The organism is Rhizobium lentis (assembly GCF_017352135.1).
Lineage (GTDB): Bacteria > Pseudomonadota > Alphaproteobacteria > Rhizobiales > Rhizobiaceae > Rhizobium > Rhizobium lentis.
Genome location: NZ_CP071457.1, coordinates 115343 through 173013, shown reverse-complemented (window position 1 = coordinate 173013; position 57671 = coordinate 115343). Strand labels below are relative to the sequence as shown.

Sequence of the window (57671 nt, the reverse complement as noted above, 5' to 3'; positions counted from 1 at the left end):
CTCGATCCTGAAGCGGCTCGTCAAGTCGCGGACAAAACCGGTGAAAATCCGCTCGCCGTTGGCCGTCGCCTCTCCAACGTGCAGTTCCATGGGGAATTGTGAGCCGTCGGCCCGCTGTCCGGTTACCACGCGCCCGTAGCCGATAATGCGCTTCTCGCCAGTTTCGATATAATGGTCGATATAGCCGTCATGCGCCTCACGGTAGGGAGTCGGCATCAGGTTGCTGACGTTACGGCCGCAGATCTGATCCGCTGGCATTCCGAACAGCTTTTCGGCAGCCTTGCTGAACGACAGCACGGTTCCCTTGTGGTCGATCACCACCATAGCATCAGGTACCGTTTCGAGGATTGAACTAAGATGCGCCTCCCGCGACTTGACCGCCTCCTGAGCCCGCCTCAGGGCGCTGACATCGCTGTTTGTCTGTATGACGGTAAGCTCGCCGTCCGGCAGGCTGACCAGCACGCAGCGGGATGCGACATGGATCTCGTGCCCGCTCTTATGGCGATGAATGATTTCGCCCTGCCAGAAGCCGCGCGATTTCAGCTGGTCGCGGATGTTTTCCGCCGGGTCGGGAAACTTCGTCGCCAGAAGTTCGTGGACCTTCTCGCCGACGGCTTCCTCTCGTGCCCAACCATACATGTTCTCGCAGCCGATGGACCAGTGCGTGATCGTTCCGTCGAAACGATGAACCACGATATCTGCTCCGTCGAGCACGTGCACCATGGCATCCAGCTCCTGCGGCGATGCGGTTCTCGGTGACACGAGACGGTGAGGCATGAATGTTGACCCTGCGGCTTGTTGCATCAGTGCAGCTTGACCCTATGACAGGAATCCTCAGAAAAATCATCAGCGTCGCCGGATAGCTGCACCAGCCGGGCGAGATTGACGATCCGCAAGTCGTGCCTGCCCTCGGGGATGACGACGTTGCGCGACGCCAGTTTGGTGATCGTGCGGGACACGGTCTCGATGGTGAGGCCGAGATGATCCGCAATGTCCTGGCGGTTCATGGGAACGCGCACCAGGCCTTGGCGCGGCCGCAGGTTGCGGCGGGACGCAAGCTTGACGATGAAGCTGCAGAGGCGCTCCTCGGCATTCTTCTTCGACAACAGCACCATCTGTTCATGCGCGGCGGCCGCCTCCTGGCAAAGCAAGGAGATATAGGCCGGGACGAGCGCTTCGGAGCGGGCGACTTCTTCGTGAAAGCTCTTGCGCGACATGCGCCGGATCTTGCATTCGGTCACGGCCTCCGCCGTGAAAATGAAGTCGTTCTGCAACGAGGCGCCGATGAGATCGCCGGCGAAATGAAAGGCGGTGATGACCCGGCGGCCCTCGCCGATGATGCGATGCAGGCGAACGACGCCTTCTTCCACCTGGAAGAGATGTTTCGCCTGGTCGCCCTCCCAGCAAATCGCCTTGCCGGCTGCGACGGGCTCCGCCGCCGAGCTCAGGAAGAGCGAAGAAAGCGATTGGCCGGCAGCAATTGCTTCTACCGTTTTCTCGGCATTTTCGAACGCGTGGTTGTTCTGCATCAGCATCGTCGTGTCCCTCGTGGCAGTGGGCGCAGTAGAAAGCTGCTGCGTCACAGGGGGATGAGCGGACGGTGCCAAAGGGTGAAAGAATGTAACAGTGTGTAACAGCGACGGTTCATCCGCGCATGGGCGTCCCATGTTGATGTAGATCAAGGAGCTATCGCCCCCTTCGTGACAGTCCTGCCTCGAAGTAAGAAAAAGCTGGCCGCGTCGCGGTCGTCTTTGCACTGGGGACGACATCATGAATTACACGACAGAAACGATGATGCTCGCCGTCGCGGCGTTTCTAGCGCTGCTCGGAGCCGCATTCGCACACGATCATCTCTTTGCGGTCCATATGGGCATACTCAGCTTCTGCCTCGTCGCCGGGACCCTGCTCCTCGTCAGGCAGGTCGACTTCGCACCGGCGGACCAACGGCGGAAAGCCGACCTATCGGGCTATTTCGACGAGGTGATCCGTTACGGACTGATCGCCACGGTCTTCTGGGGCGTCGTCGGCTTCCTCGTCGGTGTGGTCATCGCGCTGCAGCTGGCCTTTCCCGACCTCAACATCGCGCCCTATCTCAATTTCGGGAGGTTGCGGCCCATCCACACCTCGGCGGTCATCTTTGCCTTCGGCGGCAACGCGCTCATCATGACGTCCTTTTACGTGGTGCAGCGCACCTGTCGCGCGCGGCTCTTCGGCGGTAGCCTCGCCTGGTTCGTCTTCTGGGGCTACCAACTCTTCATCGTCATGGCGGCGACGGGCTACGTGCTCGGCATCACCCAAGCCCGTGAATATGCCGAGCCCGAATGGTATGTCGACCTGTGGCTGACCATCGTCTGGGTCGCCTATCTCGCCGTCTATCTCGGAACGATCCTGAAGCGCAATGAACCGCATATCTACGTCGCGAATTGGTTCTATCTCGGCTTCATCGTCACCATCGCGATGCTGCACGTGGTCAACAACCTTGCGGTTCCGGCCTCGTTTCTCGGCTCCAAGAGCTATTCTCTCTTCTCGGGCGTCCAGGACGCGCTGACGCAATGGTGGTATGGCCACAACGCCGTCGGCTTTTTCCTCACCGCCGGCTTCCTCGGCATGATGTACTATTTCGTGCCGAAGCAGGCCAACCGGCCGGTCTATTCGTACCGGCTTTCGATCATCCATTTCTGGGCCCTGATTTTCATGTATATCTGGGCCGGTCCGCACCATCTGCATTACACGGCGCTGCCCGACTGGGCCCAGACGCTCGGCATGGTTTTCTCGGTCATGCTCTGGATGCCATCCTGGGGCGGCATGATCAACGGCCTGATGACCCTTTCGGGCGCCTGGGACAAGATCCGCACCGACCCAATCATCCGGATGATGATCGTCGCCATCGCCTTTTACGGCATGTCGACCTTCGAGGGCCCGATGATGTCGGTCAAGACCGTCAATTCGCTCAGCCATTATACCGAATGGACGATCGGCCACGTGCATTCCGGCGCGCTCGGCTGGGTCGGGATGATCACCTTCGGGGCGATTTATTACCTGACACCGAAACTGTGGGGACGCGAACGCCTCTACAGCCTGCGGATGGTCAACTGGCACTTCTGGCTAGCGACCCTCGGGATCGTGGTCTACGCCGCCGTGCTCTGGGTTGCCGGCATCCAGCAGGGTCTGATGTGGCGCGAATACAGTTCCCAGGGCTTCCTCGTCTACTCCTTCGCAGAGACGGTCGCGGCGATGATCCCCTACTACGTGCTGCGCGCTGTCGGCGGAACGCTTTATCTGGCGGGCGGCCTCGTCATGGCCTGGAACGTGTTCATGACGATCCGCGGCCGCCAGCGCGACGAAGCAGCAATCCCGACCACTTTCGTGCCCCAGGCACAGCCTGCCGAATGAGGTGAGACATGGCATCGATACTTGATAAACATAAGATCCTCGAGAAGAACGCGACGCTTCTTCTGGTCGGCTCGCTGCTCGTCGTCAGCGTCGGCGGCATCGTTGAAATCGCACCGCTGTTCTACCTGCAGAATACGATCGAAAAAGTGGAAGGAATGCGTCCTTACACGCCGCTGGAGCTCGCAGGACGCAACGTCTACATCCGTGAAGGCTGCTATCTCTGCCATAGCCAGATGATCAGGCCTTTCCGTGATGAAGTCGAACGCTACGGCCATTATTCACTGGCCGCAGAATCCATGTACGACCACCCCTTCCAGTGGGGATCCAAACGGACCGGGCCGGATCTCGCCCGTGTCGGCGGACGTTACTCGAACGAATGGCATGTCCAGCATCTCGCAAATCCGCGCGCCGTGGTGCCGGAATCGATCATGCCGGGCTACGCCTTCCTCAACGAGCGGGAAGTGACGGTCAAGGATGTCGGAATGGACCTCAAAGCCAACGAGGACGTCGGCGTGCCCTACAGCGACGACATGCTGGCGAATGCGGAGGCCGACATGAGGGCTCAGGCCGATCCGAATGCGGACACGACGGCCCTGCTCGAACGCTATCCGAAGGCGAAGGTAGGCGATTTCGACGGCGACCCGGCCAGGCTGACCGAAATGGACGCGCTCGTCTCCTACCTGCAGATGCTCGGAACGCTGGTCGATTTCTCGACCTATGACGACGCGGCCGGCTACCGTTGAGGTGATCCATGGAAACCTACACTGCAATGAGACACTTCGCCGACAGCTGGGGCCTCTTGGCAATGGCGGCATTCTTCGTCGGCGTGGTCGTGTTCACCCTTCGCCCAGGCAGCAAGCAGACGGCGAAAGAGGCCGCCGATATTCCCTTGAAGGACGATTGAGATGTCGGAAAAACATATCGATGAACTGAGCGGCGTCGAAACGACCGGACATGAATGGGACGGCATCCGTGAGCTCAACAATCCCATGCCCCGCTGGTGGGTGTGGACCTTCTACGCCACCATTCTCTGGGCGGTTGGCTATGCGATAGCATATCCCGCTATCCCGATGATCACTTCCGCCACAAAAGGCTATCTCGGTTACTCCACTCGCGCGGAGCTGCAGGAGGATCTGGATCATGCCAAAGCGGCCCAGACACAGTTTCATGACCTCATCGCTGCAAAGACAGTGCGGGAGATCGACGCCGATCCTACCCTTCGAGAATTTGCCATAGCCGGCGGTGCGTCGGCCTTCAAAGTCAATTGCGCGCCCTGTCATGGCTCGGGGGCGAGCGGCGGCCCGGGCTTTCCAAATCTCAACGATGACGACTGGCTGTGGGGCGGTGACCTGGACGCCATCCAGGCCACGATCGTCCACGGTATCCGCTTCGACTCGGATGTCGAAACGCACGCTTCCGAGATGCCTGCCTTTACCGATGTTCTGGAGCCTTTCCAGATGCGACAGGTCGCCGCTTACGTCTGGGGGCTGACCAATACACCCTCGGACCCCGCTCTCGCGGAGGCCGGAAAGCAGCTCTTCCTCGACAACTGCGCCGCATGTCACGGCGAGGATGCCAAAGGCAAGGCGGATATGGGTGCGCCGGATCTTGCCGACGCGATCTGGCTGAAGGCGCGCGGCGAAGAAGCCATCATTCGCCAGATTGCCTCCCCCAAGCATGGCGTCATGCCCGCCTGGGCAGAACGTCTGGGGGACACGACCGTCAAGGAGCTCACCATTTTCGTTCATTCGCTTGGCGGCGGAACTTAAGGAGAGATAGATGACATCCCACGACCACAATCCGATCCTTGGTCTCTACGGCACACCGCGCGCCGCCATCCGGTCGCGTGTTTCGGCACGCGCCACGGCGATGCCTCCGCCTGCCGAACAGGACGATCCTGCAAAGATCGGCAATTCGATTGTAAGCTTGATCTGCCTCAAGGATCACAAGCAGACAAGCCGGTAGTTTCAACTCCTGTCGAGGACGTTCCAGCGGCGTTTCTCCTCCGCTGTCCTCCGGCCACGCCCTTTACCCCAGGGCGTGGCCATTTTGTTTCGAGAAGGTCAATTTCTTGATCTGCATCAAGGAACGGATGCGCCGCGGGTGGGACAAGAGCGGGCGAACACCGGACAGGTCCCCATGAATCTCTACACCGCCCCGGAACCAAACGACATCGAGCGTGTCATCGTCGAGCCGGTCAACGCCCGGCGCAATCGGCAGCCTCTCTATGCGCCGCGCAAGAAGATTTTTCCAAAGCGCGCCGAGGGCCGATTCCGCCGGTTCAAATGGATGGTGATGCTGGTCACGCTCGGTATTTATTACCTGGCGCCATGGATCCGCTGGGATCGTGGTCCCTACGCGCCCGATCAGGCAATCCTCGTCGACCTCTCCTCGCGGCGCTTCTTCTTTTTCTTCATCGAAATCTGGCCTCAGGAATTCTACTATGTCGCGGGCCTGCTCGTCATGGCGGGCTTTGGCCTCTTCCTCGTCACCGCCGCGGTCGGCCGCGCCTGGTGCGGCTACGCCTGTCCGCAGACCGTCTGGGTCGATCTCTTCCTCGTCGTCGAACGCGCCATCGAAGGCGATCGAAACGCGCGAATGAAGCTCGACGCCGGCCCCTTCACCTTCGACAAGCTGAGGAAGCGGGTGATCAAGCATGCGATCTGGCTGCTGATCGGCGCCGCCACCGGCGGCGCATGGATCTTCTATTTTGCTGACGCACCGAGCCTGGCGGCGTCGCTATTTGCCGGCAGGGCTCCTGCAGCGGCCTATGCGACGATCGCCATCCTGACCGCCACGACCTATCTGCTTGGCGGCCTCATGCGCGAGCAGGTGTGCACCTATATGTGTCCATGGCCGCGCATTCAGGGCGCGATGCTGGATGAGAATTCCCTGGTTGTCACCTACAATGACTGGCGCGGTGAGCAGCGCTCGCGCCACGCCAAGAAGGCCCAGGCGAAGGGCCTGACGGTTGGCGATTGCGTGGATTGCAATGCCTGCGTCGCGGTCTGTCCGATGGGAATCGACATTCGCGACGGACAGCAGATGGAATGCATCACATGTGCTCTCTGCATCGATGCCTGTGACAGCGTCATGGATAAGCTCGGTAAACCGCGCGGCCTGATCGCCTATGCGACGCTCAGCGAATATTCGAGCAACATGTCGCTTGCGACGGAGGGAGGACGGAAGGCCATCCAGGCCTCGAATGTTCGAAACGAAGATGGCAGCTTCATTCCGGCGATCCGGCATTTCGACTGGCGCATCATCTTTCGTCCGAGAATCGTCTTCTACGCCGTCCTCTGGGCATTGATAGGCATCGCCATGGTCATCCATCTCGCCTTTCGCGAACGGCTCGAACTCAACGTCGTCCACGATCGCAACCCTCAACATGTCCTGGAAAGCGACGGCTCCATCCGCAACGGCTACACGCTTCGCGTCCTCAACATGGTGCCGATGCCGCGGGATGTGACCATCACGCTCGTCGGGCTCGAGGGCGGCACCATGCGCATTCCCGAGTTCGGCAGGCAGGATGGCCGCAGCTTCACGGTCCATGCTGAACCCGACGCGGCCACGACGCTCAAGGTCTTCGTCACCCGCAAGCCCGACGGGGCCGAGATCAATGAATTCCTCTTCGTCATCGAAGATACGGGCCATTCCGACCGTGCGACCTATCGCGCGGCATTCAACGCACCGGGAGACGTGAAATGAAGGCTTCCCATCGAGGTTTTACCGGCTTGCACATGCTGCTTGCCACCTCGGCATTCTTCGCCGTCGTGATCGCTGTCAACGTCACCATGGCCGTCTATGCCTCATCCAGCTGGAGCGGCCTGGTGGTCGAAAACACCTATGTGGCCAGCCAGGAATTCAACGGCAAGGCGGCGGCGATGAAGGCGATGGCCGCCTCCGGCGTTGAGGGCGCTCTCTCCGTCAAGGGCCGCGCGATCCGCTACGACATCCGTGATGGCAAGGGCGCGCCTGCGATCATCGACGATGTCACGCTGAGTTTCAAACGTCCGGTCGGCGATCACGAGGATTTCCAGCTGACGCTCCGGAAAACAGGCGAGGGCCGGTTCGAAGCCGACCACGAGGTCGCCGGCGGCGATTGGATCGTCGAGGCCATATCGACAAGGAGCGGCGTGGTCGTCATGCATGAGGCCAAGCGCATCGATACTGCGGAGTTCGGGCAATGACCTGCTGCTCCATGGATACGGAAAGCGTGCTCGCCATCAGCGCAACATCCGCCAGCGCCGACGAAGTCCGGCTGGCAAGCCACCCGCTGGGGGCCGGCTTGCGCCAGCTCGACCTCAGTGTGCCAGACGTCCATTGCGGCGGCTGCATATCCGCCATCGAAAAGGCACTGTCGGCGCTTCCGTTCGTCAGGAAAGCCCGGGTCAATCTGACCGCCCGAAGGGTCAGCTGCATCTATCAGGAGGAACTCGACGAGTGCGCTACCGATCCCTCCGAAATCCTCGCGGCCATCAACACGGCCGGATACCGCGCGCATCTCTTCACGCCAGCGGCGCCTGAAAATGACCGGCTCCGGAACCAGCTGCTGCTGGCGATCGGCTTTTCGGGTTTTGCAGCTGCCAACATCATGCTGCTCTCGGTGTCGGTCTGGTCTGGCGCCGATGCGGCGACGCGCGACATGTTTCACTGGATCTCGGCGATGATCGCCGCCCCTGCGCTGGTCTATGCAGGGCGCTTCTTCTTCAAATCGGCATGGAGCGCGCTGAAACGCGGGCGCACCAACATGGATGTTCCGATCTCGCTTGCCGTGACGCTGTCCTACGCCGTCTCCCTGTGGGAGACCGTGCATCACGGCGAACATGCTTGGTTCGACGCCTCAGTTTCGCTGCTGTTCTTCCTGCTGATCGGCAGAACCCTCGATCACGTGATGCGGGAAAAGGCGCGCGCGGCGATCAACGGGCTTGCAAGACTGGCCCCGCGCGGGGCGCTGCTGATGATGCCGGACGGATCGCGCCGCTATGTTCCGGTGGAAGAGATCGCGGTGGGGGACGACATCTCGATCGCGGCGGGCGAGCGCATCCCGGTCGACGGCACGATCGTCAGCGGCGAGAGCGACGTGGACCTCTCCATCGTCACCGGTGAAAGCAGCCCGGTCGCCGTCGCCAAAGGCAGCGCGGTGAATTCGGGGGCAATGAATCTGACGGGCTCGCTCATCCTTCGGGCGACGAAAGTGGCGAGGGATTCACTTCTATCGGAAATCATCGGTCTCATGGAAGCCGCCGAAGGCGGCAGGGCTCGTTATCGCCGGATCGCCGATCGGGCCGCAGCACTCTATTCGCCGGCCGTGCACCTGTTGGCGCTGGTCTCCTTTCTCGCCTGGTTATTTTTCGGCGGCGACTGGAAACAGGCCATGCTGGTCGCGGTCGCAGTGCTGATCATTACATGCCCTTGCGCGCTCGGCCTTGCCGTGCCCGTGGTCCAGGTGGTCGCGGCGGGCGAGCTTTTCCGCAAGGGCATCATGGTCAAGGACGGGTCGGCGCTCGAAAGACTGGCCGCGGTGGATATCGTCGCCTTCGACAAGACCGGCACGCTGACGATGGGGCGACCCCGCCTCGTCGGGGTCGAAGCGGGCGACGCGGCCAATACTGCAATCGCCTGCGCATTAGCCGCCCATTCACGGCATCCTCTTTCCCAGGCGCTGCTGCGGGACATGGAGCAGGCCTCTTTACTCTCCTTCGACAGGATCGCGGAAATCCCCGGCGGGGGGCTGGAGGCCAGTAACGGAACGGATCTCTATCGGCTGGGCAACCGGGCCTTTGCCTGCGGAACCGACCTTGCGCCCAGCGCGGGCGACAGTCCGTTTTCGGAAGTGGTCCTGTCGAAGAACGGTGCCTATCTGGCCCAGTTCCTGTTTGACGATACGCTTCGCCCGGGCGCTGCCGAGGCTGTCCGCGAGCTCACTGCCGGCGGCCTTGAAACATTGATGGTATCAGGCGACAGGCAAACCGTCGTCGACAGCACGGCACAGGCCCTGGGCATCCACACGGCTCTGGGCGTCTTGGCGCCGAAGCAGAAGGTCGAGGAATGCCAGAGACTGAACGGCGAAGGCCGCCGCGTGCTCATGGTCGGCGACGGGATTAACGACGCTCCGGCGCTTGCCGCCGCCCATGTCTCGATGGCGCCCGCCACCGCGTCCGACATCGGCAGGCAGGCCGCAGACCTAGTCTTTTTCAACGATCGGCTCGATGCCGTTCCCGAAGCGATCGCCGTTGCGCGAAGATCCGCCAGCTTGATCCGGCAGAACTTTGTTCTGGCCATCGGTTACAACCTGCTGGCGGTTCCGATCGCGATCGCCGGACTGGCGACACCGCTCATCGCTGCGGTCGCCATGTCGACGTCGTCAATCATCGTTGTAACCAATGCACTGCGGTTGAATGCCTTCGGCAAACATTACCCCATGCGGACCGAAGCGCGAGCCGACGGGGAGGTGAAAACCGCATGAACATGCTGATCTATCTGATCCCGATCGCGCTGCTGATGGGGGGAATGGGCCTCCTGGCATTCCTATGGTCGCTGAAGAGCGGTCAGTACGATGACCTCGAAGGTGCCGCCTGGCGAATTCTTGTCGACGACGAGACCGAGCGGAAAAGACCTTGAGCCGTGTCCAAACCAAGACGAGAGGAAGATCGATGCTTGCGAAAAATTCCATACTTTTGCGGTCTGACCTGTTCGTCGGCCTCGACGAGGCGACGGTACGAGAATTGGCCGCCACGGCTCAGGTGCAAACCTTCGCTCCGGACGAGCGGATCATCGCCGAAGGCCAGCCGGCGTCGTACGTCTTTTGCGTGACGAGCGGATTCGTCCGGCTTTCCAAAGCCGAATCCGCCGGGCGCGAGGCAGATGTCTGCGTCTGCGAGCCCGGCGACACCTTCGGCGAATATCTTCTGTCGGGCGGCGGCGCCTACGCCTACAGCGCGTGTTCCGCCGACGGGGCGGAGGTGGCCTTGTTCGAACTTGCGAACTTGCGGGCTCTCGCCGACCGGTATCCCGTCATTCATCGCAACGTCATGCGGATCATGACCCGACATCTGCTTGGCGCAATGGATTGCATCGCTGGAGACCGGCTGCACACGGCCGCGCAGCGCGTCGCGAACTACCTCGTCAGCCGCTGCCCTGCCGCAGCCTCACAGGCCACGTTTCGCCTGCCTTACCGGAAAAGGATTCTGGCCGGCAAACTGGGGCTCGCGCCCGAAGCCCTGTCCCGGGCATTCGCCGCGCTCGTTCCCGCAGGCGTCGAAGTCAAAGGCAAGGTCGTGCTGGTCGACAGTGTCGATCTGTTGCGGAAGGCATGCTGACGACGTGAACAAGCCGGCAAAGCACGCCGCAATTTGCCGAGCGTCAATGTGGCGGCGGGAGCCACAGGAGATACGAGATGACGCGCAAGCAGAAGCGCCTTGCGGTGATCGCGGGTGGGATGAGTTTCATCCTTGCGGCGGTGCTTTTGGTGATGTTCGCCTTCAGCCAGTCGGTGGCTTATTTCTACATGCCGGCGGATCTGGCCAGGACGCCGGTGGCGCCGGAGACCCGCATCCGGCTCGGCGGCCTGGTAGGGGCGGGCAGCGTCGTGCGCGGCGCCGGTTCGACAGTGGAGTTTTCCGTCACCGACGGCAGCGCGAATGCGGTGAAGGTCAGATATACCGGCATCCTGCCCGATCTGTTCCGCGAGGGCCAGGGTGTGGTCACCGAGGGCATGTTTGCCGCTGGCAGCAATATCTTTACCGCCGATACCGTGCTTGCCAAGCATGACGAGACCTATATGCCGAAGGAAGTGGCCGACAAGCTGAAACAGCAGGGGCTGTGGCAGGAAGGCCAGGGGCAGGGGCAGAGCCAAGACCCGGGGCAGGCGAAAGCCCTCGTCGCACCCATCTCCGCCACCGCCGTCAATCCGGACGAAGTTCTGGCTCATCCGGCGCTGGAGGGCGCGCGCCCGGAGCGAATGTGACGGCGGTCATGAGCAAATTGATGAAGATCAAAGCGTTATGGAAGCCCGGTCTCTAGCATATCTCGAAGGATAATCATGATCAGTGAGGCAGCGACCATGCAAGCAAGGGATATAATGACCACGAATGTGGTTTCGATCAGCCCGGTGGTGAGTGTGCGCCATGCGGTCGCGATGATGCTGCAAAATCATGTCAGCGGCCTTCCCGTCGTCGACGACCACGACCGCATCTGCGGCATGGTGACGGAGGGTGATCTGCTCCTACGCCGGGAGGTCCGCTTTTCTCCCCGTCCGGCGCGGGCGCCGGAGCTGATATCCGAGATCGACCTCGAACGTTACATTGGCAGCAACGGATGGTGTGTGGCGGATGTCATGTCCCAGGACGTCATCGTCGCCCGGCCCGACAGCGAAGTCTCCGATATTGCCGAAAGCTTGCAGGTGCACCGTATCAAGCGGCTGCCGATCGTCGAAGACGAACGTCTGGTCGGGATCGTGAGCCGACGGGATATTCTGCGTGTCATTGCCGAGGCACCGACAAACGTATTGCCGCGGGGGGACGAGGCCATCACGCTGGCGGCGCGAACCCGGCTGAGATCGGATCTCGGTCTGACGCCGCAAAAAGTCCAGGTTTCCGTCCGGAACGGGCAGGTGACGGTCGACGGCCACGTGGAATCCGAGCTCAAGCGCAGGGCGATCAAAGTTCTCATCGAAGGCCTTGGCGGCATTGCCGGCTATAAGGATTGCCTGCTCGTATCGCCAGTTCACAACCTGGATTGAAGATTCGGTCGCTTTGGCGCGCCGTCACGCCGAAGTGACGAGGAGGCTTGCTCGATCTGTCAATCGAGCAAGCCATCTGTCAACTTCCCTGGTTGACACGGGAGCTCCCGACTCGCCCCGTGACACTACACTAGCCACAGGCTTCCTCATTGATGTAACGCAATCACGGCGCCCCCCGCGAAAGCACGCGACTTGCGCCGAACTTGACGGAGATCAAATACCGCCCGGCTGCCCCGATGTATCGCTTGACCTCGCAAAAGGGAGCATCTGATGGATTTCGAAGCATTTTTCAAAAACGAGCTGGACGGGCTTCATGCCGAGGGCCGCTACCGCGTTTTTGCCGATCTCGAGCGTCACCGCGGCAACTTCCCGCGTGCGACGCGTCATACGGCCGATGGCGAGAAGGAAGTCACGGTCTGGTGCTCCAACGACTATCTCGGCATGGGCCAGAACCCGAAGGTGATCGAGGCGATGAAGACCGCCATCGACCACTGTGGCGCGGGTGCGGGAGGCACCCGGAATATTTCTGGCACCAACCATTATCACGTCCTGCTCGAGCGGGAGCTTGCCGACCTGCACGGCAAGGAAGCGGCGCTGATCTTCACCTCCGGCTATGTCTCCAACTGGGCCGCACTCGGCACGCTCGGCGCGAAGATCCCCGGCCTGATCATCTTCTCCGATGCGCTCAACCATGCCTCGATGATCGAGGGCATCCGCCATGCCAAGTGCGACAAGGTGATCTGGAAACACAATGACGTCGCCGATCTCGAAGCCAAGCTTGCCGCCGCCGATCCGAAGGCGCCGAAGCTGATCGCCTTCGAGAGCGTCTATTCGATGGATGGCGATATCGCCCCGATCAGGGAGATCTGCGATCTCGCCGACAAATACGGCGCCATGACCTATCTCGACGAGGTGCATGCGGTCGGCATGTACGGCCCGCGCGGCGGCGGCATTGCCGAGCGCGAGGGGCTGATGCACCGGCTGACGGTCATCGAGGGCACGCTCGGCAAGGCCTTCGGGGTGATGGGCGGCTATATCGCCGCCTCTGCGGCGCTGTGCGATTTCATCCGCTCGTTTGCCTCCGGCTTCATCTTCACCACCGCCCTGCCGCCGGCGCTCGCCGCCGGTGCGGTCGCCTCGATCCAGCACCTGAAGGTCAGCCAGTTCGAGCGCGCCCGCCACCAGGACCGGGTGCGCAAGCTCAGGTCGCTGCTCGACCAGCGCGGCATTCCGCATATGCACAATCCCAGCCATATCGTGCCGGTGCTGGTCGGCGATGCGGCCAAATGCAAGTGGATCTCCGACCTGCTGCTCGACAATTGCGGCGTCTACGTCCAGCCGATCAACTATCCCACCGTGCCGAAGAAGACCGAGCGGCTGCGCATCACGCCGACACCGCTGCATTCAGACGCCGATATCGCCCATCTCGTCGAGGCGCTGCATTCGCTCTGGTCGCGCTGCGCGCTGGCGCGGATGGTAGCCTGAGCAAGATGCGGCACGATGACGATCACGCGGCTCGCGGGCAGCAGACTTTCCATTTTTCGGTGCTATTCTTCCAGGAGGAGAGCTGTCGCGAGATAACCCATGCTGATGGTGCTCGCAAAGAGATAAATGAACAGGCCCTGCGCGAGATAATTCTCAAGCGTACCTGCCGCAGCAAAACCGTTCTGCCATACGAAGAGCCCCGCGGCGCATCCGATTGCAAAGCCCGTGGCCAGTCGGGTGAGCATGAACCTGATCATGCGGGGCATTTCCTACCTCTAACCTAATCGCAGCAAACGTCCGGGCGCTTGGAATGTTCCGGCGGCAAAATGACCTCTGTCAACGACGGGCGCGCGCGGCCATGCAAGAAGCGGAGGCAACCGGAGACCGTAACAGTGCATCTTCTGCCTTTCGCAGCCGGCGTTTTCACGCTTCTCATCCTGCCCGGGCCGACCAATGCCATTTTGGCGATGGCATCTCAGGGGCTGACCTTCAGACGCTCGATCGCGCTGCTCGCCACCGTCCTGTCCGCCTATCTCGCAATCGTCCTTCCGGCATCCGGTCTGGCCGGTTCCTTTCTCCGCGACCATCCACTGGTGTCGCAGGGCGTCAAACTTATTTCGGCGACCTGGGTACTGTATCTGGCACTCCGGCTCTGGGGCGTCGGATCGAGCCACATCGAGGCGGTAAGCGTGCGGCAGTTGGGCGTGACGACGCTCCTAAATCCCAAAGCGCTTATCATCGGGCTGACGATGGTCCCTCCCACGCGGGAAGTGCCTGCGGCAGCCGCCATTGCCACTCTCGCATCCGTGGTCCTGGTCGTCTCCTCGATCTGGTTGTCGATCGGCGCGCTCATCCTTGGACGTGAAAAACGCATCCCGGCACTTGCGCGGCGGTGCGGATCGGCAACCCTCGTCGCATTCTCCGCTGTGCTGACGTTCAGCGCCTTTGGCGGATGAAACCCGCGGCTATTGCCGTGGCGGATTCCCAGTGTGACGGTCTCACCGGCATGAGAAACGAAGCTCGTCCCCCGGGGTGGTCGTTGACGTGGGACGCATGTCGACCAGTGCTTCACAACAGCCAAACTCATTTCGCAAGCCTTTCAAATACTTGCGCTGATGCAGAGGATGAGATTTCCAGCCGATCGGGCTCGATATTCGCGTAGCCGCGGCGGGTTCCACAAACCGCTCCGCCATCGGCGAAAATCTCGACGATTCCGCGGTCATGAAACAGCCGAAGGTCCTTTCCGCCGCCAAGCTCCGCCACGTATCGGATCGAGCCATCGTCCTGGGCCAGCCGAATCGAAAGGATATCGCCGGCGACGCTCACCTCGAAGGCAAGTTCGCCACCCTCTGTCGCGACAAGCTTGCTACCCTGCAGCGGTCCGGAAAGCCGGATCTCGATCGGGGCGCTCGGCAGCGCGTAATCACCGCTTCGGTCCGGGGCGACTGGGATGGCGACATAGCGCTCGTCGACCTCGATCGCCGGCAGCATGCATATTTTGCTCTTGTCTTCATTGAGACTGAGGACACGGGGCAGGGACATTTCGCCGGAATAGGCTGAACCTTCCGGCTTGCGGTATTCCCAGTTGAAAAGCCATGCAAAGGCGATTTGACGCCCTTCTGCTTCGAAACTCTGCATCGCGTAATAGTCGGTCCCGAAATCCAGCAGTTGCAGCTCGGGTGCGTCGGGCACGAAGCGATCGCCTGCAAATTCGCCGATCAGGGCGTAGAGGAGATTGTGGCGCCCCGTTGTTGGTTCAATATGGCCGACAAAGCCCATGACCAAGACCCACTTATCCTCCAGCCGGAAAAAGTCGGGACATTCCACCGCACGGGCGCCTTCGGCGCGGAAACGGGCGGGCGCGCGGTAGAGCGGCCCCAGATATTGCCATTCCAGTCCATCGCCCGAGCCATAGAGCAACACCGCCGGATCGCCATCAATCGATGCGCCAAGGATCATCCGATAGGCGCGGGCTGCCCCGTCCCACCAGACTTTCGGATCTCGGAAATCATGTTCTACCCCTTCCGGACGGACCTCCAGCACGGTCGTGATCCGCTCGGGCTCGATGAGGTCGCGGCCGGGTTCGGCGATCTTCTGGATCTCGCGATAACCGGCAAAGAGATCATAGGCGGGCAAGCGCTCCGTGTAATAGAACTTTACCTTTCCGTCTCGACCCCGGAACGCGCTGCCCGAGAACGCGCCACCGGTCGCCCCGAGGCGGGCGAGGTTCTGTTCCGGATGCAAGAAGACCGGCATGTGAAGCCACTCACAAAGGTTGCGGCTGGTCGCATGCCCCCAATGCATAGGCCCCCAATCCGTGCCGGCCGGATGGAACTGGTAGAACAGATGCCAGACATCGCCAATCTTGCACAACCCGTTGGGATCATTCATCCAATGTTTCACCGGGGAGAAATGCAGGCGCGGCCGTTGTGGATCGGAAGCGCACCACGCATCAATTTCGGGTCCGGTGCGCTCGACCAGATGTTCCCCGAATTCCAGAACAGTGATTCCGGTCTTAGAGACGGACCGCGGATTGTAAGCATAGGCCCAGGTGAAGTCTGTTACGCCTTCATTCCATTCGAGCTCCACCTCGCACGCCTCGCGATGATGGTAGCTGTAAAATTCCGGAAACTCGGAGAAGCGCTTCACCGCCCACAGGACCTGCTTGCCCTGGTCCAGGATCCGGAACGGGAATTCGTCCGCTTTCTCGTCGATCGATCGCGCCCAAAACTCGATGCGAGTTCCCAGCTCAAGTTGCTTTTTTTGTCGACGCATCGAATACCTCTTAAGAGCTCACGCCATCGGTGGCCCCGGGCGGAAACGCGAAGTCCTTGTTCGTCATGGACAACTCTCCGAAAAGTCGCGAAATTCACGACAGACGATCCAGACCATCGGCCGATATTGAATCTCTGCGACTACTCCGCAGGAACTGGCGTGCCTCTGAAAGCATTTCTCGCTCTGTCCATCACAACCTCTTCGTCATTGCCCGAATCCAAGACGGTGTTCCGCATCGATCCGTCCTGTACCAGTACTGTCGTTACTTCGAGCGCCTTCAGATTACTGGTTGAAAGCAATGCGCCAACTTGCGTTGCAAAGCAGGCGCTGTTCGGTACGTCATTCATTTGCGAAGTTTCGGCTGTGGCCACAATATGATTATTGGCGATGTAGTTGCCGCTGCCGGAAACCACATTGATCATCACAGGTTTTGCCGCGGACGGCTTGATGTACCGGGTATCTATTGTCTCGGAAATGTGGTTCGCGATTACCGAATTGTTGCTGCCGTCAATCCGCAAAAGCCCGAACAGATCATCCAATCCGTTATCGTACTTCTGCATCGGCGCCCATGGCTCGCGATCCCGCAAGAAGTGATTTGAGGACACCAAATTCTCGCAACAATTGGCGGCAAAAACCAACATTCCGGGATAAAAGGAATGGAATCTGTTTCCGGTGACCGAGGAACGCACCACGCCGGAAAAATAGAGACTGCTCGCTCCTCGAGGGAATACGTTGTTTGCGGATACAAGTATGCCCCCATAATTTTCAGCGTAAATTGAATGTCCCTGATATCCGGCACCGACAAAGTTATTCGCTATTCTTGAGGCCTGCCCCATACCTTTCAATTCGATGCAGTTGCCGCACTCTGCAATGAAATTGTTATCTATCGCGAGCGCATCCGCGTCATGAACAGTAACTCCGTACTCCAGATAGATCAGCCCCATCCCCGTTATTCGAAATGAGTCATTGGCGCTGCCCACATAGATTCCCGTTTTGCCGTTCTTGTATGTATTTTCTGCCTCATTCGGCCCCGAACCGTCGTCAACGAAGTGCAGGCCATCGATGCAAAAGTCGGCAAACTCCACGGAACTTATACGAGGATTTCCGGTGCGCCTGACATGAAAGGCGGCTCCGGCAGCCTGACCGTCGGCGGTCACTGGCGAAACGTCCACAAGGATACGGCTTCCGCCTGGCCACAGTTCGTGCCAACGGGCCAGCTCGTTTGCGGGTGTGTTGAAACGGATGCTGGAAGACGTAAAACCGTGTCCAGAGCCCATAATTTTCAGGTAGCTCACGTCTATAACGACTTGAGTGACAAGACGATAATCGCCTGGCGGTATATAGATCACGGCTCCAGGTTTTCCGCCGTCATTGAGATCGGAAAGCGATTGCCTGCTTTTAATGTCCGCAATGATGCTATTGATGACCGCCCCGATATCCTCATAGGGATTCCCGACGGGATACGCCGTTACGTCGTAACAGTTTTCGCTGACCATTACTGGTTGCGACCGATTGGTGGCGACAGCTGAGCTCGTCATTCTTGTTTTTCTCCTGGCTATTTCATCACCAGATGCTGGTGCGGGTGTCCGGTTCAAAGAAGTGAAGTTCTTCGGCATCGACAGCGATGCGGGCTATGTCGCCTGGGCGAACTCTGCTTTTCGGCGAAAACCGGGCGACGGCCGCTTTTTCCTCGCCGATGTCGGCGACGGCGTCGGGGTCGCCGGCATCTACCCAAGGTGCATCGAAATTCAGGTGCACCATGGATTCAGAACCGAGCGCCTCAACAAGAGTGACTACGGCCGAGATCTCGGCCGAAGAAGGCCGGATAGCGGCGTCGTTCATATGTTCGGGCCGGATACCAACAATGAGCTGACGGTTTGACGCACCGTTGAGCGAGGGGCGGCATTCGAAAACCCGGTCAGGGATGTCGAAACTATTCCTGCCGAGGGTGAGCGTCCTTCCATTCAGAACGGCCTCGTACAAATTCATCGAGGGCGATCCGATGAAGGCGGCGACAAAGACATTGTCCGGGCGATTGTACAGATTTTGCGGTGTGTCGACCTGTTGCAGCACGCCGCCTTTCATCACTGCGACCCGGTCACCCATCGTCATCGCCTCGACCTGGTCATGGGTCACATAGATTGTGGTGACATTCAGTTTTCTTTGCAGGCTGGCAATCTCGGCGCGCATCTGCACGCGGAGTTTGGCGTCGAGGTTGGAGAGCGGTTCATCCATCAGGAAGGCCGCGGGCTTGCGGACGATCGCGCGGCCCATGGCGACGCGCTGGCGTTGTCCGCCGGAGAGGAGAGCCGGTTTGCGGTCTAGCAGTGCCGACAGTTCGAGAATGCGCGCCGCGTCGTTTACGCGACTGTCGATCTCGGTCTTCGGCAATCCCGCCATCAGCAAAGGGAAGGCAATGTTCTCGCGCACAGTCTTGTGCGGATAGAGCGCGTAGGACTGGAACACCATTGCAATGTCGCGGTCCTTGGGATCGACATGGTTCACGATCCGATCGCCGATCCTCAGTTCGCCGCTGGAAATGCTTTCCAGCCCGGCAATCATTCTGAGCGCCGTCGACTTCCCGCATCCCGACGGCCCGACAAACACCATGAACTCGCCATCCCTAATGTCGAAGTTCAGATCATGAAGGGCGTGGAAGCTGTTTCCGTAGATCTTGTTGAGATTGCGCAATTCTATGCCGGCCATACCTGCCTCCTCATCCCTTGACGGCGCCGAACGTCAGGCCGCCGACGATCTGTTTTTGAAGTGCGAGCGTTACGATGATGACGGGCAGCGAATAGAGTACGGCGGCCGCCGTCATCGCTCCCCAGGCAAGCCCATAGACGGAATTATATTCGGCAATGACGATCGGCGCCGTCTTGGTTGCTTCCGACGTCAGCAGCAGCGCATAGAGGAACTCGTTCCAGCTGGTAATGAAGGTAAAGAGCGCGGTCACCGCGATCCCGCCCGTCATCACCGGTAGGATGATCTTTCGAAAGGCTTGGAAGCGCGTGCAGCCATCCATGCGTGCAGCCTCCTCAAGCTCCTTCGGCACGCCTTCGAAGAAGGCGGACATGAGCAGCAGCGCCAGCGGCACCGCGGCCGAGCTGTGAGCGAGGACCAGCCCCGGAATGGTGTCGAGCAGGCCCATGGACTTCAAAAGCTGGAACAGCGGTACGCCCAGGGAGACGGACGGCACCATGCGGGTGACCAGGGCAAAGAGCAGAAAAAGCGTCGTGATCCGACGGCGATACTGCGTCGCAACGTAGGCAGCGGGCACGGCCACCAGCAGCGACAGCGCCGTCGTCAGAACCGCCACCGTTAGAGAACTGAGGAAGGCCTTCGGCAGAGCAGAGGATTGCAGGACTTCGCGAAAATTCTCGAACGATATGACGGCGGGAAAGAAGCTCGGCGGAATCTGCTGGACATCGGTCGCCGGCTTGATGGAGGTCATCAGCAGATAGACGTAAGGCAGGGCGTAGGACAGCACCAGCAGCAGGGCTGCCAGGTTGATCAGCACTCCGCTGGTGTGGAGGCGGCGAGTTCTATGCATGTACCGGCCTCCAGATTTTCCAATAGGCAACCGCTGCCAAGAGCATCATGACGATGAGAAAAAGGGTCCCGGACGCGGATGCCTCGCCGAGATCGCCGTAGCGAACCATCCGCTGATAGATGTTCATCGAGAACACTTCGGAGGCGTGGCGGGGGCCGCCCTGCGTTTGAATCCAGATCAGGTCGAAGGTCTTGGCGGCATCGACGCCACGCACGATCACCACGACCGCGATCACTGGGCGCATCAGCGGCAGCGTGACGTGCCAGAACCGCTTGAGCGCGTTCGCCCCGTCGATGCGCGCCGCTTCCAGCAGATCCTTCGGGATGTTCGTCAGCCCGGCATAGGAAACGAGTGCGACAAACGAGGTTGTCAGCCAAATGTCCGCAAACGAGACGGAATAGATGACGATGTCCTCGCTTGAAAGCCAGGCGATATCGCCGGGGTCGCTGATAAGCCCCAACCGGACGAGCCCATAGTTCAGAATACCGATATTGCCGACCAGGAGAAATCGCCACAACAGGCCGGCAACGATAGGCGGGACCATTAGCGGCAGGGCGAAGATCGTGCGATGCCACCGGGATTCGCCTGCCATGGCCGAAAAAAGCAGAGCCGCACAGAAGCCGAATGTGAACTCGAAGAACAGGGCAAAGATCGAATACTGAACGGTCCGCCACGCGCTTTCCGCAACGCGCGGCGACGTCAGGGCATTGATATAGTTCTGAAACCCGACCCATTCACGGATGTTGGGGGTGATCGTATCCACTTTGAAAAAGGAATCGAATACCAGGAGCCCCACCGGATAGGCGACCAAAAGGCCGAGTATCGCGACCGCGGGTGCAAGCATGCAGAGCACAAATCGGTCTTCATCCGACATGTCCATCTCCGAAAGCTGATGGCGCGGGCGGCATATGATCAACCCGCGATAATGAGGAATGTGCGAGCCTAGTTGAGAATGTCCTCGATCGTCTCCTTGGCTTCCTTGAGCACGTCACCGACATCGTCCTTGCAGGTCAGCGCCTGCTGGACCGCAGGCAGGACAGCTTCGTCGACGATTTCCTGATATTTCTCATTGATCGGCCGCCCTTGTGTAGCCGGCGCACCCAACGTCTCAAGAAGCGGTGGGAAATGCTCATATCCGGGCTTGCCGGTATAGCTGCGATAGGCGGAATTGGTCGCGGCCAGGCCGAGGGGCGCCTCAATGCCCAATGCATTGTTGGCGATGGCAAAGGCGATGAATTTTTTCGCCGCATCCTTGTGCTGCGACGTTGACGGGACGACATTGTACCAGGGACCGGGAATGGCTGCGATCCCCGCATCGCCCGCCAGCATCGGCGCGACGCCGACCTTGCCGCTGACCTTTGAATCCGCGGGCGTCATCTTGTAGGCGTGCGCCCAGAACTTCATCATCGCGGTCTTGCCCTGGTAGAACAGGTTCTGTGCCTCGCCCCAACCGATCTCGTTGACATTTTCCGGGACGGAATGATCGGCGCAGTGCGGGGCGATGTAGAACTCCAGCGCTTTCTCGTGCGCCTCATTGTCGATGATCACCTTGCCATCCTTATCGAGAATGACACCGGGCGAACCGGATTGCAGCACATGCGCCATCCATTCCTCCGCGTAGGTACCGATCGTGTCGGTACCCCAGAAGTCGACCTTGCCGTCGTCGTCGGTATCGCGGGTGAAGAATTTCGCCATGTCGCGCCATTGCTGCCAGGTCTTGGGAGGCGCAAGAGGATAGCCATACTTTGCCTGGAAAGCTTGCTTTTCCTCGGGCTTGTCGAACAGGTCCTTGCGGTAGAAGACAATCTCGGCATTCGCCCAAGCGGGCATGCCGATCATTTTCCCGCCGACCTTGGCATCGGCAAGAAGAGCGGGCGGCAGGTCTGCGTTAACCGCATCGGTGAAAAGAGGCGCGAGGTCTTCGACATGATCTGCGAACTTCGCGTTCCAGACGACGTCGACGGTTACGACATCGAATGCGGACGAGCCAGACGCTATCTCTGCGGAAAACTTGTCGAAGACGCCCTGATAGGGAACGACCGTGAAGTTCACCTTGATGCCGGTCTGAGCGGTGAACTTCTCCGCCACGGCCTTCTGCAGCATTTCGCCGCCACCTTCCACCAGGATATTGATGGTTTCGGCTCTGGCAGCGGCCGCCATGAGAACAAGCGCGAGGGCGCTGGCACTAAGCAGTTTTTTCATCGATTCCTCCCTTGCTTGCCGGGCGCTTGTGTTCGACGCGCCTTGCTGGGGTGAAACATAAGGGTCTTATGACGACGTTGTCAACGCGCATTGTCGACGTTGTCAGAAAAATATGTCGACGTTGTCATATAACTGGGTTAGAACAATGCCCACCAAGGAGATCGGCGCAACATGGTCAGCATTATCAGCGTCGCGAAAGCGGCCGGGGTTTCCAACAAAACAGTTTCACGGGTGATCAACGGTGAGCCTTATGTGACTGAGGAAACCCGGGAGAGGGTGGAAAAAGCCATCCGGGACCTCGGCTATGTTCCCAACATGGCGGCGCGCCTCATACGTTCGAGCCGTTCCAACACCTTCGGCATCATTACGGACTATGTGTCTACCACACCTTATTCGGTCGACATTGTGCGAGGAATACAGGATTGGGCAAATGCGAACGGGAAGACCATCCTGACCGCAAACACGGGCGGATCTCCCAATAGAGAGGCCGAAGTCTGGAAAATGTTCCAGTCCCATCGGATTGACGGGGTTCTTTATGTAACAATGTACCGTCGCACCGTTGACCCTGAGGCAGGCGATGTCCGGATTCCGACGGTGATGATCAACTGCAGGCCTCGGACGAACGAACTGTTGCCGTCGATCGAGCCTGATGACTACCAGGGCGCACGAGATCTTACCCGCTACCTGCTTGACAGGGGGCATCGAAAGATCGGCTATATCAGGCTCAATCCCATCTTGCTGGGTGCGCAACTGCGCCTCGATGCCTTCCGTAAAACCGCTGCAGAATTTGGCGTTGCCGAGAGCGACCTGAATATCCGTCTGGGCATGGAAGGACCGGTTGGAGCGGAGAAGAACTACGTTTTTGCCGTTGCGACAGAGATGCTGCAACAAAAGGATCGACCGACCGCCATCATGAGCGGCAATGACGAGATGACGATCCAAGTCTATATCGCGGCAATGGCACTGGGTCTGCGTATCCCTGAGGATATCAGCATTGTCGGATTTGACGATTTCCGCACGGTTTCCCTGGCGCTGAAGCCGGAACTGACCACTGCGGCCTTGCCCTATTACGATTTAGGTCGCGAAGGGGCGGAATTGTTGAACAGTGTGGTGGCGGGGAATACGGCTCGTCCGTACGGTCGCGTTGTGCCCTGTAACCTGGTCGAGCGAACGTCGGTGCGATCCTTGTAATCTGACAGCGATTAATTCTGCGATCGGTAGGGGCAAATCCTATTAGAACCTGGGGGCATTCGCCCTCCAGGGCCTTCAACCTCCCGACGACAAACGCCTCATGCGCATCGATGACCGCGGGCGCTGCCGTGAGCCTCAGAAGGGATAGTGTTGGGTGGAGTCCTCGACCGTGATCCAGCGCAGGTCGGTGAATTCGGCAATTGCGGCCTTGCCTCCGAAGCGGCCGTAGCCGCTGCCCTTGACGCCGCCGAATGGCATTTGTGCTTCGTCATTCAAGGTCGGGCCGTTGATGTGGCAAATGCCGGACTGGATGCGGCCGGCGACGGCAAGCGCCCGCTGTACGTCGCGGCTGAAGACGGCGGACGACAGGCCGTATTCCGTATCGTTGGCAACGCGCACCGCCTCGTCCTCGTTCGCGACACGGATAATCGGCTTCACCGGACCGAAGGATTCCTCCGTATAGACGCGCATGTCAGGCGAGACGAAATCGAGCAGTGTGGCTTCGACCACGGTGCCCTTCCGCTTGCCGCCGGCCACCAGCTTGGCGCCCTTGGCCTGGGCATCGGCGATGAGCTCTTCCATCTTCTTGGCTGCGTCCAGGCTGATCAGCGAGCCGAGGACAACATGGCCGCGCGGATCGCCGGCGGGCAGTGCGGCCGCACGCGCCGCAAGCTTGGTGACGAAACTATCCGCAATCGCCTGATGCACGATGATGCGCTCGGTCGACATGCAGATCTGGCCCTGATGCATGAAGGCGCCGAAGATCGCCGCGTTGACCGCGCCGTCGATATCCGCATCCTCAAGCACAACCAACGGCGCCTTGCCGCCGAGCTCCAGGAGAGCGGGCTTCAGATGCTTGCCGCTGAGTTCGGCGATGATCTTGCCGACCTTCGTCGAGCCGGTGAAATTGACGCGGCGAACGGCGGGATGGGCGATCAGTGCCTCGACGATAGCGGGCGCGTCTTCGGGTGCATTGGTAATCACGTTGATGACGCCGGCCGGCAGGCATGCCTCGGTTAGCGCAGTCGCAATCAGCCGCTGTGTGCCGGGGCATTGTTCGGACGCCTTGAGGATCACGGTATTGCCGCAGGCAATCGGCATGGCGATGGCGCGTGTCGCCAGGATTACGGGTGCATTCCAGGGTGCGATAGCAAGGCAAACGCCGGCCGCCTGACGCACGCCCATGGCCAGCGTGCCGGGCTTGTCGGACGGGATGATCTCGCCACCGATCTGCGTCGTCATGGCAGCGGCCTCGCGCAGGATATTGGCCGCGAGCATGACGTTGAAGCCGGCCCAGGGCGCCGTCGCCCCCGTCTCCTCCATCATCAGTTTCGTAAACTCGCCGACCATGGCATCCATGATATCGGCGGCCTTGGCCAAGATCGTCCGGCGCTGCCCGGGACCTGTGCTTGACCATGCGGAAAAGGCACTAGAGGCAGCCTCGATCGCGGCGGCGACATCTTCAGGCCCTGCTGCCGGAGCCGTGCTTGCCAGCTCTCCCGTGAAAGGATCGCGGCGGTCATAGGTGCGGCCGCTGGCCGCCGGCTTGTCGAGGCCGTTGATGAGAAGGGAAATGTTCATCTCTTGTCTCCTGATGACGATGGTATTTTAGAAACCGAACAGGTCGGCATTGATGGAGGCTTCCAGCCCGCCGTCGACCGGAAGGTCGGCACCGTTGATCCAGCGCGCGCCAAATAGAGCGAGAAGAGAACCGCCGTCGCGCCGAGACCGATCAGCTACCAGACCCCGGCTCCGCCGAAGACGGTTTCGATGACGAAGAAGAGGATGGCGCCGAGGATGGCGCCCTCAAACTTGCCGATGCCGCCGACCGGCACCATGAAGATCATGTAGGCGGTCCACTGCACACTGAAATAGGTCTTGGGCTGGAAGGTGACTGCCGTTGCCAGCCACAGCCCCCCGGCAACGGCTATGCCGAAGGCGGCAAGAACAAAAAGCAGCCGTTTCGTCGAACCCAGTCATGCAATTCCTCCCTCTTTGGCGGAGCCCTCTTAGCTCCGTGTTCCCTCGTGTCTTTCCGATCCGTGACAATTCAGATCGGATAGTTCCGCTTGCCCGAGGCAAGCGTGATCCAGCGCAATTCCGTGAACTCGTCGATCGCTGCCCTGCCGCCGAATCGGCCGTAGCCGCTCGACTTGACGCCGCCGAACGGCATTTGGGGCTCGTCCGCGACGGTTGCTTCGTTAATGTGGCAGATGCCCGCCTCGATGCGCCTGGCGACGTCGAGCGCCTGGTTGATGTCCCGGCTGAAGACAGCTGACGAGAGGCCATATTCATTGTCGTTGGCGACGGTCACGGCTTCGTCGATGCTGTCGACACGAATGATCGCGGCCAGCGGCCCGAAGCTTTCCTCGCGGTAGATGCGCATGGCCGGCGTGGCGTGATCGATGACCGTGGCATCGATCAGCGTGCCGCGCACATGACCGCCGCAAACGACGACCGCGCCCTTCTGCGCGGCATCCTCGATCAGAGCGCGGACGCGGCGTACGGCTTCGGCCGTAATCATCGTCCCGAGCGGCGTATTGCCGTCGCGCGGATTGCCGGCAACAAGTGTCTCGGCCTTGGCCCTGAACTTCTCGACGAATTCATCGGCGATCTCCTTCATGAGGATGATCCGCTCGGTCGACATGCAGATCTGCCCCTGGTTCATGAAGGCACCGAAGGCGGCTGCACGCACGGCCTCGTCAATATCGGCATCGGCAAGGACGATGAAGGGTGCCTTGCCGCCAAGCTCGAGCAGGCATCGCTTGAGATGGCGAGCCGACGCTTCGGCAATCAGGCGGCCGACGCGCGTCGATCCGGTGAAATTGATGCGCCGCACCGCCGGATGGGCGATCAGGGTGTCGACGACCGCGGCGGCATCGCTCGGTGCATTGGAAACGACGTTGACGACGCCGCGCGGAAAGCCGGCGTCACGCAGGACGTCACCGATCAGGCCATGTGTCTTCGGGCAGAGTTCGGATGCCTTGAGGACAACCGTATTGCCGCAGGCCAGAGGCATGGCGACAGCACGGGTACCAAGGATGATAGGTGCATTCCACGGGGCGATACCGACGCAGACGCCTGCCGGCTGGCGGACCGCCATGGCGAGGCTTCCCGGAATGCCTGACGGTACGAGTTCGCCCGAGATTTGCGTGGTCATCGCCGCTGCTTCCCGGAAGATATCGGCGCCGAGCGCGCAATTGATCGCTGCCCATTGCGTGGTGGCACCGGTTTCGCCGGTCATGGCTGCAATGAGCTCCGGGCTGCGGGCCTCCAGGAGAGCGGCGGCGGCGTTCAACAGCCTGCGCCGCTCGCCCGGGCCAGTTTGCGACCAGTCGGGAAACGCGGCCGCAGCCGCGTTGGCTGCTTTTGTCATGTCGGCGACCGACCCCGCTGAGGCGATCGTTGCGACATCGCCGGTCAGCGGATCGATCCGTTCGCAGGTCGCTCCAGAAGAAGCGTCCATCTCCTCGTTGTTGATCATAAGCTTTGCCGAAAACACCGATTCACCCACTCGCCAAGACTGGCGTCTGCGTTGTTGCCATGGGAGAACGGCGTGCGAAGGCACCAGCCCCAGGGCTGCCAGGCCACGTTCTGCATTTTTTGGAATGCCTCCTCCCAAAGGCTGATGACGACAAGGTTACGCTGATCAATTGCGAAAGGAATGCGATTTATTGGGCTAATGTTGTAATTTTCTGGGGATTCCCGCACTGTCGGGAGGCAAGGAGCGGAGGAGAGGTGGTTGGACGCAAGCATTCATCGCTATGCCAGGGGCGAGTGGCACGGACCGTCGCTGTCGCATCGGCGTATCCATTTTCAAAAAGGCCTCTATGCGGATTTCCACCATTTCCTTTTGCTCGGGGAGGGGAGGGCCGACTTTCACTTCAATAGCGGCGAGCAGCGGCTGCTGCAGGGGCCGCTCCTTGCCTTCCTGCCGCCGCAGGCACGCTGCGACCTGTTGATCGCTGCTGGAACCGCGGCGCATCTGGTCGGGGCCTCGCCGCAGGTGATGGTCGATGCGATCGGCGAGAAGGTGGAATCCTATTCGCTGCGCATCTTCACCGAGCAGCGCAAGCTGGTCGAGGCGTCGGATCCCCTGCTGGTGGCTGAAATTGCTCCCTTGATTTCCGGCTTCGTGCGTGAGATCGACGAGCCCTCCCGCGCCTCCTGGATGGCGGCATCGGCCTATATGCGGCTGATCCTGATGACGCTTTGGCGCGGCACCGATGGCGAAAGAAGCGAGCAGCGCGGACAGGGCGAGACCGGATCGATCCTGCAGCGATATCGCCAGCTCGTCGAGGCCGGTTTCCGCCAGCATCGGCCGATCAGCGACTACGCCGCAGAACTGGGCGTCACTGCCGACCGGCTTCATGCGGTCTGCCAGAGGTCGCTCGGGCGCTCACCCATCCAGCTCTTGCATGAGCGCGTGGTGCAGGAGGCAAAGCTGAGATTGGAGCGCTCGGCCCGCAATATCCAGGAAATCTCCGACAGTCTCGGCTTTCGCGATCCGACCTACTTCAGCCATTTCTTCAAACGCAAGACCGGTCTTTCTCCCGCCGGCTACCGCGAAATCGCCCGCGCTTCCGCCGGCTCGGAAAACAGAATGCTCTCGTCAGGCTATGCGGACTGGCCTTAGGTTCGAGCGCGTTGGATTGCCGGAACGCGGCAAGGGCAAAAGCAGGTTTCAGTTGCGCCTATATATTCGCTTCAGCGCCGCCGCTTTGGATATCGACGCCTTCATGTGCTGCTCAGGCGTGAGGGACACCTTGTGAACCACAAGCGGCTCTTCCGGCTCTATCGGGAAGAGAAGCTGACGGTGCGCAAGCGCGGCGGTCGGAAACGAGCGATAGGCACACGAGCACCGATGCTGATCCCGCTTGCCGCCAATGATCGCTGGTCACTGGACTTCGTGTCGGATCAGCTCACCGATGGTCGCAGGTTCCGGGTGCTTACGGTCGTCGACGATTGGACCAGGGAATGCCTGGGCCCCGTCGCCGAGACGTCCCTTTCCGGCCTGCGGGTTGCCCGTGAGCTGGACCGGATCATCGAGGGACGAGGCAAGCCGAAGATGATCGTCAGCGACAATGGCAGCGAGTTCACCAGCAACCCGATCCGGCAATGGACGGATCGGACCAAGGTGGAATGGCACTACATCGCACCGGGCAAACCGATTCAGAATGCCTTCATCGAAAGCTTCAATGGGCGGCTGCGACATGACATCAGTTCTTCGCTGTCGCCCACCACCGGCATGCGTTTGACGGGAGTTTCGACGAACGGGTCGGGGAAGCGTTGGTCATGCCTGTCAGGACCATGACGATCGCCTGCCCGATATGTCCGGCAACGCTCAACTCGTCACTAACTCCTGAAAATGGAAAGCGAGTTGCTGTTATGCTAAAGTAATCTCGTTATCTTGCCCTCGCCTGATTACCGAACTGACGAGTAACAACTGTGTCATTGAGCACCAGGCTGACAGAGTACTTTGGCATCAGACATCCTGTTCTGCTCGCGCCTATGGGTGTGGTGGCTGGCGGGCAACTCGCAGCTGCAGTCTCCGATGCCGGGGGCCTTGGTCTCATTGGCGGCGGCTACGGCGATGCCGCATGGCTCGAAAAACAATTTGACGCTGCCGGCGATGCACGGGTCGGATGCGGTTTCATCACTTGGTCGCTGGCAACAAAATCCGATCTGCTGGATTTCGTTCTGGCGCGTCGACCCGTGGCACTGATGTTTTCCTTTGGTTCGCCGGCACCTTTTGCGCCCCGGGTCAGGGAAGCGGGAATACCGGTCATTTGCCAAGTTCAATCGATGCTGAGTGCCCGTGAAGCACTCGACGTCGGGGCTAGCGTGATTGTGGCTCAGGGCAACGAGGCCGGAGGGCACAGTGGATTTCGCTCGACGTTCACACTTGTTCCCGAGATCGCCGACCTCGTTGCGAAGCAGGCGCCAGAGACGCTAGTCGTGGCGGCGGGGGGCGTGGGCGACGGCCGTTCACTAGCAGCGGCGCTGATGCTCGGTGCAGATGGTGTGTTGATCGGCACCAGGTTCATTGCGACTTTGGAGTCAGCTGCGCCAGCCGGCTTTCGCGAAGCAATCGTAGCTGCTGATGGCGACCGAACGATAAAAACGAGGACAGTAGATATCGCCCGTAACTATCACTGGCCCACTGAGTGCATCGCCCGGGTTCTGAACAACCGCTTCGTCTCCACTTGGCACGGTCGCGAAGAAGAGTTGGCGTCGGAGCCTGCACAAAGGATCCAGAGCGAGCTGTTTTGGAAAGCGTTCTATGCTGGCGACGCTGACAACTCAGCTGTTCTGATGGGCGAGGCAGCGGGCTTGATCCATAGGGTGGAGCCCGCCCGGAGGGTGATTGACGAGATGGTTGAACAAGCGGAGCGCCTGCTATCGCGAAGGACATGCAGCCCAGTCGCAGTGCCTCGATGATGCAGACAGGCGTTCTGCTCGCCGGCCGACATGGGAGTTCAAACGCGGGGCGCTACCGCTCGGTGTGTAAATAGGTAGACTGGCTGAGATTATCCGGGGCTAATACACTTCGAATTCTCGATCGTGGGAGTGGCAGGCAGAAAGCAAGGTTCAGGCTTTGCACCGATGGTTTCGGGCATGGCCTTCTCATTGGAGCGACAGTGATGGTTTCCAAATCTGCGCAGGGGCGAGGCCCGCGTTTTTTTATCTGCCTGTTTCTGCTGATCGCGTGTCAGGTCTTCGCGGGATCTGCTCACGCAGAAAAGCGCGCGGCTATCGTCATCGGCAATAGTGACTATCCTTTTGCGCCGTTGAGCAATCCTCAGAATGACGCCAAGCTGATCGCCAATACCCTGACCGAATTGAATTTCGACGTTTTGTTGTTTTACGACCTGAAGAAAGAGGCGGTCGGAGACCTCAAAGAGACCGTGCGGACGCATCTGGTCGGTGCCGATTTTGCCGTCTTCTACTATGCCGGCCACGCCTTGCAGGCCAGTGGTCGAAATCTCCTATTGCCCGTGGACGTCGATACCAGTTCTGCGCAGCGGGTCGTCGCCGATGCACTCGTCCTCAATGACCTCATCGATATCGTAAAGAACGATCCTGTCGGCCTGAAGCTCTTCATTCTTGATGCATGCCGAAACAACCCGGCTGCAAATTTCCAAGGCCTTCGTCAGGGGCTGGCGGACACTGAGGCGGGAAGCGGGCAGGTCCTGGTGGCCTATGCAACCAGCGCAGGTGAAGTCGCCTATGATGGCACCGGGCTGAACAGCCCCTATTCGTCGGCGCTCGCCAATGCCCTGCAGCGACCGAACCTGGATGTTTATGATACGTTTCGCACGGTTCGCGGCGATGTCAGGCAAGCGACCGGCAATGCCCAAATACCTTGGATCACCGGCTCGATCGAAACACGGTTCGTGTTCCGGCCACAGGCGGCAATCTTGAGCGCGGAAGCCGTTGTTCCGCCCGCTGAGACCTCGAGCCCGGTTGCTATTGACGAGGTGCTGTGGACCTTCATCAAGGATAGTCCGGATCCTGCCGATTTCGAGCGCTTTGCCAAGATCTTTCCCCAAAGCGCGCACGCGGCCGAGGCGGAGGAAAAGAGCCGTGTCCAGGTTGCCGCCCTTTCGAAACGCGGGCTTTATGTGCGCGAAAGCCTTGTCGCCTCATCCATTGCCAGCCAGGTGCCGAGTACGGACGACGCCGAGGCTAAGGAGTTCGTCTTCCAGCAATCGGGCGAGCGGGCGGTGAGCGAAACGTTCAGGATGTGGCCGAGTGTACTGCCCGAGACGGCGAGCGGCATGCGCAGTCTTGTGACCGAATGCGATCTTTACGGTGCTGACCCGAACGATCCGCAGCGACAGGTCCCCGGCGTCAGCAATGGTCTCGTCAACGTGCGAGACGCATTGCGAGCCTGCGCATTTGCGCTTGCAGCAGATCAGAACAATCCCCGGCTGCAGTATCAGCTTGGTCGTGTTCTGGAGATCGCCGGTCGATACAACTGGGCGGAATACTTCTATAAAATCGCCGGCGGCCAGCAGTATAGCGCCGCTCTCGTCAATCTTGGCTATATGGCTCGCATGGGGATCGGCCGGAAGGTCGACTACGATCAGGCCCTCTCCTACTACATGGCGGCCGCAAAAATGGGCAACCTGCGCGCACGCACGAACGTCGGGACAGCCTATATTCTTGGCCAGGGTGTCTCGAAGAAGCCGGAAGAAGGCATTCTCTGGTATCGACTTGCCGCTTCCAGCGGATGGGCCAACGCGATCACGGCGCTGGGTGACTGCTACAGGCTGGGCACGGGCGTAAAGCAGGACCCCTCGCAGGCTGTGGCACTTTACATGGCAGCGGCCGATACGGGCCAGATCGACGCCATGGCAAATCTGGGTCAGGCCTATATCAGCGGAGAAGGCACCAAAAAAGACCTTGGACGTGGCCTCGAGACCCTGCTCAAGGCAACGGACATGGGCAACAAATACGCCCCCTATTACGCCGCGAGGCTGTACCTGAAAGGCGCCGATAAACTTCCTGCTGATCGAAACCGCGCGCTTTCCCTTTTCAAGCTGTCTGCCAATCGCGGCCTTGAACTGGCCAATCTGGATCTTGCCTTCGGTTACGACAAGGGCAGCTTCACGGGAAAGGCGGATGTGCCCCTTGCCTATTATTATGGGGTGCTGGCCGAAAAGCTGGGCGTTAACCGAGCCGATCAAGCGCGCGCCGCGATCGGCAAGAAACTTGACACAGCAACACGGCAAAAGATGGAAGCCCAGGTCGATCTCTTTCTGGAACAGAACGGCAAATGACGGTTCGGAGCTGACCTGAACGGGGGGCGCATCGGGATGGGGCTGCAGTATCGCTCGATATCGGATCTTCACAAAGCCATCGTCAACGGGTTGCACATGCTGCCTCGCGAGATCGATCTGGTCGTCGGTATTCCACGCAGCGGCCTGCTGGCCGCCAACATGCTCGGCTTGGTCGCCAACCTGCCGATGACCGATCTGGACAGCTTCATCGAAGGCCGCGTTTATTCCTTCGGTGCGACAAAGAATACGGCTTCGTTCAGAAGCGCATCGGACGTTCGAAAGGTCCTTGTCCTCGACGACAGCATCAATACCGGTGGCGCCATGCGTGAAGCGAAAGCCAAGTTGATGGCATGCGAAAGACGCGCTGAATTTGTCTTTGCTGCGGTCTATGGTCTGTGCAACAGCGTCGAGGGTGTCGACTTCATATTCGAGGTCGTCGAACAGCCAAGGCTGTTCCAGTGGAATTTCATGCATCATGGCCTGTTATCGAAGGCGTGCATCGACATTGACGGGGTGCTCTGCCTCGACCCGACCCATACGGAAAATGACGATGGTCCGGCCTATGAAGCCTTCTTGAGAAATGCACGGGCGCTTCACAAACCGACGCGATTCATCGCCTATCTCGTGACCAGCCGGCTCGAAAAGTACCGATCCTTGACTGAAACCTGGCTCCGTACAAACGCGATCGACTACGGCAGGCTCATTATGCTCGATCTGCCGAGCGCGTCGGAGCGTCGGCGGCGAGGCACCCATGCAAGGTTCAAGGCCGCCTTCTATCGGCAGTGTGATGCCGAGATCTTTGTCGAGAGTAATCTTAGGCAGGCGAACGAGATTGCCAGGATAGCGAACAAGCCAGTCCTTTGCACGGAGACCCACCAGATGGTTTTACCGACCACCCCTTTGCGCAGCTTGTTCAATATGAGAATGCCTTTCGACGCTTTCGCGTTTTTCAGGCGAGAGCAGACTATGCCCGAGGAGCTGCGCTATACGATTGCCGACGCGCACAACCGCGCAAAATCTCGAACTCTTGTCACCTGGCTGGGGCCAAGACCAGACGGCTTTCTCGAAGCCATTGAGTCCATCCGCAAGATTTGCACAGCCAAGAACGAATATCCGATCATCCTTCTTTCCGATTTCCATCAGGAACTCATGTCCCGGGCAGAGACCCCGGCCGAATTCATTCCGCAGGTGCACCACCTTCCATCGCTTTCATCCGGCCAATATCAGGACTATGTGCGCAGGCGCTACGACCTTATGCTGCGAAAATGGGCGATTTCTCGTGAGGTGACGCTGGGCTTGAGCTTCGAGGAATTCCTCGCCGCACAGTTGTCACTCCGGAAAGGTGGGCACACTTAGACAGCTGCCGACTAACCTTCAAAGTTGAAACGCGCATCTCTTCGTTGCTTGAAAGGCCAGAGAAGTCCTTCAAAGCTGCATCGGACAATCGAAAATAATGAGTTTGAGTTTGCGGGCATTGACTTTCGTCGTTTGTGAATGCTTACTAAAATAAGCTGCGGGGAGGGCAATATATGCTTCGCAAAATCTCTATCCTCGGAACGCTGATACTTGCCTCATGCACCTCTCAAGGCTCGAATATGACGCTGGCGTCAATCATCAGCGGTTACCGAAATGCGCCGACCGCCGCTGAAGAAGTGGCTTGGCGCAACGCACGGCGAAGCAACACCGATCGAGCCTATCGCAATTTTATCAGCAGCTATCCGAACAGTTCCTATGTCCCGGTCGCGGCATCAAGGATCACCCGGTCGGTCAAGCCAAAGCCCGTTGCTGTGAGGAATTTGGACCGTCCCGAACGGAACCCGGCTTTCGGCCGCAGCGGCAGCGCCTATTGAAGCAACGGGCCTGACAACTTAGAATTGACTGTGATAGCATTGATAGACCCAATCTGGCTTTCGAATGCATTTTGATATTGTCCATGCAGCCGATCCTCGATTTTATGGCGGCTCCTCATCGGCGGTGCGGATCGAGATCCAGTCCGCCCGGCAATTTGGCCTCTCGACGGCTCTGCTTCCATTTCTCGGCGTTTCCGACATCCGTTCCAGACGGTTCGAGGAACGTCTTCTCGACGTTCTTGAGCGTCAGGAGGTGCCGTGGCTGACGGGCGAGGAGGCAGTCGAGTGCGACATTCTTTTCGCGCATAATCCCCTGGCATTCGCGCACATGCCGACACGGCCACTTCGCCTCAGATCGAAGGTCGTCCTCCTTTCGGTCCAGCACCCGCCCTTCGACGGAGCCGGCAATGCGCAATATAATATCGACGTGGTGAAACGAAATCTGGAGAGAATGTTCGGGGCGCCCGTCATCTTCGCACCGGTCGGCCCCAAGGTGCGCAATCAGTTCGAAGACATCATCGCCGGTAGGCCCGCGCTCTTGCGTCACGATCTTTTCAACCTCATCGACCTTGACGAGTGGCCAATCAGGACCGCGCAGCCGCCGCGCGAACGTGCGGTTATCGGCAGACATTCACGTCGCGATCTCCTGAAATGGCCGGATACCGAGGCTGAATTGCGCGCGGCCTATCCCGACCGTGGCAATGTCCAGATCAAGGTCATGGGCGGTGTGCCAGACCAAATCGTGCCTTTGATTGGATCCAACTGGAACATCTCGCCCTATTCGAACAGCGGTGTGTCTCAGTTTCTGAACAAGCTTGATTTCTATGTGTTCTTTCACAGCCGACGATGGGTTGAGGCGTTCGGCATCGGCATTGCCGAAGCGATGGCGAGCGGGCTTCTGACCATCCTGGACCCATCGTTTCGTGACCTGTTCGAAGAGGGTGCGGTCTATTGCCGGCCTGAGGAAACAACCGGCGTTGTGGAGAGATTTCTCGCCTCTCCCGAGGCCTTCAGCGCTCAGTCGGCAGCCGCGCGCACATTGGTCGAGAAGAAGTTTTCGAAAAGCCGATACCCGGAAAGAATGCGTGCGATCTATGACGAACTCGGGCTTTGCTCGCCTGCCGCGCTTGCCACGGTCGGCAAGGCGGTTGGCGCTGACGCTTTCTCCGGGTCGAGCGGACACGCAACGGTCCGTTCCGGGCCGCGAAGATCGCAACGGTCGCTGATGGGACGGCGCCGCGTCCTGTTTGTCGCGACAAACGGTATAGGCCTTGGCCATATCACGCGATTAATGGCAATCGCCGAGCGCATGTCGCCTGACATGGAGCCCGTTTTCCTGACAATGTCGGCCGGGTCTTCGATTATCGAAGCACGTGGGCACCCGGTCGACTACATACCGTCCGCCCCGAAGATTGGTGTGACGGACGATAGCTGGAACGAGGTCTTCGCACAGGAATTGCTGAACGCCGTGGAGGTGTTTGCCATCAACAGCGTCGTCTTCGACAGCAACCATCCCTATCCTGGCCTGCTGAAAGTGCTGGCCGCCCGTCCCGATCTGAACTGGGTCTGGATCCGCCGCGGAATGTGGGCTTCCCGTCATAGCCTCGATCCGTCGATGCAGCATCGGTTCGACATGGTGATCGAGCCGGGCGAGTTCGCCGCGGACGAAGACCACGGCATCACCGCGCAATTGCGCGCTGGCGTGATCGGCGTTTCTCCGGTCCTCCTTGTTGACAATGACGACAGGCTCTCGCGGGCAGAAGCTGCATCGGCTCTCGGTGTCGATCCTGCCGGTCTTGTCGCGGTCGTGCAGCTCGGCTCGGAACGGAATTTCGACGTCAGCCGGCTGCGGCCGGCGATCATCGACGGACTGCTCAAGCATGGCGTCCAGGTCGTCGACGCGGTCAATCCCCTCGCACCGAAGCGAGAGGATCATATGGGGGGTACCTTCCAGAAGGCGATCTATCCGATCGCCAGATATTTCAACACGGTCGACCTGATGATCACGAATGCCGGCTACAACAGCTTCCACGAATGTATTTATGGCGGCATCCCGGCAATCTTCGTGCCGAATGAAGCGCCCGAGATGGACGAGCAGGCTGTAAGAGCAGCCTATGCGCAAAGCTCCGGATTGGGGCTATGTTTGAGGTCGGTGGATGCTGAACGAGCCCATGAGGCAATCGAACGCGCTCTGTCGGAGGATTTTCGTGCCCAGCATCGCGAGCGAGCAAGCCGCATCGTTTTTGCCAATGGGGCTCGTGAAGCGGCACTGGCGATCGAAGAGCTCGCATTCTCTGTCAGGACGGATCGAGCGCTCGGAGGATCGATCGCACGCGTATGACATTTCGCAGCGCCCCGATTGTGCAGGCCAGACCGATCCTCTTCCTGCGGTCGACCGGAAGGCCAGGCGACAAGCATCGGATTATTGCACTATCGATGTCACTTCCGAGGCGAGGGGCCTTTGTGTTAGGCTTCTCCACCAGGATCGCCGGCGTCACGAGACAGGGGCATTCTCCGCATGGCTGATGATCGCAAGACAACTGTCCGGACGCCGCTCGGATCCGAAGCGCTGACCTTCACGCATCTCATCGGCCGCGATGAGGTCAGCCGGTGTTTTGCCTTCACTGTCGGCTTCATCAGTTCCGACGAGAATGTCGACGCATTGAAGCTGCTCGGGAAACCCCTGTCGGTAGAAGGAGAAAGTGGAGACAAGAAACGCTGGTTCAGCGGGCTGGTCACCGATTTTCGCCTGACGCGCATCGAGGAGAGGTTTGCCTACTACGAGGCGGAGGTGCGGCCTTGGCTTTGGCTGCTCGGCAACAGCACCGATTGCCGTATCTTCCAGAATATGAGCGTCGTCGAAATCGTCGAGAAGATCTTTTCCAAGTACAAGGCAGCGAAATTCGAGAAGCGGTTGCAGGGTTCCTACGAGGCTCGTGAATACTGCGTGCAATATGACGAGACCGACCTCGACTTCGTGCAGCGGCTGCTCGAGCACGAAGGCATCATGTATTTCTTCGAATATGAGGAGGGCGAACACACTCTGGTTCTTGCGGATGCCATGAACAAGCTGAAGCCTGCACCAGGCTACGGCAGCGTCAAGTTCCGGGCCGAGGGCGATCCCGTGCGCCGGGATGAGGAATACATGACCGACTGGGTCGCGACCAGTTCCGTCCTTCCCGGCACCTTCGCCCACACAGACTACGACTTCACCAAGCCCGGCGCCGACCTCATGGCGCAATCGGCGCAACCCTTCTCTCACGCGGAGGCACAGGGCGAACATTACCGCCATCCCGGCGCCCATCTGACGGTCAGTCGCGGCGACGCGGTTGCCGTCCTGCGGCGGGAGGAAATTCAGGCGTCACATCAACGGATCGCCGCTGGCGGCACTGTGCGGGGTCTCGCCTCCGGCTGCACCTTCAAACTCGAGAATTTCCCGCGCAAGGACCAGAACGCGGAATATGTCGTGCTGCACGCCGACTATCGTCTCTTCGATCCGGGTTACCGGCCCGCAGCCTATGCCGAGGAAGAAACCTTTCGGGCGACCTTCCAGGTGGCTCCGACCTCCATCAGTTATCGGCCGCCGCGCAACACGATCCGTCCGATCATGCGCGGGCCGCAGACTGCGACCGTGGTCGGCCCTGCGGGCGAGGAGATTTTCACCGACAAATATGCGCGCGTGAAAGTGCAGTTCCACTGGGACCGTCTCGGCAAGAAGGATCAGAACAGTTCCTGTTTCGTGCGTGTCTCGCAGACCTGGAGCGGCGCGGGCTGGGGGTTTATTCAGATCCCCCGTATCGGTCAGGAAGTGATCGTCGACTTTCTCGAGGGAGATCCCGACCGGCCTATCATCACCGGCAGGGTCTATAACGGCAAGGAAATGCCGCCCTACGAGCTGCCTGGACATGCCACCCAATCCGGGTTGAAGACGAATTCGTCTCCTGGCGGGGGCGGCTGGAACGAGTTGCGTTTCGAAGACAAGGCCGGATCGGAGGAGGTCTACTTCCAGGCGCAGAAAGACCACAACCTGCTGATCAAGCACGATCGCAGCAAGCTCGTCCAACACGATCAGTCGGATCGCATCGACAACAATGCCAAACACTCCGTCGGCGTGAACCTGGACGAGGATGTCGGCAACAACAAGACGACCAAGGTGGGTGTCGACCGCACGGTCAATATCGGATCGAATGATACCGAGACGGTGGGATCCAATCGCTCGCTCACTGTCGGGGCCAACGAGACAATCAGCATCGGCTCGAACTCCACGGAGACAATCGGCGCCAGTCACACCCAGACTGTCGCAATCGTCCAGACGGTGACGGTTGGCGCGGCACGCGTCGATACCGTCGGCGGGCCGGAGACACGATCGGTCGGCGCGACGCAATCGAACACGATCGGCGCGTCCCGTTCCGTCAGCGTCGGTGCCGGCCAGAGCCACGAAGTGGGCTCCTCCGACAGCTGGAATATCGGATCGAACCAGAGCGTGTCGATTGGCGGCGGGCAGACGAGCAGCATCGCTAAAACCCGAAGCGCCACGGTCGGAGAGGATGATTCAACCGAGATTGGCGGCGCCAGATCTGTGAAGGTTGCAAAAAGCAGTCTGGTTGAAATCGGCGAGGATGGGGGCACAAACGTTGGCAAAACGCTGGTGATCGAGGCAGGCGAGGCCATTACAATTAAAACGGGGTCGGCAATGATCGTGATGAAAAAGGACGGCACGATTTCGATCGAAGGCAAAGATATTTCGATCAACGCCTCGGGCAAGTTCACTGGCAAGGCTTCGGGAGAGGTCACATGGAAGGGCAGCAAGATCAATCAGAATTGAGGTAGGATCATATGTCCGATGTAGTGGAACGTATCGAGGGAGTGGTCATCGGGCTGCTGCTCGGTTTCGATGCAGGTGTGCCACTGGTCGTTTTTCCCGGCAATCCCGAGGAAATTGCCGTACGCGCGCGAAGCCTGGCCGAGCTTACCTCCGCAATGGTTGGGGCGGAAGTTGCGCTGCTCTTCGAAGGTGGAGATGCGTCGCGACCGCTGATCGTCGGCCGCATCATCGATCCGACACGAAGGTCTTCGACGCCAACCGTCGTTCGTGACGGCGAGCGCGTGCAGATCACCGCCGAGGAGCGGATCGAGCTTCGTTGCGGCAAGGCGACGATCATCATGGAAAAGGATGGACACATCACCATCCGCGGCACCTATGTGACGAGCCACGCTAGCGCGGCCAATCGCGTCCGCGGCGGATCGGTGAACCTCAACTGATGACAGCCGCGCCCGTCCTTCGCGAGATCGTCCGCCAACATGCCGAAATGGCCGCGTTCTTATGGACGGTTTACGACTATCACTTACTCCATCCGGGCGAAAATCCCGACATGGATGAGGAGCGGCTTGCTCGGCTTATCGAGCGGCTTGAGGCCCATCTGGATGGGCTACGGGTTGCGGGGAACGATGGAATGAAAATTGCGCAGGAGCGTTACGATGAGTTTCCCGAGGCTGGGGAGCTGTTCGTGGTGCGCATGTTGGGAGCTCGCCAGGCGATTCCGGTCAGGCAATTGGATCTCGATCGAGTGAGGGAGTTTCTTACAAACGTAGTACGCCCCCGCTGAAGGCTGATTAGTTGGCGAGGTTCCACATATCGTCGGGAATGGGTATTCGCTTCCACTGATCGTCTTTAAGAATGGCAACGCCAGAATAATCGAAGAGGACGATGTCCCCTTCCACGACGTCCATCTTGTTTGGCGTGTTCAACTCAGGGGGCAATCCGATCGTGCGCCGATAGGCGAATGCCTTATCGAAGACGTGAATTCCGCCTGCTCCGAGGATCGCTACGTCACCTCGCCACAGACGAATGGTGTAAAGGTCCTCAGTAAGACCGATCGAGGACAGATCTTCGGTTACGGACGGCCCGGTGGCTCTCACGATAAATCCATGATCACCCACTGCGGCCACTTGGCCGGCAGACATAACAATACAATCATTAAGGCCCCCACGGGCATCGGTCACCGCTTCGGTCCAGCCATCGGTTCGTAGATAAAGAGCGGTCGATGGCGGTACGCGGATCGTTCTGAAACGTTCAAGCAGAGCCTCGGCACCCTCTGCATCGCCCTGCGCCCGGGCTCGATCGATTTCGGCCTGTTGTGCGGCCGTTGGATCGTTATACTGGACCCGCTTTTGACCGCACAATGCCACCGGACCAGATCCCGGTTTGATCGCCATCCCGAAAAATGCGCAATCCTCAACCCCGGGCAAATCGAAATCGCATAAACGTCGCCAATCATCTTCCTGCCTGCGCTCATAAAGCTGCGAACCGTATCCGCAGGCATAAAGCTTGCCATGGTCGTCCGCGATCCGCGAAAGAGCGCCGTACCCGACTGAGTCGTCGCTGAGTACGCCTGCACCGGCGATTTTTTCGACAGGAATATCGTCAATCAGGAAATACACATCACCTTCATTGCTCATTGGAACGAAGACCGGCTTACCATCGCTGGAGTCGATGATTGAGGTTATTGATTTAATCGTGCGGGGTAGCTCCGCAAAACCCCACAACATCTCGTTACCCTCGTTGTACGTGAGAACAATACTCTGCGGGTCTTCGTCTCTAAGTTCCCCTATCGAGAACGCGAATTGTTGCGGCGATACCGCGTGGCCCGCCCATATTCTAATCATTGAGTCTCACTCCTCATTACCTGTTCATCATGCGGCGGTTGGCGGCGCGGCTCGGCAGTGAGTTTGACGTGCGCAGCGTCTGATCGTCGTCGAGAAGTTTGGATTGTTTCGTGACGGCCCGCTTTGCCTTGCGAATGCATTCCGGCGAAAGGTCGAGCTCATCGAGTGTTGATTTTGCCACCTCATGCACCTCATCTGAAGAACCAGTGCCCCAATCGCCGGCCTTTTTTAGTTGCTCCTTCTTCTTCTTAAGCGCCTTACCCTTGAGCACCTTCCCCTTTGCATCGACAGCTCCGGCTTTTCCGATCGAGTCCATGCCCTCGCGCTCGGCCTCGTGAATCTTGTCGTGGTTCTTGGGCGACAGACAAATGCAAACGCCTTCACCCAAGGATGGAGCGCCGCTCACCCGCTTCTTCGGATCGTCAGCCTGCTCACGTGTGCCCGTTCGGTAGGCCTTGTCAGGCACGATATGGTGAGCTTCCCCTCCCGCCTTATTGCAGTCGCTGACAATCGTATCATAACTGCCGACCATGCAGTCGATGCCGGCATTTGGCTTCTTTCCTGGTTTGCCCACACGGTTTATGGGCGGGCCGCCAGCCTGTGGCGAGGCATGATCGTTTGAAGCGAGATCGGAGAAGCGGTTGACCGGCTCGCCGTCCATTTTAACATCATTAGACCAGGCGTGCGCGTATTCCTTGCCGGTGATTTTTGATGTTATGATGTTCTTTTTCGGCGCACAGCCCGCTTCGTCTCCCGAGCATTTAGAATAATAGGACTTGTTTTTTTGATTGATCGTTTCTCCACCGATTTTAACGGTACTCGTGCCCTTGTCGGTATCTGAATCCATCCCGAACGTGGGGTAGGGGACGGGAACACCCGGAGGAGTGGCAGGCGTCTGTGGAGGCGTAAATGCAACGTAGGGGAAGGCTGCAATCACCTTGTTAGCCTGCGCTTTGCACGACACTTCCAGTCCGTTGGCGAAAACCGTCATTTTGGCTGTTCCAACGAGACACTCGGTGAGGCGAATACCGCCGCACCGCAGGCACCGGTATCGTTTGACGCTTCGATCAAAACCGGATTGCCAGCCGCGTAGCCCTTGCGTGCCGCCGTAAAGGCCATTCCGATCATCATCGGAACGGCGGCAGCTCCGACGTTTCCAAGAGATTCTCCCGGCGACCAGATATCCTGGAAGCCGTGATTGTCCCGCACAAGCCGCAGGCTGGCCAACGCCGCCTGCTTGAACCAGTATTGCTCCCCAATCAAATCAGAAATTCGATAGCCGAGCTGTCTCATTTCGATACCTGTCTCGTTCAAAGCTGTGCGATAGGCCGCCGTCATTCCGTCCCCGCGGAAAGGCAGGTCATCGGGATTATCGAAATAAGCGCGCTCTCGGCCGAGACCGAGACCAAATAGCCGAAGACCGCCCAGGGACGAACGTGCGCAAAGCACCGCCGCGGCTGCTTCGCCGGGAATGAAGCCGTTGCTGTTGTCGGAGGTGAGCAAGCGGTTTTTAGAGAGATAGTGCGCTATCGCTCCAACTGTGAGATAGCTGTCGACACCCACAATCATTGCGTAGGTCGCTTCGCCTCCTGCCAGGATGCGGCGCGCCTGCTCAAGGGCAATGTGCCCCGACGGGCGACCGTGGGCCACGATCCTCGAGCGCTCGTGGGGCGGAGTTTCCACAATATCCGCTATGAGCTGGAGTAGTCGGGGCGCGTCGGGAACAGCGGGGCCGGACCGATCCTCTTCGGCAAGACAGAGGATCAACGGCGTCTGCTTCCGTGCCCCTGGCACCGCCTCGAACGCCTCCGAAATGGCCGCCGCTGCGAGGTGAGCCATACGCTTTTCGCCGATCCAGTTGCGTGGTAGCGGCACGGGAGCTCCAATCAGCTTATTGCCGATGGCATCGATGAAGCGCGTCTCTTGGAACCCGTCCAGACGCGCCCGCATGGCCGCACAAGCAGAGGGCGCGTCAAGGCCGACGGCCGTGACCATGCCGATCGAGATGACGTCGATCGACAGGGTCATGCCTCTTCCTCCTGTTCCTCGGGTGTCGAAACGCCGGTCGCCCGAACGAACGTGCGACCGGTCGCTCGCGCCCTCAACATCGATTGTGTCGGGGGGCCAACCCAGCACTCGCTGAAATCGAGGATAGTTCGGTGGATGCGCTGCGACACGCGCCAGACCAAAGAGAAGCGCCGATTTTCCAGGTCGAACAAAACAGTATCGGGCAGTATCGCGCTCTCGAAGGCTTTTTCATTGCCCTTGAACAAGGTGATCGGAAGGCCGGTAGCTGGCAGCCGAAAACTTTCGCGCCCTGACGGGGTGAGGTTGACGATGACAACATCCTCACCGCCCTTCGGAAAATCAACCTGTTGGTCGGCGGGCGCCATCTGGAAATAACGCTCGTCGAAATCGGGCGGCAGGAATGGAAAGATGTTGTCGATCCAGTTCTGGTCGTACGTGCCAGCGAATTCGATCCTGCCGGGCCAGGCCCGGCCGTAAGGGCCAAAGCTCATCGGTCGGTAATCGCCGAACGGCGACCGGATCTCCTCGCCGGTGGCCTGGGTGTTGGGCAGCCGCAGGCCGGGAATGAGACGTTGATTGCGCGTGCGTGCCCAGCCGGTGCCAAAGGGATTTTGCCTGTAACTAGCGGGCAGATCGTCGTCCGGGTCGAGGCGGTCAGTACCACCCCAAGCGCTGTCATAAGAAAAGGGCTGCCGCAGGAAGGGCTGCGGGGCGGAGGCGGAAAAGACCGGTCCCAGCGCCCGCCACTCCCGATGACCGAGGACCTCGAATACCTTCGACCAATTCCCTAGCTTTATTCCAACCGTAACGCGTTCGGTTGGTCGTCCGCCCGGAGCATAAGCGCAACCGTTGGCGATGACGTCGCAACGGGGCTTCCGGAATGCAAAATCCGTTTCCCAAAGTGTAGCCGAATAGCCCGGTTCACCCGTATGTGTGTCGGCCATGACCAGCGGCATTTGAATGGATGATTTCCGCGCGAGGCCGCCCGGTGCCTCGGGAAAGTCGAAGGTTCCCTTGACGACGACGACGATGTACTCGTGGCCGGCCTTGTCCATGCCCATCGTGAATTCGGTCGGATAGCCGGTTTGGTTCCAGATCTGCATCAGGCGTCACCCCTCGGCGCCGGGGAAAAACGGCGCGAGCATTGTTTCAGGCGCATCGGCATCGACCTTCACCGCCTCGCGACCCCGCGTCCAGAATATCATGCCCCGGACCGGCTCGTCCGACACCTTGATTGGCGGAAAAGGCAATGCCGCAAGGCAAGTTGCCAGCCTGTCCCCCTCCATCTTGTTGTCTCTTGCCGATTTCCCTGTCGCTTCCAGCTGACCGAACCAATCGGCTGCTCCGCTCGCTATGTTCGCGGCGGCAAGCAAGGGCGCCGCGGCGATCGTCAGCGGAAACCGCCGGCCGGCACGATCAGTGCTTGCCATGATCACGCCGGTCATCGGGCCGAATGTCTCCCGGCCCAGCAGAAAGCGCAGGACCGGAGCGTTCTCCATCGGCCCTTGCGAAAATCGGTGAACCAGATGCTGGCTGATCCACCGGTCCCACCGCCCGACGAAAGAGGCCGGCAGGTTGCGTGTGACGAAATCGCCCATCGCCGGCAGCTTTCCGAAAAATCCGGGCAGGATCAAAGCTGCGTCGGGCACGAGAACCTCGCAAACATCTTCAAATCAAAGGGATTGGCGACACTTGCCGCGCGAAGCTCGAAGTCGGCGTAGTAGCCCTGGGCAGCAAGGCGCAGCTTGAAGAGTTCGGCAAGATTGGTCCCGCTCAGCCGACCGGCGCGCAGCATCCGCAGAAACGCCCAGCTTCCAGTCTCGCTGACCATCACTTCCGGCGAACCGTCGAGGGGCTGGAAGGCGAGGGTGATCACGCCGGTTCCATCCTTGCCGGGCCAAGTCATCGGCTGCGGGCGCGTCGGATTGTTGAAGTAGGAGAGACTCTGACCATCGATATTCAAGGTCACGCGGCTGACTGTCGGCGAAAGATCTTTGGGCTCGAGCGTGAAGGTCAGGATCGGCCCCGCGCCTCCCGGAAAGAGGCTGTCGCGAATGAGCCGCGCCTGCTCCAGCGCCGCCAGGGGCCGGGGATCGAGCTTGATGTCGGAGCGCCATTTCCAGGGGTGACTGGTCGTGTCGATGTAGTTGACCAGATTATTATTGATAAAGCTGTCGATCAGCCCGCCGGGACCGAAGACGCGCTGGAAATCAACGACATTCACATCGATCGCGCTGTCGGGGACGAACGGGTAGCGATTGGTAAGCGCCGCCTGGCAGAATGGAAGCACGTCGGCACGCCAGATGGCGTTGAGCTCTGAAGTGACCGCCCCTGTTGCCAGCGCACTGGTATTGCCGGCCAGTCCGGCCAGCCAGTCGTCCAGCGGATCGGGAAGGGTCACGGCTTGTTTCGCCACAGCCCCGGTCAGCTCCGCCAGGCCGCCCTGTCTTTTCATCGCGTCCTGCGCGTCCGGGCTTGCCGACACAGTCTGAAGCATGTTCGACAGCGCGGTCAAGGCTGCGACTGCATCATTGAGTGCGGGAGGCTGGCCATCGACCTCGACAATGGCCGCCCTGATGGGTTTGAAATGCTCGGCGACCAGCGCGCCCGAAAGATCGACATCCGATTTGGAGCCGACTTTCGGCATTATCTTCACGCCCTTGGCGGCGAGTTTGCCGATCTTGCCAAGCTTGGACAAAAGCTTGGATGCTCCTGGCGGAGGAGCCTGGCCGCCGCCGCCGTCATCGGCACGGGTCAGTTCCGTCTCGCGCACGATGGCGGTCAGCAGACGCTTCATTGAGGAATCGGCGCTGGAGAGATCTTTGAGATTTTCGCTGGCCGTCTGCAGGTCGGCCAGTGGTGCAAGCCTGACGTCACGCATGAAGCTGTCCCACTTGGCGATATAGTCGTCATAGTAGAGCTTGAGGATATCTTGCGAGAGGGTGGCAACCGACGGGCTGGCGCTCTCGGAGCATCCGCCGGCAAAAACCGAGCGGTCGAGCGCCGCCTGCGTTGCGACGTCTTCAATCCGGGTCAGGATCACGTTGTGGAATCCGTCGTAGGTGAAGGCACCGCTGATGCCGACCCTCAGCGTCTTGTCGGAGCGCCGCGCCAGAACCTTCAGGCCATTCGGACCGACATGATCGGCCGGGATCCATTCCTTCAGCGCCGTGACCTCCGGATCGGAGAGCAGCGCGCTATAGGCGCGCACCGGCAGCGGGATCGAGCAGATCGTGCGTAGCGCTTCGCCCACCAGCGCTTCGTCAGGAGCGACGAAGGCCTGTTCCGTTGCCATACGGTCGATTGCAGCAATCTGATGGTCTGCTGCCATGTCGGTCTTGAAAGGTGGCACGGGCGCCGATTCAGCCAATTTCTCCGTCCACCATTGTTTGGCGAAGTCCGTGTCCATCGGCGACAGACCGGTCATCATGCGATAGGTTTTCAGCGCTCCCAATTGAAACTCGGGGTCGCGGATCTGCCGCCACATCGTCGCCTCGAGCAGCGCGACCATGCGCGGTTCCAATATATTGCGCAGGGTGCGGTTGTAGGCGTCCGATTGCGCCTGGAGAATTTCGGTTTCAGCGGAAGGACCTATCAAGGCGGCTATTCCGCCCGGCTGGTCGGTCCGTGCATTCGCCACTTCCGTGGCGGCTTCGAGCGCCAAATCAAGGTCGAGGGGATCCACCGGCGCTTGGCGTGCCGCAACCGGCGTCAGGGGAAGCTGCAGTGCCTCGAGCTGTTCGGCCTGCGCCGCCAGAGCGGCGTCGTTCTTCCGATAGGATATCGTGAATAACAGGCCGGCGATGACCACGAATGCTGTTGCTGCCACGGCGGCACCGCGCCAGATCCAGATACGCCGATCCTCTGCCGCCGGATCGAAGGTGCCGAGGCCAGCCTCCTTGAAAATGACCTTCGTCAGCAGGTCTTTGAGGAAGAAGCTGCGCTTTTCGGCCCGCAACATAGGGGCAGCGGGTTGGGCAGGCAGGCCGAAGGATGACGCCAATGCTGCCGTCAGCCGGTCGATTGCAGTACCTTGCTGAGTGGCGGAGGTCAGATAGATACCCCGCAACCAGGCGCTTTCCGCATATTTGCTTTCGCCGAAGACGGTCTCGATCAGGACACGAATTGGTTCTGAAAGGCTTTCCACCTGGGCTGGGAACCGAAATATTTCCGCCCGGGTGATCAGGTTGTCTTCGCCTTCGAGGCGGGAAATGAGACGCCGTTCGAGCACGCCCGCCAAGGCCGAGAATTCCCCGGTGACTTCGGTACCCTCGATGCGGGCACCTGGGGGGAAGGTCACTCCCCACACCTGTTCACGATCGGCCGTCGAGAGCGCCCCGAAAAAGCTCTCGAAGCCCTTTATCAGGTCCGCTTTCGTCAGCATGAGATAGACGGGCAAGCGGATGCCGATGCGTTCCTGAAGCTCGGCCAGGCGTTTGCGGATCTGCCTGCCATGCATCCGGATCGCCGCATCGTCTTCCGAAAGCGTGTCGATGCCGAGCGCCACGATCACCCCATTCAACGCACGACGGCCCCTGTGCTTTTTCAACAGATCGAGGAATCCCAGCCACTCCGCTGCATCGACCTCCGGCTGGCTCTCCTGCTGAACGTAGCGACCGGCCGTATCGATCAGCACCGCCTCCTCGGTAAAGAACCAGTCGCAATTGCGCGTGCCGCCAACGCCGTGAAGGTCGTCGGTCAGATCGATCGGGAAGCTCAATCCGGATTGCCGCAGGGCTGTTGTCTTGCCGGTCGCAGGCGGGCCGATGATGACATACCATGGCATTTCGCGGAGAAACTTTCGGCCGCCGACCTTCTGGCGTTTGAGTCCCGCCATCACCTCCCGGAATTTCACTCCGACGGCGGCGACGCCCTCTTCAGCCGGACTTGGCGGAGCCTCAAGTTGAGGGGCAATCTCGGAAACGAAGAGGCGGTTGGCGCGCACCGCGCGCCGCCGCGCCGCAACCCACCAGATGATGAACACGAGGAACAAAAGGCCGATGATGACCAGTCGCACGATCTCGGAAGCAAACGGCGCACTTTCTCCGACGCTGACGATAGGGCCGAATATCCAAACGATGAGGGACAGCAAAATGAGCCCGATGAAGGTCCAGAGCCAGCGAGAGGTGAGAAAAGCCCAGAGAAACCTGAAGATCGCCATCTCAGAGCCTCTTTTGGATAAGGATTTCGATGCGGCGGTTGGCGGCCCGACCCTCGCGGCTGTCGTTTCCCACAAGCGGCTGTGTCGCCGCGCGTCCTTGCGATTTCAGCTGTACGGTCGGCACGCCGGAGGCGGCCAGCATTGAGGCAATCGTTGCTGCGCGGGCCTCGGAGAGGCGCTGGTTATTGGACAGCGGATTGCTCGCTTGCAGCGGGACATTATCCGTGTGCCCGGTGATGGTAATGCCGCCGATCAGCTCCGCATTCTGCTTGAGAACCGCTGCGATGGAAGCAACAAGCGGTTCAAAGCTCTTCGTCAATTCGGGTCTAGCGGATTGGAAAAGCTCCGGTGTGCTTGACTGCAAAAGAAGCGTGACTGACGAGGCGTTTTCATTGCCTTTCAGTGCTGGCAGCAGGGAGGCGGGCGCTGCGGCGCGAAATTCCGGCAGCAATTGGAAAATAACGGGCTCCACGGGTGGTGCGCTCGGCGGTGGTGTCCGCTTTTCGGGGCGATATATTTCCGCCCGCTCAGGTGGTGGCAATGCCCGCACCAGCGTTGCGAGTTCCTCCGCCTTGGTATCGAGCCGCATCGACAGCAACATGTAAATTGCCGTCGACAGCGCTGCAGCAACGACGGCAAGGACCCAGATCGGCACGGCAAAACGGAATGGCTCGTCAGCCGCGACAACTCCCTCCCATCTGGGCGAGAGCGGTGCAGCTTCAGCATCGGCGTCACGCAGAAAACGAGCGGCGGCGGCGCGAACGGCGCTGATCGAGCGGTCGCCGGCACGCCCTGGCACACGGTACTTTCCGCGAAAACCAAGCGCTAGGCAGAAATAATAAAGCTCGAGTAATTCCTGGTCACGACCGGGATGGCGCTCCAATTCTTCCAGCCGGGCAAAAAATTGCGCTCCGGCATCGACATCGCCACGGAGCATGACGACCAGCGGCTGGCGCGGCCATGCGCTTGCCCCACCCCAGGGCGTGTTCAGCGCCAGATCGTCGAGCAGCGAGGCGACCGCCCAGGCAGCCGAGTCCGCCCGCGCAAGCGCCGAACCTGAGGCTACCGCAGCGTCGCGGGCGGCGACAAGCTCTTCCATCAGTCTCGTTCGCAGCACTTCTGGATTGCTCGGTGGCAACGCACTTTCGAGTTCCGGTGCAAATTCCAGCAATCTGGCGAAAGCACTGATCAGTTTGTTTGGATGAGAGCGCGCCCTTCTTGCCAGGGTTCCGGCAGCAGGAACCTGTCTTGCGCTCGCCGAGGGCGCCGGGCGGACGCGTGTGCGACCCTTATCGCCCGAAAGACCGAATGGATCCTCACTTGCCATGGCGCTACCTGTTAACCGAATAGCAATCGACCTGCGGTTCGCTGGGCAAAACGCCCGACACGCCGATCACGAAGCCGGGCGAACGCAGAAGAGATTCCCAATGCTCGCTGCGCTGATCGAGTTCCAGGCAGAGACGGTCACCGTCATAGGGGATCTCGCGGGGCTGCGAATGAAGCGGCTTCAGGCGAATGCCCGGCAGTCGTGACTTCCACAGCGCCTCGAATTCGTCGGCGGCACCCACGGTGACCTGATCGACGAAGATTTTGCGCAGCGCGTCTTCGGACATGTCACATCCGACCCGCACGACAATGCGGCTGGCGGTCAGCAATTCGGGATTGTCGACCCTAACCTTCCAGACATTGGTCGCGTGTTTGAGCACGGGCAATGCCCGCGACTTGGGCTCGACATAACGCAGGCTGAGGAGGAGCGAACGCAAAGTGTCTGCGAGCGCCGCAAAGGCAGGTCCCGGCGCCATATGATCATAGGTCGGTAGCTCGGTCAGCCGCCGGGAGCCGGACCCGTAGGTCGCCATTCGCCCCGCAAGCCCGCTCAGTTCCAGAAAGAGTTCCGCCGGGTGGAAAACCTCCTGGGGAAGCATGTGGGCCAGCCGCGGACGTGCCGTGTTGGCGAGATCAAGTACCAGCAGATTTTCCACGCTGCGGCCGGCGCCGCCAAGAACCATTTTGCCATGTGCATCGGCGATACGGTCGAGCCCGGTTATCACCTCCTGCATCAACTGGCCGTAGAAAGCCACGGCGCCGGTCGTCAGGGCTGGTGGCAGAAAGTTTTCCCCCATCGCGACGCTGCCGTCGGCCAGCAGCCCGTTGACCTTCGCAACCGGCATCGCGGTATAGCCGCCGGTCATCTGCACAGGCGACAGGAGCAGGGCTTGGGCGCGGGCGATCTCGATCTCTTCCGGGTCGGCGCCCCCATGCACGGCGTCACGCACGCGTTCGATCTGCCCCTTATAACGCGCACCCGTCGGCTCGCTATGAGCGGCATCGAAGCTCGCTCCGCCCGGCGGTTCCAGTGGCAGGGCAAGCTGCACCGCCCCCGCACCCATGTCGCGGGTGATGGTCAATGGAACCGGCGCATCCATCGTCTCGGGAATGGAAAAGGGCGTGCCGTCCGGAAAAATGCCGCGCGCCGACAAGACGGCAACGCGGCCTGTTTCAAGCTGTGCGGTGTCCAGCGTAAGGGATCGAAAGCCGAAGGTCTGCAACCTCCCTGCCTGCAGCGCGCCGCGTATCAGGGCCTCGGTATACCGGTCTTGCTGCTGAAAATGCTGCGTCCGCAGGAAAAGCCCCTCGGACCAGAGCACCTTATTCGTGTCCGTCATGCTGGAACGCCCTCCCTTCAGGCGAGCGCGAGCGCCATGCCGCCGCTACTCAAAGCCACATTCGCCGTCACCGTCGATTCCGGCCTTATCGGGACGGCCTGTCGCCAGACACGACCGCCGGGGGTCCTGAAAAACGCCACCACCCCGAGGAACGTGGCTTCCGGCGGGAACGCCACCGTCTTGGTGGCCGATCCGCCGGGAGAGACCGTCAACTGGTCGGAGCCGAGAAGGTCTGCCCCGAGTGCGGAGGCAGGGTCCGACTGCAGGGCGAAAATATCGGCAGAATTGAACTTTCCGACATCCTTGAGCCTGAGAACGAGCACGGTCACCGGGCGATCCCCGCCATCAGCGGCAAGATTCATCCCCGCCTGTCCCGTCGCCTTTACGGTCACGGTCGAGGATTTTGGCGGACCGCCCACGCAGCCGGAAATCAAGCCTGTCGCGCCGAGCATCATCAAGAAACCACGTCGTTGAAGCATCATTCTTTCTCCCCCTCTTCGTAGCCGTCCCGGAAATCGCTGCCGATTTCGCCGAGGAAGCGCGTAGATGCGCTCCTGGCTATTTCGCGATAGCGTTTCTCGTAAAGTTCCCAGAGCTTTGCCCGTCGCCCGCCCGCAAGCAGCGCGTCCCAGGCCGATTGAGACTTCAATTCGCTTTCCAGCGCTGCCGGATCGAAGCGCTCCACCATCCTTGCCAGCGCGGCTTGGACGCCGCGCCACGTGCGCACATGATGGTGGGCGAGATCGCGGATGGAACCGTTGATCGCCGCTTCGGGCGGCAGAAAGCCGGCATTGCGTTGCGCGAGGAACGTCGCGATCACATCGTCGACCGTCGGCATGAATTTGAGAGGGTTGACCTCGGAGGCCCCGACAACAGTCTGTGCGATCCGGGCCTCGCCCTTCTCCTCGGCCCGCTTGCGCAGGAGATGGATTAACCCTTCCAGCATCGTCCGGTATTCCCGACCGAAATTCTCCATTTGGACGACGGGATCGGCAGACGGAAATTCTTCGCCACTGAAGCCCAATCCGCGCAGAAAGGCGTCGCGAAGGTCGGCCTCAATGGGCGCTGACTTCTGCTGCCTCGGCACCGGCGGTGGTTCCGGATTGGGTTGCGGCCTGAGTTGTGGTGTGGCGATCTCCGGAGCCGGCTGCCCTGCAGCCGTGCCCGGCAGAAAAAGATCCCAGCCTCGGTTATCCTGCCGCTGGGCCGGCAGCGGATCGAGGCTGAACGGATCGTCGAACAGGGGCGCGCTATTTTGCGGTTCCTGCCGGTCGGGATCGGCAAACTGCGCCGCAGCGGGGTGTTCGAACGGGTCGGGCAATCCGGAGGGCCGCCGGGGGGATTCAACCGGCTCGCTGCGTTCGGAGAAGAACGAATCCCGTTCGAAACCGACCGGCGGCGGCGATGTCGCTTGTTCATGTGGGCGCTCTGCCTGCGTGCTTTGCATCTCGACGCGGACGACATAATTGCCGAGTTGCAGCCGGGCGCCGTCATGCAACGGAGCGGAATTTCCCGCTCCAAGTGGTGCGCGCGACCCGTCTATAAAGAGACCGCCGCTTGACGTATCCGTCACCTGGTATCGACCGTGAACGCAAGCAATGGTGCAATGGGCACGGGAAACATACATGTCCGGATCGTCGAGTCGCCAGTCGGCGTCTGCGCTGCGACCGATGACGAGCTCGCCCTCGACGAGCCGCATCTGGCGCACGGCCTGGGGCCTGGGGGACTGTTCAAGGGTAAGGATCAAGGCCATGCTGCGGCCTCCGCAATCTCTGGGCGAAAACCAACGAGGGTGCGCATGCACAAATCGGCCGCGTCGCCTCGATCCGGTTTCGGAGCAAGCCAGGCGATATGCCCGAGCCGCGCGTTTCCCAGTTGCGCTGCAGGAACCTCGTCTCGTTTGAGCACGAGCCTGACATCCACATCGAGCCCGTTTCCCATCAGATCGCGGATTGCCGTTTGCAAGGTTGTACGCCGTTCGCTGCCGGGCAGAAAGGCTGCGTAGTCATCAAGCGTCAATGGTCCGACGGAAAGTTCGATCCTCTGCTGTCGCTGGAATGTTCTCGGCCCGATCGTGGCGCTTCTGCAGAGCTGTGCGTAGGCGCCGGCAAGGCGGGACTGGATCCTTTGCGGTATGTCCATCCAGACGCCGACAAATTCTCGTAGCCTGAAGGGAACCTTGAAATGATCGCCAAGAAACTGCGTGAGCCTTTCAGGCCCATCGACTTGATGGGCAAGCGCTGCGGCGTGAGCAAGCTTCGTCATGTCGATCGCAGTCGGCTGAAGGTCTGTCCTGCCTCGCAGGCCGATCCCTGCCATGGCCGAAGCCATGGCGCGAATGCGACCGCCCTCGGCGCGCTCGATCTGGACGGCCGGGTGGGCATCCGCCCACGCCCGATAGAAAAGTGCGATCATGCGATGTTGAAGCACATTGACGAAGTCCACGAAGGTGGTGTCGCTGACCTCGCGCATGTCGGCACCGGCAAACCAACGCTGCGACAGGCGATCCAGCACCCAGCGCGTCAGATAAAGCGGCATCGGACCTTCCGGACCGAGCAAGCCGATCGTGGCCACCGTTACCCGGGCGGGCGCTGTTTCGGTGGAAGGCTCGAGCCTTGCAATGTCCTGCACGGCAAAACCCAGCCTTATGTGCTGCCCGAGCCTGGCTGGCTCCCGCTGCGGCGGGCCGGCCTGCCCGAAGATTCTGTCTGCATTTTCGAGCCGCCGCAGGAGCTCAAAAAAATCGAACTGCTCGGCTCGGACGGCGTCATTCTTCAGATCAGGAAGCGGTTGCCCGGCGTTATCGGCCATAGCACATCCTCCTGTTTCTGCAGGATCCGCGCTCTCGTTCGCACGAATCCGTTAATCGCTGCGTAGCGGGCAAAAAGCCTCGAGAGCAGCGCCGTAAGTAACAAACCGCTATGCCCGGCAAGCACCGACTGGTCGACATGCAGCGTGATGTCGCTGCCGCGGGCAAAGCACATCGGCCCAGCTATCGGCAGGCGCTCGATGAGAGGTCGGGCCTCGACTCTCGCAATGGCGCGTACATGCCGCGAGAGGCTTGGATCCCCCCGCTGCGCATAAAGATCGAGCAGGGCGTGCAGAGGGTCGACCCCGCGGCCTTCCTCCGCCAGGCTGAGAAAGTTCAGAGACAATTGAGCGATAAATCGCCATGCGAGTTCATCGGCTCTTGAGGCTTCGACGGCGCCGGAAGGAAGCGTTGCCGGAATGGCAGGCCAGGGCTGGCGCAGCGCGCCAAGCAATTGCACGGTCTCGACAGGATCGCCGCTTTCGAGCGTAAGGGAGGGCGTGTCGTCCAGTATCGGCAGGTCCCTGTTGGTGCACAGGGCCGTCACTTCAATCCGCTTGAGCGGTCGTCCGGCTTTCGACTGCGCCGGGCGTGAGAGCGTGATGAAGACATCGTCTCCGACATAGGATGTGCGGGTTTGTCCCTGACGAAGCTCGTCCTCGCTCGGACGCCGTGGGCGACGTTCTGTAAAATAGACCCAACCGTTTGTGCGGTTCTGTCCGAGACTGAAAAGTGCCGGTATCTCCGCATCAGAACCCTCGGCATCGGCGTCCTCGACACGCACGGCGCGATAGATTTCGAAATCGCGCGGCCGAGTCCGATCAGCGTGGAGGACCTGCCGGGTCCGCCGCGCATCGAGCTCAATGACGCTGCAGGAGCGCTCGAACAGGTTGATGATCGGCGTTGCGAAAAGCTCCAGATCCTTCGCAGTGAGGCCGGCAAGCTCCGGAACGGGCCGGCGAAGCAGGAAGACCAGTTCCAGCCTCTCGCCGCACCGGCGAACGACCGGTCGCATCCCTGTCACACGCGCATAGTGAAACCGCTCGGGGGCGATAAAATATTCGCGCAGGAGCCGGTAGCCCTCAAAAGTTTCGCGTGTGCGAGGCATAAGCGCCTCGTCGTCCGATATGCCGACCATCTCGGGCGCAGGGAGCGGCTCCAAGGGATTGTCGCGCCCCTCCGGGCGCGCGCCTACGCCACCGCAGGCGCCGAATAGCGTATCGAAAAGCAACGGCGCCTTGCTCTTTTCACTGAAATAAAAGTCCAGACGATCGAGCGACAAGTCGGCCAACTTGCCCTGGCCGGTTCGATTGATCGTGATGCTCAATGCGGACGCGCCGGCAACCCCGTCAATGGCTCCGATCCCCGCCGCCGCGAGTGCGCTTCGGTCCTGTATGTAGGTCACGGAACTGATCGCAAGCGGCCAGAGCGTCACGTCCTGGACCGTGGTGAAGATGGACCTTGTCGAAATTCCAGGTCTGACGCTCGAAACGAGCCGTGTTCCCCGCTTCAAAAGATGACCTGCAAGCATGGTTTGAACTTGCTGCCCTGGCTTCAGCAAGACCATCGCTGTCGCCGGAGCCGGCGAGACGAGGTCAGGATAGAAGTTCTCAAGCACGCTGCGAACATAGCGCGTGCTTTCGGCATCCACCTTCTGGCGGGTGCGCGCGGCCAGAAATGCGACGCCGTCAAGAAGCCGTTCGACAAAGGGGTCGGGACACGGAATGCTATCCAGAGAAAGGTTGCGCGCGATCGCGGGGTGCATATGGGCGAACTCGGCGGCAAGCGCACGAATATGGGTGAGTTCCTCCTCATAATATTCAAGGAAGACTCGATCCATTTCAGGTGTCCTTCAACTCGGTTCTGGCCGAGCCGTTGTCGAGATCGAGAATGGTGCGGATACGCAGCCGTTCTGGCGCCGGTGTCGTCAGGAGCAGCGCGTCAATATCGATCCTTAGGCCAATCGACTTGTCGCCAAGGCTGACGGTCACCTTGGTTGCGCCTTCCTTCAGCCGGGGCTCGAAGGCCGCAAGCACTTGTGCGATCTCCTTGGCGAGTTCCTCACGGTCGAAGTCACGCGATGAACGGCCCGAAAACGGCGGCACGCCGTAGTTGACCACACTGCGGCGCACCAGCGGAAAATCCTCAAGAGAGGGAGGGTTGTCGCCAGCCAGTTCGGCCTCGGCATCGGTTAAAAGGGGCGAGGATTCGAAACGTTGCACATTGAAAAGCGCCTCGATGTCGCGCCGCACCGCTTCACGCAGCACATCGCTCGAAACGACCACGCCGCGGCTTTCCAATTCCACGCGACGACGTTCCAGGGAAAGCAGACGATGGATGTTCTTTTTTCGCTCGCTACTGAGATCCGTTGCGGACTCTATTTGCCCGACACCGCCAGCGACCATCGCGTCCAGCCGCTCTGCGTCTATCTCGCTTTGCAACATCTGCCGGAGATCTTTGATCTCGGAGCCGAGCCCCGGCAGGTCATTGACCAAGCGATCCCACAAGGATGGCTGGATCGTTTCGCGGGTTGCGCGCTGGTGCCCGCCAAGCGGTCTCGACTCCCTTCCAACTTCTCTTCGCCAGCCGTCACTTGCCGACATAGACATCCATTTCGACCTCGTCCTTGTCATCGTAGTTGAACGCGATGTTCTTGTAGGCGAAGCCGACGCGCTCCTCGATGAGATCGGGTTCGTCCTCACTTGGCTTCATATTGTATTGGGTGACCGAAGCCTCTTTCAGCGTAACGACCAGATAATCGCTGGTCTCGCCTTCGATCGTTCTGCGCGCGGAGAACTTGACCTCGCCGAGAAGCGTGTTGTCGAACAGCGCCTTCTTCAGATAGGGCGAGGATTTGTCATAATGCTTGATGAAAGTGATCATGCCCAGACTGACGCGGCCCCGTCGCGACAGCGAATTGGGATCGTAGGGGGCGACCATCTCAAACTCCACGCCGTGGATTTCGATCTCTTCTTCGTGGCCATCGCGAACGCTCGGTCCCGTGATATCCGGCACCTTGAGAAAACCGTCAATTTTCATGAACAACCTCCCTTGTGAATTCAGCTCTTTGTCGACGGCAGCTCCGATACGAGACGCAGTGACGCATTGATGCCTTCCAACTGATAATGGGGGCGCAGATAAAACCGGGCATTATACCATCCCGGGCGGCCTTCGACGCTGTCGACCTGAACCTCGGCCGCAGCCAGCGGCCGTTTGGCGCGGGCCTTGTCGTCGGCAAAGGCAGGGTTGGCAAGAACGTAGCGATTGATCCACTCCGTCAGCCAGATCTGCATGTCGGACCGCTCCTTGAACGAACCGATCTTGTCGCGGGCGATTGCCTTCAGGTAATGGGCGAAACGCGAAACCGGAAAAAGATACGGTAGATTTGCGCTCAGCCGCTCATTGGCCTGTGCATCCGGATCGACCAGGCGCCCGGCCCGCGTCTCGTCATCCTGTAGCGAGTGCGCACCGATGAAGGCTGCGATGTCTGTATTCTTGCGATGCAGGATCGGCATGAGCCCAAGCTTAGCAAGCTCTGCCTCGCGGCGATCGTCGATGGCGACCTCCGTCGGGCATTTCATCGCGACGGTACCATCGTCAGTCGGGAAATTGTGGACTGGAAGATTGATGACCGCTCCGCCATTCTCGACGCCGCGAATTTGCGTGCCCCAGCCAAACAGCTTGTGGCTTCGATTGATATTGACCCCCATCGGGAAGGCAGCATTCATCCACACGTAGCGATGATGATCGCCCTGGACATCCTCCTCGAAGGCGAAGCCCTTTACCGGAATGGTTTCCGCGCCGTAGGGCAGGCGTGCAAGGACCCGGGGCATCGTCAGACCGATGTAGCGCGCATCCTCGCTCTCTCGCAGCGACTGCCACGACGCGTAGGCGGGCGATGAGACAATCTGTTGCAGGTCCTGGGGGTTTGGCAGTTCCTGCCAGCTTTCCATGCGAAAGAGTCGCGGGGCGGCGGCTGCAATGAAGGGCGTGTGCGCCGACGCGCAGATGCCGGACATGTTGCGAAGAAGAGCGACGTCCTTCGGGTGGTTGGAGAACTCGTAAGCACCGATCAGGCAGCCGTACGGGCTGCCGCCAAGCATCGAATATTCGTCGGTATAGACTTTCTTGAATATGGGGCTTTGGTCCCACATCTGGCCCTCGTAGTCTTCGAGCGTGTCGGCGAGGGCTTCTTTTGAAATATTCATGACGCGGATCTTCAGCTTCTGATCCGTCTCGGTATTGTTGACCAGATACCACAAACCGCGCCATGTTCCCTCGAGCTGCAGCACTTCGGGCGCATGGAGAACCTCGTTGACCTGTTCGGTCAGAAGCTTGTCGATGCCGGAGATCAGGGATTTGA

General features: G+C 60.1%; 50 protein-coding genes and 3 pseudogenes (2 of these 53 running past the window's edge). 25 read left to right on the top strand and 28 right to left on the bottom strand.

The window, feature by feature from the left end; all coding sequences use genetic code 11:
- Together J0663_RS29035 and J0663_RS29030 are read right to left on the bottom strand one after the other, a co-directional pair.
- Window positions 1–777, bottom strand: the 5' portion of a protein-coding gene (locus J0663_RS29035) for a hybrid sensor histidine kinase/response regulator (RefSeq protein ID WP_207245946.1). The gene continues 1149 nt to the left of window position 1, outside the view; only the first 777 of its 1926 coding nucleotides appear in the window; the start codon lies at window positions 775–777; the stop codon falls past the left edge of the window.
- A gap of 26 nt (window positions 778–803) precedes the next feature.
- Window positions 804–1535 (bottom strand): Crp/Fnr family transcriptional regulator, encoded by a 732-nt coding sequence (locus J0663_RS29030; protein WP_207245945.1) that lies wholly within the window; start codon window positions 1533–1535, stop codon window positions 804–806.
- 235 nt (window positions 1536–1770) lie between these two features.
- Here J0663_RS29030 and ccoN point away from each other — a divergent pair, with 235 nt between their 5' ends.
- From ccoN to hemA, 13 genes are all read left to right on the top strand, one after another.
- Window positions 1771–3393 (top strand): cytochrome-c oxidase, cbb3-type subunit I, encoded by a 1623-nt coding sequence (gene ccoN / locus J0663_RS29025; protein ID WP_207245944.1) that lies wholly within the window; start codon window positions 1771–1773, stop codon window positions 3391–3393.
- Window positions 3394–3401: 8 nt separating this feature from the next.
- Complete coding sequence (gene ccoO / locus J0663_RS29020; protein WP_207245943.1) at window positions 3402–4136, top strand: cytochrome-c oxidase, cbb3-type subunit II; 735 nt, start codon at window positions 3402–3404, stop codon at window positions 4134–4136.
- Between the two features lie 8 nt (window positions 4137–4144).
- Window positions 4145–4297, top strand: a complete 153-nt coding sequence (locus J0663_RS29015; protein WP_017969139.1) for a CcoQ/FixQ family Cbb3-type cytochrome c oxidase assembly chaperone — start codon at window positions 4145–4147, stop codon at window positions 4295–4297.
- Window position 4298: 1 nt separating this feature from the next.
- On the top strand, window positions 4299–5162 hold the full coding sequence (gene ccoP / locus J0663_RS29010) for a cytochrome-c oxidase, cbb3-type subunit III (protein WP_207245942.1): 864 nt from the start codon (window positions 4299–4301) through the stop codon (window positions 5160–5162).
- A gap of 10 nt (window positions 5163–5172) precedes the next feature.
- Window positions 5173–5358: a hypothetical protein gene (locus J0663_RS29005; RefSeq protein ID WP_207245941.1), complete on the top strand. Its 186-nt coding sequence runs from the start codon at window positions 5173–5175 to the stop codon at window positions 5356–5358.
- A gap of 174 nt (window positions 5359–5532) precedes the next feature.
- Window positions 5533–7101, top strand: a complete 1569-nt coding sequence (ccoG, locus tag J0663_RS29000; protein ID WP_207245940.1) for a cytochrome c oxidase accessory protein CcoG — start codon at window positions 5533–5535, stop codon at window positions 7099–7101.
- Window positions 7098–7583: a FixH family protein gene (locus J0663_RS28995; protein WP_207245939.1), complete on the top strand. Its 486-nt coding sequence runs from the start codon at window positions 7098–7100 to the stop codon at window positions 7581–7583. Before ccoG ends, J0663_RS28995 begins: the two co-directional genes overlap by 4 nt.
- Complete coding sequence (locus J0663_RS28990; RefSeq protein WP_207245938.1) at window positions 7580–9862, top strand: cation-translocating P-type ATPase; 2283 nt, start codon at window positions 7580–7582, stop codon at window positions 9860–9862. The genes J0663_RS28995 and J0663_RS28990 overlap by 4 nt, the downstream gene beginning before the upstream one ends.
- Window positions 9859–10017 (top strand): cbb3-type cytochrome oxidase assembly protein CcoS, encoded by a 159-nt coding sequence (gene ccoS, locus J0663_RS28985; RefSeq protein WP_207245937.1) that lies wholly within the window; start codon window positions 9859–9861, stop codon window positions 10015–10017. The genes J0663_RS28990 and ccoS overlap by 4 nt, the downstream gene beginning before the upstream one ends.
- Before the next feature lie 32 nt (window positions 10018–10049).
- A complete protein-coding gene (locus tag J0663_RS28980) occupies window positions 10050–10715 on the top strand; it encodes a Crp/Fnr family transcriptional regulator (RefSeq protein ID WP_207246239.1) in 666 nt (221 codons plus the stop codon).
- A 77-nt stretch (window positions 10716–10792) separates the two neighbouring features.
- Window positions 10793–11362 carry a cytochrome c maturation protein CcmE gene (gene ccmE / locus J0663_RS28975; protein ID WP_246590474.1) on the top strand — a complete coding sequence of 190 codons (570 nt, stop codon included), beginning with the start codon at window positions 10793–10795 and terminating at the stop codon, window positions 11360–11362.
- 96 nt (window positions 11363–11458) lie between these two features.
- Window positions 11459–12136, top strand: a complete 678-nt coding sequence (locus J0663_RS28970; protein WP_207246245.1) for a CBS domain-containing protein — start codon at window positions 11459–11461, stop codon at window positions 12134–12136.
- Between the two features lie 270 nt (window positions 12137–12406).
- Window positions 12407–13621: a 5-aminolevulinate synthase gene (gene hemA / locus J0663_RS28965; protein WP_207246238.1), complete on the top strand. Its 1215-nt coding sequence runs from the start codon at window positions 12407–12409 to the stop codon at window positions 13619–13621.
- Window positions 13622–13683: 62 nt separating this feature from the next.
- On the opposite strand, the gene J0663_RS28960 is transcribed toward hemA, so the two are convergent.
- Entirely contained in the window at window positions 13684–13887 is a 204-nt protein-coding gene (locus tag J0663_RS28960) for a hypothetical protein (RefSeq protein WP_207246237.1), read from the bottom strand.
- 126 nt (window positions 13888–14013) lie between these two features.
- On the opposite strand from J0663_RS28960, the gene J0663_RS28955 reads away from it, so the two are divergent.
- The gene (locus tag J0663_RS28955; RefSeq protein ID WP_207246236.1) at window positions 14014–14577 is read left to right on the top strand and encodes a threonine transporter RhtB; all 564 of its coding nucleotides are present in this window, start codon (window positions 14014–14016) and stop codon (window positions 14575–14577) included.
- Window positions 14578–14704: 127 nt separating this feature from the next.
- On the opposite strand, the gene J0663_RS28950 is transcribed toward J0663_RS28955, so the two are convergent.
- The 6 genes from J0663_RS28950 to J0663_RS28925 form a co-directional block, all read right to left on the bottom strand.
- Window positions 14705–16396 carry a GH32 C-terminal domain-containing protein gene (locus tag J0663_RS28950; RefSeq protein WP_207246234.1) on the bottom strand — a complete coding sequence of 564 codons (1692 nt, stop codon included), beginning with the start codon at window positions 16394–16396 and terminating at the stop codon, window positions 14705–14707.
- 140 nt (window positions 16397–16536) lie between these two features.
- Window positions 16537–17892, bottom strand: coding sequence for a NosD domain-containing protein (locus tag J0663_RS28945; protein ID WP_207246244.1), 1356 nt, complete (start codon window positions 17890–17892; stop codon window positions 16537–16539).
- Window positions 17893–17959: 67 nt separating this feature from the next.
- On the bottom strand, window positions 17960–19102 hold the full coding sequence (locus tag J0663_RS28940) for an ABC transporter ATP-binding protein (RefSeq protein ID WP_207246233.1): 1143 nt from the start codon (window positions 19100–19102) through the stop codon (window positions 17960–17962).
- 10 nt (window positions 19103–19112) lie between these two features.
- Window positions 19113–19949, bottom strand: coding sequence for a carbohydrate ABC transporter permease (locus J0663_RS28935; RefSeq protein ID WP_207246231.1), 837 nt, complete (start codon window positions 19947–19949; stop codon window positions 19113–19115).
- Complete coding sequence (locus tag J0663_RS28930; RefSeq protein WP_207246230.1) at window positions 19942–20823, bottom strand: carbohydrate ABC transporter permease; 882 nt, start codon at window positions 20821–20823, stop codon at window positions 19942–19944. Before J0663_RS28930 ends, J0663_RS28935 begins: the two co-directional genes overlap by 8 nt.
- 68 nt (window positions 20824–20891) lie before the next feature.
- The gene (locus J0663_RS28925; protein ID WP_207246229.1) at window positions 20892–22151 is read right to left on the bottom strand and encodes an ABC transporter substrate-binding protein; all 1260 of its coding nucleotides are present in this window, start codon (window positions 22149–22151) and stop codon (window positions 20892–20894) included.
- Window positions 22152–22322: 171 nt separating this feature from the next.
- On the opposite strand from J0663_RS28925, the gene J0663_RS28920 reads away from it, so the two are divergent.
- Window positions 22323–23342: a LacI family DNA-binding transcriptional regulator gene (locus J0663_RS28920; RefSeq protein WP_207246228.1), complete on the top strand. Its 1020-nt coding sequence runs from the start codon at window positions 22323–22325 to the stop codon at window positions 23340–23342.
- Between the two features lie 135 nt (window positions 23343–23477).
- On the opposite strand, the gene J0663_RS28915 is transcribed toward J0663_RS28920, so the two are convergent.
- The 4 genes and pseudogenes from J0663_RS28915 to J0663_RS28900 form a co-directional block, all read right to left on the bottom strand.
- Window positions 23478–24923, bottom strand: coding sequence for an aldehyde dehydrogenase (locus J0663_RS28915; RefSeq protein WP_207246227.1), 1446 nt, complete (start codon window positions 24921–24923; stop codon window positions 23478–23480).
- A gap of 27 nt (window positions 24924–24950) precedes the next feature.
- Window positions 24951–25034 (bottom strand): annotated as a pseudogene (locus J0663_RS28910) (coniferyl-alcohol dehydrogenase); the annotation flags it as partial.
- Window positions 25035–25081: 47 nt separating this feature from the next.
- Window positions 25082–25312 (bottom strand): annotated as a pseudogene (locus tag J0663_RS28905) (branched-chain amino acid ABC transporter permease); the annotation flags it as partial.
- Window positions 25313–25392: 80 nt separating this feature from the next.
- The gene (locus J0663_RS28900) at window positions 25393–26856 is read right to left on the bottom strand and encodes an aldehyde dehydrogenase (protein ID WP_246590473.1); all 1464 of its coding nucleotides are present in this window, start codon (window positions 26854–26856) and stop codon (window positions 25393–25395) included.
- 228 nt (window positions 26857–27084) lie between these two features.
- Here J0663_RS28900 and J0663_RS28895 point away from each other — a divergent pair, with 228 nt between their 5' ends.
- From J0663_RS28895 to J0663_RS28850, 10 genes and pseudogenes are all read left to right on the top strand, one after another.
- A complete protein-coding gene (locus J0663_RS28895; protein ID WP_207246225.1) occupies window positions 27085–27978 on the top strand; it encodes a helix-turn-helix transcriptional regulator in 894 nt (297 codons plus the stop codon).
- Between the two features lie 72 nt (window positions 27979–28050).
- Window positions 28051–28560: pseudogene (locus J0663_RS28890) on the top strand (DDE-type integrase/transposase/recombinase); the annotation flags it as partial.
- Window positions 28561–28790: 230 nt separating this feature from the next.
- On the top strand, window positions 28791–29783 hold the full coding sequence (locus tag J0663_RS28885; protein ID WP_207246222.1) for an NAD(P)H-dependent flavin oxidoreductase: 993 nt from the start codon (window positions 28791–28793) through the stop codon (window positions 29781–29783).
- Between the two features lie 203 nt (window positions 29784–29986).
- Window positions 29987–32128, top strand: coding sequence for a caspase family protein (locus J0663_RS28880; protein ID WP_207246221.1), 2142 nt, complete (start codon window positions 29987–29989; stop codon window positions 32126–32128).
- A gap of 36 nt (window positions 32129–32164) precedes the next feature.
- Window positions 32165–33484, top strand: coding sequence for a phosphoribosyltransferase family protein (locus J0663_RS28875; RefSeq protein WP_207246220.1), 1320 nt, complete (start codon window positions 32165–32167; stop codon window positions 33482–33484).
- 173 nt (window positions 33485–33657) lie between these two features.
- Window positions 33658–33978: a hypothetical protein gene (locus tag J0663_RS28870; protein WP_207246219.1), complete on the top strand. Its 321-nt coding sequence runs from the start codon at window positions 33658–33660 to the stop codon at window positions 33976–33978.
- A gap of 64 nt (window positions 33979–34042) precedes the next feature.
- A complete protein-coding gene (locus tag J0663_RS28865) occupies window positions 34043–36319 on the top strand; it encodes a glycosyltransferase (RefSeq protein ID WP_207246218.1) in 2277 nt (758 codons plus the stop codon).
- Window positions 36320–36496: 177 nt separating this feature from the next.
- Window positions 36497–38803, top strand: a complete 2307-nt coding sequence (locus tag J0663_RS28860; protein ID WP_207246217.1) for a type VI secretion system Vgr family protein — start codon at window positions 36497–36499, stop codon at window positions 38801–38803.
- Window positions 38804–38814: 11 nt separating this feature from the next.
- The gene (locus tag J0663_RS28855) at window positions 38815–39240 is read left to right on the top strand and encodes a DUF6484 domain-containing protein (RefSeq protein WP_207246213.1); all 426 of its coding nucleotides are present in this window, start codon (window positions 38815–38817) and stop codon (window positions 39238–39240) included.
- On the top strand, window positions 39240–39584 hold the full coding sequence (locus J0663_RS28850) for a hypothetical protein (protein WP_207246212.1): 345 nt from the start codon (window positions 39240–39242) through the stop codon (window positions 39582–39584). Before J0663_RS28855 ends, J0663_RS28850 begins: the two co-directional genes overlap by 1 nt.
- A gap of 7 nt (window positions 39585–39591) precedes the next feature.
- Here the strand turns inward: J0663_RS28850 and J0663_RS28845 are convergent, their stop codons facing one another.
- The 15 genes in view from J0663_RS28845 to tssC are tightly spaced (at most 20 nt apart) and all read right to left on the bottom strand, a layout consistent with a single transcriptional unit that may run on beyond the window.
- Window positions 39592–40644: a hypothetical protein gene (locus J0663_RS28845; RefSeq protein ID WP_207246211.1), complete on the bottom strand. Its 1053-nt coding sequence runs from the start codon at window positions 40642–40644 to the stop codon at window positions 39592–39594.
- Between the two features lie 16 nt (window positions 40645–40660).
- Window positions 40661–41635: a PAAR-like domain-containing protein gene (locus J0663_RS28840; protein ID WP_207246210.1), complete on the bottom strand. Its 975-nt coding sequence runs from the start codon at window positions 41633–41635 to the stop codon at window positions 40661–40663.
- Window positions 41632–42672: a beta-ketoacyl synthase N-terminal-like domain-containing protein gene (locus tag J0663_RS28835; protein WP_207246209.1), complete on the bottom strand. Its 1041-nt coding sequence runs from the start codon at window positions 42670–42672 to the stop codon at window positions 41632–41634. Before J0663_RS28835 ends, J0663_RS28840 begins: the two co-directional genes overlap by 4 nt.
- Entirely contained in the window at window positions 42669–43775 is a 1107-nt protein-coding gene (locus tag J0663_RS28830) for a DUF2169 family type VI secretion system accessory protein (RefSeq protein WP_207246208.1), read from the bottom strand. Before J0663_RS28830 ends, J0663_RS28835 begins: the two co-directional genes overlap by 4 nt.
- Window positions 43776–43781: 6 nt before the next feature.
- Window positions 43782–44321, bottom strand: a complete 540-nt coding sequence (gene tagF / locus J0663_RS28825; protein WP_207246206.1) for a type VI secretion system-associated protein TagF — start codon at window positions 44319–44321, stop codon at window positions 43782–43784.
- Window positions 44303–47833, bottom strand: a complete 3531-nt coding sequence (gene tssM, locus J0663_RS28820) for a type VI secretion system membrane subunit TssM (RefSeq protein WP_207246202.1) — start codon at window positions 47831–47833, stop codon at window positions 44303–44305. Before tssM ends, tagF begins: the two co-directional genes overlap by 19 nt.
- A 1-nt stretch (window position 47834) precedes the next feature.
- On the bottom strand, window positions 47835–49160 hold the full coding sequence (gene icmH / locus J0663_RS28815) for a type IVB secretion system protein IcmH/DotU (RefSeq protein ID WP_207246198.1): 1326 nt from the start codon (window positions 49158–49160) through the stop codon (window positions 47835–47837).
- 4 nt (window positions 49161–49164) lie between these two features.
- Window positions 49165–50499 (bottom strand): type VI secretion system baseplate subunit TssK, encoded by a 1335-nt coding sequence (gene tssK, locus J0663_RS28810; RefSeq protein ID WP_092752808.1) that lies wholly within the window; start codon window positions 50497–50499, stop codon window positions 49165–49167.
- Between the two features lie 17 nt (window positions 50500–50516).
- Window positions 50517–50978: a type VI secretion system lipoprotein TssJ gene (gene tssJ, locus J0663_RS28805; protein ID WP_064684234.1), complete on the bottom strand. Its 462-nt coding sequence runs from the start codon at window positions 50976–50978 to the stop codon at window positions 50517–50519.
- Entirely contained in the window at window positions 50978–52252 is a 1275-nt protein-coding gene (gene tagH / locus J0663_RS28800; RefSeq protein WP_207246194.1) for a type VI secretion system-associated FHA domain protein TagH, read from the bottom strand. Before tagH ends, tssJ begins: the two co-directional genes overlap by 1 nt.
- On the bottom strand, window positions 52243–53310 hold the full coding sequence (gene tssG, locus J0663_RS28795; RefSeq protein ID WP_207246190.1) for a type VI secretion system baseplate subunit TssG: 1068 nt from the start codon (window positions 53308–53310) through the stop codon (window positions 52243–52245). The genes tagH and tssG overlap by 10 nt, the downstream gene beginning before the upstream one ends.
- Complete coding sequence (gene tssF, locus J0663_RS28790) at window positions 53274–55148, bottom strand: type VI secretion system baseplate subunit TssF (protein ID WP_207246187.1); 1875 nt, start codon at window positions 55146–55148, stop codon at window positions 53274–53276. Before tssF ends, tssG begins: the two co-directional genes overlap by 37 nt.
- 1 nt (window position 55149) lies before the next feature.
- The gene (tssE, locus tag J0663_RS28785; protein WP_207246243.1) at window positions 55150–55911 is read right to left on the bottom strand and encodes a type VI secretion system baseplate subunit TssE; all 762 of its coding nucleotides are present in this window, start codon (window positions 55909–55911) and stop codon (window positions 55150–55152) included.
- Window positions 55898–56347: an Hcp family type VI secretion system effector gene (locus J0663_RS28780; protein WP_207246185.1), complete on the bottom strand. Its 450-nt coding sequence runs from the start codon at window positions 56345–56347 to the stop codon at window positions 55898–55900. The genes tssE and J0663_RS28780 overlap by 14 nt, the downstream gene beginning before the upstream one ends.
- 20 nt (window positions 56348–56367) lie before the next feature.
- Window positions 56368–57671 carry the 3' portion of a type VI secretion system contractile sheath large subunit gene (gene tssC / locus J0663_RS28775; RefSeq protein WP_064684109.1) on the bottom strand. The gene runs 205 nt beyond the window's last position, so 1304 of the gene's 1509 nt are visible here — the last part of the coding sequence; its start codon lies off the right edge, out of view — the gene reads right to left on this strand; the stop codon is at window positions 56368–56370.

Excerpts from the sequence above, each read along its gene's own strand:
- J0663_RS28925 (WP_207246229.1), bottom strand. The coding sequence starts at position 22,151 with ATGAAAAAACTGCTTAGTGCCAGCGCCCTCGCGCTTGTTCTCATGGCG.
- tssF (WP_207246187.1), bottom strand. The coding sequence starts at position 55,148 with ATGGATCGAGTCTTCCTTGAATATTATGAGGAGGAACTCACCCATATT.
- J0663_RS28960 (WP_207246237.1), bottom strand. The coding sequence starts at position 13,887 with ATGCCCCGCATGATCAGGTTCATGCTCACCCGACTGGCCACGGGCTTT.
- J0663_RS28945 (WP_207246244.1), bottom strand. The coding sequence starts at position 17,892 with ATGGTCAGCGAAAACTGTTACGACGTAACGGCGTATCCCGTCGGGAAT.
- J0663_RS29015 (WP_017969139.1), top strand. The coding sequence starts at position 4,145 with ATGGAAACCTACACTGCAATGAGACACTTCGCCGACAGCTGGGGCCTC.
- J0663_RS28915 (WP_207246227.1), bottom strand. The coding sequence starts at position 24,923 with ATGAACATTTCCCTTCTCATCAACGGCCTCGACAAGCCGGCGGCCAGC.
- J0663_RS29005 (WP_207245941.1), top strand. The coding sequence starts at position 5,173 with ATGACATCCCACGACCACAATCCGATCCTTGGTCTCTACGGCACACCG.
- ccoG (WP_207245940.1), top strand. The coding sequence starts at position 5,533 with ATGAATCTCTACACCGCCCCGGAACCAAACGACATCGAGCGTGTCATC.
- ccoO (WP_207245943.1), top strand. The coding sequence starts at position 3,402 with ATGGCATCGATACTTGATAAACATAAGATCCTCGAGAAGAACGCGACG.
- tssM (WP_207246202.1), bottom strand. The coding sequence starts at position 47,833 with ATGGCGATCTTCAGGTTTCTCTGGGCTTTTCTCACCTCTCGCTGGCTC.
- ccoN (WP_207245944.1), top strand. The coding sequence starts at position 1,771 with ATGAATTACACGACAGAAACGATGATGCTCGCCGTCGCGGCGTTTCTA.
- J0663_RS28830 (WP_207246208.1), bottom strand. The coding sequence starts at position 43,775 with ATGCAGATCTGGAACCAAACCGGCTATCCGACCGAATTCACGATGGGC.
- J0663_RS28845 (WP_207246211.1), bottom strand. The coding sequence starts at position 40,644 with ATGATTAGAATATGGGCGGGCCACGCGGTATCGCCGCAACAATTCGCG.
- J0663_RS28855 (WP_207246213.1), top strand. The coding sequence starts at position 38,815 with ATGTCCGATGTAGTGGAACGTATCGAGGGAGTGGTCATCGGGCTGCTG.
- J0663_RS28950 (WP_207246234.1), bottom strand. The coding sequence starts at position 16,396 with ATGCGTCGACAAAAAAAGCAACTTGAGCTGGGAACTCGCATCGAGTTT.
- ccmE (WP_246590474.1), top strand. The coding sequence starts at position 10,793 with ATGACGCGCAAGCAGAAGCGCCTTGCGGTGATCGCGGGTGGGATGAGT.
- J0663_RS28935 (WP_207246231.1), bottom strand. The coding sequence starts at position 19,949 with ATGCATAGAACTCGCCGCCTCCACACCAGCGGAGTGCTGATCAACCTG.
- J0663_RS28835 (WP_207246209.1), bottom strand. The coding sequence starts at position 42,672 with ATGACCCTGTCGATCGACGTCATCTCGATCGGCATGGTCACGGCCGTC.
- J0663_RS28980 (WP_207246239.1), top strand. The coding sequence starts at position 10,050 with ATGCTTGCGAAAAATTCCATACTTTTGCGGTCTGACCTGTTCGTCGGC.
- J0663_RS28880 (WP_207246221.1), top strand. The coding sequence starts at position 29,987 with ATGGTTTCCAAATCTGCGCAGGGGCGAGGCCCGCGTTTTTTTATCTGC.
- icmH (WP_207246198.1), bottom strand. The coding sequence starts at position 49,160 with ATGGCAAGTGAGGATCCATTCGGTCTTTCGGGCGATAAGGGTCGCACA.
- tssK (WP_092752808.1), bottom strand. The coding sequence starts at position 50,499 with ATGACGGACACGAATAAGGTGCTCTGGTCCGAGGGGCTTTTCCTGCGG.
- J0663_RS28930 (WP_207246230.1), bottom strand. The coding sequence starts at position 20,823 with ATGTCGGATGAAGACCGATTTGTGCTCTGCATGCTTGCACCCGCGGTC.
- J0663_RS28920 (WP_207246228.1), top strand. The coding sequence starts at position 22,323 with ATGGTCAGCATTATCAGCGTCGCGAAAGCGGCCGGGGTTTCCAACAAA.
- J0663_RS28860 (WP_207246217.1), top strand. The coding sequence starts at position 36,497 with ATGGCTGATGATCGCAAGACAACTGTCCGGACGCCGCTCGGATCCGAA.
- J0663_RS28865 (WP_207246218.1), top strand. The coding sequence starts at position 34,043 with ATGCATTTTGATATTGTCCATGCAGCCGATCCTCGATTTTATGGCGGC.
- J0663_RS28870 (WP_207246219.1), top strand. The coding sequence starts at position 33,658 with ATGCTTCGCAAAATCTCTATCCTCGGAACGCTGATACTTGCCTCATGC.
- J0663_RS28840 (WP_207246210.1), bottom strand. The coding sequence starts at position 41,635 with ATGACGGTTTTCGCCAACGGACTGGAAGTGTCGTGCAAAGCGCAGGCT.
- J0663_RS28970 (WP_207246245.1), top strand. The coding sequence starts at position 11,459 with ATGCAAGCAAGGGATATAATGACCACGAATGTGGTTTCGATCAGCCCG.
- J0663_RS28875 (WP_207246220.1), top strand. The coding sequence starts at position 32,165 with ATGGGGCTGCAGTATCGCTCGATATCGGATCTTCACAAAGCCATCGTC.
- J0663_RS28990 (WP_207245938.1), top strand. The coding sequence starts at position 7,580 with ATGACCTGCTGCTCCATGGATACGGAAAGCGTGCTCGCCATCAGCGCA.
- tssE (WP_207246243.1), bottom strand. The coding sequence starts at position 55,911 with ATGTCGGCAAGTGACGGCTGGCGAAGAGAAGTTGGAAGGGAGTCGAGA.
- J0663_RS28850 (WP_207246212.1), top strand. The coding sequence starts at position 39,240 with ATGACAGCCGCGCCCGTCCTTCGCGAGATCGTCCGCCAACATGCCGAA.
- J0663_RS28995 (WP_207245939.1), top strand. The coding sequence starts at position 7,098 with ATGAAGGCTTCCCATCGAGGTTTTACCGGCTTGCACATGCTGCTTGCC.
- tagH (WP_207246194.1), bottom strand. The coding sequence starts at position 52,252 with ATGGCCTTGATCCTTACCCTTGAACAGTCCCCCAGGCCCCAGGCCGTG.
- hemA (WP_207246238.1), top strand. The coding sequence starts at position 12,407 with ATGGATTTCGAAGCATTTTTCAAAAACGAGCTGGACGGGCTTCATGCC.
- tssJ (WP_064684234.1), bottom strand. The coding sequence starts at position 50,978 with ATGCTTCAACGACGTGGTTTCTTGATGATGCTCGGCGCGACAGGCTTG.
- J0663_RS28940 (WP_207246233.1), bottom strand. The coding sequence starts at position 19,102 with ATGGCCGGCATAGAATTGCGCAATCTCAACAAGATCTACGGAAACAGC.
- J0663_RS29030 (WP_207245945.1), bottom strand. The coding sequence starts at position 1,535 with ATGCTGATGCAGAACAACCACGCGTTCGAAAATGCCGAGAAAACGGTA.
- J0663_RS28780 (WP_207246185.1), bottom strand. The coding sequence starts at position 56,347 with ATGAAAATTGACGGTTTTCTCAAGGTGCCGGATATCACGGGACCGAGC.
- ccoS (WP_207245937.1), top strand. The coding sequence starts at position 9,859 with ATGAACATGCTGATCTATCTGATCCCGATCGCGCTGCTGATGGGGGGA.
- ccoP (WP_207245942.1), top strand. The coding sequence starts at position 4,299 with ATGTCGGAAAAACATATCGATGAACTGAGCGGCGTCGAAACGACCGGA.
- tssG (WP_207246190.1), bottom strand. The coding sequence starts at position 53,310 with ATGGCCGATAACGCCGGGCAACCGCTTCCTGATCTGAAGAATGACGCC.